This window comes from Mangrovibacterium lignilyticum, from assembly GCF_010882175.1.
Classification (GTDB): domain Bacteria; phylum Bacteroidota; class Bacteroidia; order Bacteroidales; family Prolixibacteraceae; genus Mangrovibacterium; species Mangrovibacterium lignilyticum.
In genome coordinates this window covers 230686-288356 of the sequence record NZ_WKLH01000005.1, presented here as the reverse complement: position 1 = coordinate 288356, position 57671 = coordinate 230686, and the positions used below count along the sequence as shown (strand labels likewise).

Genomic DNA, 57671 nt, shown 5'->3' with positions numbered 1-57671 from the left:
TAAAATTGGTATTCTTCCAATAAATTGCCCAGCCACTGTCGGCCACGCATACATAATCGAGAATGCGTTTGCTTAAGTTATAATGAAATTCGGTCGGCATATTGTTTTTCGAATACACCTTCAGATGCGGAATACTCGATAAAGTATGCCACACCGTATCAACATAGTCATCAAATGGCTTCAACATGATAACCGGATTGCCTCCACGAATACGCTGCACCCAATCTTCGTTCAAATAATTCGCCAGAACAATACTTTTTTTTGCAGTAATTTGCCCCATCCCGTGATCACTGGTGATTACCAGATTGATTGAATCGGCAATAGGCAAACTGTTCAATTTTGAGCAGAAAACACCAACCAGACTATCCAGGCTTTCAACAACCTGCTTTGTTTCGTCAGCAAAAGGCCCGTATTGATGTCCGGTGTGATCAGGCTCATCAAAATACCCCATGATTAAGTGCGGACGCGATGCTACCGGCTTGCTAAGCCAACTTACAATCGAATCGATCCGGGCTCCAAATTGCACAGTGTCATCATATTTTTTCCAGATGCCGGGATAAATTCCCTGAATGGGTGCTTCCGATCCCGGCCAGTAAAAGCATGCTGTTCGCAGCTGCTGTTTCTCAGCAGTTACCCAAATCGGTTCACCCAAATAAAACTCCGGATTTTGAACCGCGTTCCGATCGCTTAATTTGTAATCGCCCACTTCCGGATCAGTAAAGGTATTCAAGACAATACCATGATTTTGTGGATACAAACCGGTTGCAATTGTAAAATGATTCGGGAATGTCTTGCTTGGGAAACTTGGGATTAAAGATCCGGCCTTAACTCCAGTCACTGCCAGAGAATCTAAATTGGGTGTGTGATACATCTCGGGATAATCCCAACGAAAGCCGTCCAGCGACAGAACCACCAGGTATGGCGCGTCATTTTTATAGAGCAGTTTTCCATTATCAGCCAGATTGGCCTGGCGTGTTGAACATGATGACACGACAAGCATCGTCAGCAAAAAGAAGGTAATGTTACAGTACTTCACAAAAGGCTAATTTTAATTGATACCCGAATGGAATATTCCATCAAAGTTAGAACTTGTGAAACTACTGAAACATGCGAAAAGTTAGTATAAACAAAGGTTAAATTGATGTTAAACCCGCGGGATGGAGGCTATTTTTAAAAGCTCTTCACGAAAGACGTCGGCGTTGTTTATAAAACTGACATTTGACGGTAATTGGGGCTCGTGCAATCGAATTTGCAAACCGCTTACGAAAATCGGTTGCGACTTAAACAATGCACTCAAATCTTTCAGGTACTTTTCAAGTTGCTCTCTTTTCATCGCGTTTACAAAAACGGTTACAACTAGCTCGATCAACTTTTGGTCGGCCAAGCCCGTCAAATCAGAAAAAGGAACATTCTGCCCCAGGTAAATTGCCCTGTAGTTATATTTCAATACCAAATACTGGCTAAACAAAAGGCTTAATTCGTGCATTTCATTCTCCGGAAGAAAGAGCAATACTGTTTTGGCATTCATAGCTGGCTTAAACCGCGTGGTTTCAAGTATTATTCGTTGACGGACTAAATTCGAAACCATGTGTTCCTGCGCCGGAAACAAACTGCCAATTTGCCAATATATTCCAACTTTACTAAACAGGGGAAAAATCAACTCTGTAACCATTTTTTCAAAACCTAAACGCTCCTGCAAACGGTCTAACAAAGCTTCAAACTTCTCAGTGTCGAAATTAATAATGTGTATGATCAATTGGTCTATAAAATCATCCAACGAACTTGTTTGCTGATTGAGTTTGAGCACCTCCTCCTGAATTCGTTGTTGACTGTATAATGCAACTTTCGAAATTTTATGACCGCGTTTCACTAAAGCAGCAACATTTAATAAATGCTTCAATTCCTCGTCAGTATAAAATCGGATATTCGTATCGGTACGTTCCGGTACCAACAATCCATAGCGTTTCTCCCATATTCTGATTGTGTGAGCTTTAATTCCCGAAAGAGCCTCCAAATCTTTAATGGTATAATAATTCATGAACATCCCTCCTGTTTATACTGATTATTAACGTATTGTATAAATTAAACAAATCGCGTAGACTGTTTAGTCAATTAAACTAAAACATTAAACACCACTAGTCAGCATTTTGTTTTACTTTTCAAATTCAATAATAAACAAAATAAATTGACCGACATGCACTAAATAAGTTTTGCTGTTTCGTTCGACAATGCACGCTTTTATTTTGCTTAACCTACTTTTATCTTATTTTTGGATATAATTCTACTTTCAAAATTGAAAAACCAGTTCAAATCCCGTTACGATAAGGGCTTGCTAATCATTCAATTTCTGAAAGTCGTTTAAAGAACCTGTCATTCACGATTAGAATTTCAATACTAAACAAATGAGATTTGCCGACCCTAATTTTTTATTTGCCTTGGTTTTGGTACTCATCCCAATTTTAATTCATTGGCTACAGTTCAAACGCTACAAAACGATTTATTTCAGTCAGGTAGGCTTTCTGAAAACCTTATTGAATGAATCAAAAAAGAAGAATAATATAAAGCAGTTAGTCATCCTGTTATGCCGAATCGGCCTCGTAACATTTGTTGTACTCGCATTTGCCCGCCCGTACATTCCTCTAAACCCATCGGCAGTATTAACAACACAGAACATTACCGGAATATATCTCGACAATTCATTCTCGATGAATGGCTTGTCTGACAAAGGAACACTTTTGGATAAAGCGAAATTGAAAGCGATTGACCTGGCTAATTCGTTTGCGCCGGGAACAAAATACTACTTACTGACCAATGATGCGAATGCGAACCATCGCCTGAGTCTGAACAAAGAGCAACTAGTCAACGAAATAAGTCAAATCAACAGTTCGGCTGCCAACATGAAGCTAAGCCAAGCTGTCGCCATTTTGACAAAACAAGTAGAAAGCGATAACCACAAATCGGCTCATAACATCTACCTGCTATCCGATTTCCAAAAACAGTTCTCTGATTTCGATGCAATAAAAACCGACAGCACAACCCAAATTCACCTGCTCCCTTTCGAACAACAAACGACCAATAATTTACTCATTGATTCATGCTGGCAGGAATCACCCGGACGTTTGCAAGGGCAAAATGAAACCTTAAAAATCAGGATCACAAACCAATCGAGTGAAGCGTATAACAACATCCCCTTGCGGTTTTACCTGAATGATTCGCTAAAAGCTCTGCAGAGAATCAGCTTAAAAGCCCGGGAAACAGTTGAGACGGAACTTAATTACAAGAATCTTAAGGAAGGAATCCATTACTGTCAATTGGTGCTCGACGACTACCCCATCACTTACGATAATGCATGCTATTTTAGTTATAAAGTTGAAAATGCCATTCAGACCCTCGCTATTTCAGAAGAAGGTTCAGAGGCCGTTCATTGGCTCGAAAAGCTATTTCACGGCGATGATCAAGTGAAATTTCAGACCATGTCTGCCAATCGCCTTCAGCTCAGTGCCCTTTCCAAATACCAATGTATTTTTCTGCTCAACCTAAATTCAATATCCGAAGGATTGCAAGCGGCTTTAGTCAAATTTGTTAAAGCCGGAGGAAGCCTGGTCGTGTTCCCCGGAGAATCAGCCGATCAGTTCAACTACAACCAGTTCTTCAGCCATTTAAATAGCAGTACTTTAAAAGATATTGATGACACCAAACTAAAAATCGACAAACTCAATCTTGACCACCACCTTTTCAAAGATGTTTTTACGAGAGATTACGATCGCGTCAATCTTCCGTCAATTTACCAATCATACCGGTTGAAGCTTCCCCTGCAAAGCATGGGAACAACGATCATGACCAACAACGATGGCAGTGTTTCCTTGGCGGAATTTCCTTCCGGAAAAGGCAGATTGTACCAATTTTCGTTTCCGCTTGAAACCGAAACAACCGATTTTTTCAGACATGCACTGTTTGTTCCGGTTTTGTATAATATGGCTCTTCACAGTTATTTCCCACAAACTATTCAATACGAAGTTCAACCCAACGAAATCATTAATCTTAAACTGGATGGTTCGTTTCCGGCAGCAGAGCATATCAGTTTGAAAAAGCACGATGGTGATCAGCAAATGCAACTCCCCAAACTATCGGGATCAGCTGATAATATGCGATTTTCAACAGCCAATTTCGTTCAGGAAGCCGGTTTCTACGATTTGATGGCAAACAACAAAATTTATCATGCGTTGGCTTTCAACTACAACCGGGCAGAATCTGACATGAACTTTTATTCGGCGGAAGAACTTTCATCAATCGCAGCAAATCCAAATCTTAATTGTCAGGTTTATCAAAGTAGCTCGGAAAATTTCTTCGGTCCAGGCAATTCAGCTTTAAACCTGATTGAGCTGTGGAAGTACTTCATTTTGATGGCCATTGCCTGTGCAATTTCAGAATTACTGGTTATCCGTTTTTGGAAATAAGTGCTCCATCAACACTTACTATAGTATAACAATTTTACGTACCTGAACAATAACATTATTCAGCATCTAAATATACTCTGGAACAGTTCCTTCTATTTTGAAGAGTTGCAGATATTCACTAAATCTGTACTGGAAATCATTTAAAATATTTTTATGGACACAAAGAGTGCAAAATATTATATGGACCGCGAGGACCAGTTTGGTGCGCACAATTACCATCCGCTTCCCGTTGTTCTGGAGCGTGGTGAAGGTGTTTACGTCTGGGATGTGGAAGGAAATAAATACTTCGACTTTCTGGCAGCATATTCCGCCGTTAATCAGGGGCATTGTCACCCTAAAATTGTTGAAGCTCTGGTTCAGCAATCGCAAAAGCTCGCATTGACTTCGCGCGCCTATTATAACAATGTTTTAGGTGAATGGGAAGAATACGCAACCAAACTGTTTGGATACGACAAAATGCTCCCGATGAACTCAGGCGCCGAAGCTGACGAAACAGCCTTGAAGCTTACACGAAAATGGGCTTACAAAGTAAAAGGAATTGCGAAGAACAAAGCCAAGATTGTGGTTTGCAACGGGAACTTCCACGGGCGCACAATCACCATCGTTTCCATGTCGTCCGACCCGGATGCTTACAGCGATTATGGCCCGTTTACACCCGGGTTCATCAATATACCCTATAACGACATTGAAGCGCTCGAAACGGCGCTAAAAGAGCCGGATGTAGCCGGATTTCTGGTTGAGCCAATCCAGGCCGAAGCCGGGGTTTACCTGCCGGAAGATGGTTACCTGAAAAAAGCAGCCGATCTGTGCAAAAAACACAACGTGCTATTTATCGCCGACGAAGTGCAAACCGGGCTTGGACGCACCGGTAAAATGCTCGCCTGTGATCATGAAAATGTGCGACCTGACATTTTAGTTCTGGGGAAAGCCCTTTCGGGCGGAATGTACCCGGTATCCTGCGTGCTGGCTGATGATGAGATCATGCTAACCATCAAGCCCGGCGAACACGGCTCCACTTTTGGCGGCAACCCCATAGCAGCTAAAGTCGCCGTTACTGCGCTGGAAGTACTGCAAGAAGAAAAACTAGCTGAAAACGCCACTGTCATGGGCGAGCTGTTCCGCTCCGAAATGAAAGCCGTAAAATCTGATTTCATAGCGCTTGTGAGAGGAAAAGGCTTGCTAAACGCCATTGTCATTAAACCAACAAACGGCAAAACAGCCTGGGACGTTTGTTTAGCAATGAAAGCAAACGGAATTTTAGCGAAACCCACACACGAACATATCATTCGATTTACACCTCCTTTGACAATAAACGAAGCACAAATGCGGGAAGCAATCGATCGAATTAAGAAAACATTCGCGGAGTTGTAAAGCCCGCTAAATACGGAAGAAAACGAAGGGGAAAATGCTTGAAGCACTTTCCCCTTCGTTTGTTATCTATTTGTTTTCGCTAATCTGGTAAAGCGATTTTCCGGTTGTACCTTTCAGTCGAATGGTGTAGTCCGGCTCATACTTCAAAATAAATAGTCCCTGGTTCATATAACCTCCACTTCGGTTCACTTTCTCAAAATAGAACTCACCTTGAGTTAAATTCACATGATGGTAAGGCAGGCATCCAACAAAATCCTTTCCGTAGTTGAATAACGCGGACATAAAATAATAAGCGATGTCGTAACCCTGGAAGCTAAACTGACTCGGTTCGTCAGCGAAATTCCGTCTGAATTTCCGGATAAACTCATTGACAACCGGCGATTTGTAATCCACATAGTAGGGACTCAACACATTCATTTTAACATGATGGAAATATTCTGTTTGAATACTCTTGTAGCGCTGGAAGTTAGACGAGCCGATCAATGTGATCGGGTAATTTTCAGCTGCGGCATTCAGATTGGTTATCGCCACGCTGACCTGAGCTTCCGTTTCAGAAGGAATAATAACCACATTCTCCTGGTCTTCAGTCAAAATTCTGGACAAGCCCAAGGCTCCCTCCCGTTGTAAGTTATAATCATGAAAAAGCACCCGCTGACCTTCATTGCGATAGGGTGACAAGAAGAATTTTTCCCGGGTTAAATCGACCAACTTCGCCTCGGGCAGGTTTTGGTAATTCCCCGTCGACAACACCACCAGATTTTTGTCAAAGTACTCATCCGCGATATAATCAGCGGTCTTTTGAATCAAGTATTCTTTCGTTGGATTTATCTTGAAATAATAAGGATTCGTTTGCTCCAAATTACCTGATGAGGAGAGCGGCGAAATCATTGGAATGCCTTTCATTTTAGCATAATCCGCAACAGGGCCTTGTAATTCGGGGAACACCGGCCCAATAATCAAATCGACACTTGCAAATGCTGCACTGTAGAGAACAGACTGTACTTTTGCGGCACTTTGATCGGTGTCGAACACATGCAACTTAATATTCATTCCCGATTTCTTCAAACTATCGACAGCCAGCAAAACGCCTTCGTAAAACTGTAAAAAGCTTTCCGATCTCGGATAAACAATGCGATCAGGGCGTACCGTAAATGAATCGGCCATCAATACAAGTTCCGACTCATAATCGGGACTGTCCGGATCCGGCAAAACCTTCACCCGATTAATGGTATCGTTTGCCGGAAGATACAAAGGCAACAGCAGCGCCACATTGTATTGCTCGAAACGAGCGGCCGGGTTCGGCTGACAAACAGCCGGCATATCCTCGGAACTAAACTCAAGCGAGTAACGGTATTTCTCCTCGTCTACGTTGTCGTCATACACATCCTGACTTGGACTTTCCGGAGTACTCACAACAAATTGCTTTTCCGCTTTAGGTATCAGGATTGTTTCGCCTTCGACCAACCCACGAAATTCCAAAACCGGATTTACTTGCTTCAGTTCAGCGATACTTACGTTAAACTGTCGGGCAATTCCGTAGACGGTTTCACCGTGTTGAACCGTGTGTTTATCGAAAGCACTGTCATTCTTCGGTACAACCTGAAATTCAGGAACACTTTTATATGGAATCCGAATTCTCAGTCCTGATTTCAAACCTTCCTTTAAAACCGGATTATAGGCTTCCAGCTCATTTCTCGACGTGTGATATTTGCGCTCTAAGCTCCAAAAGGTCTCGCCGCTTTCCACTAAATGCACAAAAAACGAATCCGGACTTACGCCCTGACTGAGATCGGCGGGTTGCTGCGTTCCTGCTTCTGCTGATGCATGCGAAGCGGGTATTTTCAGTTCCATGCCGACGCCCAACCCACGCCCGGCATCCGGATTAAGGCGCAATACATCAGCTATGGGCACCTGGTATTTTCGGGAAATGCCGTACAAGGTTTCACCCGGCTGAACCGTATGCGTGATTGTTGTTACAACAACTTTTTCTTCTTTTTGGGGAGCGGCCTGCTCTGCCTGTTTTTTAATCCGGACTAAATCATTTTTATCCGGAATACGAAGTTTGTCACCTTTCTGAATGCCACGTTCAGCCTCCGGATTGTATTTTAGAATGTCTTCGACTGTCACACCAAATCGCTTGGCAATATAATGCAGCGTATTTCCCCGTTTTACTTTGTAAGTATAAAAGGAAGGAAGTTCTTCCTGAACCTGTGCTTTTGGGTTGGACGGAATTTGCAATTGCTGACCTGTTCGCAAGCCAGCTTTCAGCGACGGATTTGCCGCAATTAAATCCTCCTGACTAAGGTTGAAAGCTCTGCTGATCGAGAAAATAGTTTCGCCCTGGTTTACCGTATAGCTTACGTAATGGTCGTTGGCGGGCAAAGGTTGTGCAACCACAATACGGCATGTCAGCAACAAAGCCAGCACAAATACGGGATATTTCATTCTGTAATGTTTCAAATTCGTGTTCTCCTGTGTGAACGTCGAATCCGGTGATCATTCCGGATTTGAGTTATAAGGGTGTTAAATTAAAATTTAATAACTAAAACCACCAAAATAGTTCATGAACTGAGATCGCTCCCAGGCATCAATTCTGTGAGTTTTCAGGCAAAGTTTGCCTTTAAATTCATCAATCGTTTGATACCCTTTCGCGTCCATCCACCGGGCAATTTCAGTGTTGAACTTTTCAATGATCTCCGGTCCTTCCAAATAGATGGCCGATGCAATCTGAACGGCATTTGCTCCGGCCAACAGAAATTTAATAGCCGTTTCCGCATCCATAATGCCGCTGGTTCCGGCCAGCGGACAAGCGGCTTTCGAGCTCAAAATACCGGTCCACCGCAGCGGTAACTGGTATTCGAAACCGTTACTTAAAACGTCTGCGTTGATCACCTCTTCCAGATTAATATCAATATCGGGCGTATAAAACCGATTGAATAAGGTGATACCGGCAATTCCGGTTTGCGACAGTTCGCTCACCACTTTGGCCAGGTTTGAAAAGTAATGGCTGATTTTAACCGATACCGGAATACGAACCACCTCCAATACTTTTTTAACGGTATCGAAATAAAACTGCTCGTTAACCGCATGGCTCCGGCTTTCGTTTGAAGGGATGATAAACAAATTGAGTTCCAAAGCGTCTGCCCCGGCCTCTTCAATTTTACGGGCGAACTGGGTCCACTCGCTCGAACTGGTGCAACTGATGCTGGCCACAACCGGAATATCAACCGCTCGTTTGGCATCGGCAACCAACTGGATGTAACGGCCCAGGCTTTCATCCTTGATGACATAGTCGAAATAATCGAGGTATTCCGGATCAGGAGCCAACTCTCTCCGGGCCCCCAATTCGGCTTCAAACTGCAAATGAATTTCTTCTTCGAACAGCGATTTTAACACCACAGCACCGGCACCGGCGCGGGATATTTTCTCAATTTGATCAATCTTGGCAGTTAAACTGCTACTCCCCGCAATGATGGGGCTTTTTAAATCCAAGCCGAAAAACCGGGTTGATAAGTTCGCCATAAGATTCTTATTTGTTGTTTTAATCAGTTTTCAATTTGAATACAAACCCACAGAACAAATTTCCTGCCGCAGGTTATTTTCCTTGCAAATAATTGTGCATTCCCGCTGCGGCACGACGTCCGTCGCCCATGGCCAGAATTACTGTAGCACCACCGCGAACAATGTCGCCACCGGCAAACAGTTCGGGCATGGAGCTTTGCATGCTTTCCGCGTCAACCTCGATGGTTCCCCAGCGACTCACCTTTAACTCGGGCAATTCGGAAGGCACCAGGGGATTCGGCGACACGCCAATAGCGACAATCACCACATCAACCGGGATTTCGTATTCGGAGCCTTCAATAACCACCGGCCGACGACGGCCCGAGGCATCGGGTGCTCCGAGCTCCATGCGTTGAAGCGTCATGCTCTTCACCCGGCCTTTATCATCGGCATCATAAGCAATTGGGTTGGCCAGGTTGATGAACTCGATCCCTTCTTCCTCCGCGTGGTGAACTTCCTCCACACGGGCAGGCATCTCTTCGCGCGACCGACGGTAAACAATCATCGCCCGCTCGGCGCCCAACCGTTTGGCCGTTCGCACCGAGTCCATGGCCGTGTTGCCACCACCAATAACGGCTACATTCTTTCCTCTCAGCACAGGCGTATCGAAACGATCGTCCGACGCGTTCATCAGGTTCACCCGGGTGAGGTATTCGTTGGACGACAGGATGCCATTGTAGTTCTCGCCCGGAATATTCATAAACCGGGGCAAACCGGCACCACTGGCCACAAAGAAAGCCTGGTAACCTTCGTCCTTCAAATCGTCGAACGAGGCGGTGCGGCCAACAATGAAGTTGCGCTCGAAACGCACACCCATTTGTTCGAGGTTCTGTAATTCCACATCGACCACTTTGTTGGGCAGGCGGAATTCGGGGATACCATATTTCAATACGCCGCCAATTTCGTGCAGCGCCTCGAACACGGTTACCTCGTAGCCCAGCTTGATCATATCGCCGGCAAAAGACAGCGATGCCGGCCCTGAGCCGATGGCAGCCACTTTAATGCCGTTTTTCGGCGCGACCTCCGGAACGGCTATTTGTCCGCTTTCGCGCTCATAATCGGCCGCAAAGCGTTCGAGGTAGCCGATCGCAACCGGATCCTTCTTCAACTTCAGGGTGTAGAAACAATTGGCCTCGCACTGTTTTTCCTGCGGACAAACACGCCCGCAAACAGCTGGCAGCGCCGAGGTTTCCTTCAGGGTTTTGGCAGCATCGGCAAACTCGCCCCGCTCAATATTTTTAATAAACTTCGGAATATTAATACTTACCGGACAGCCTTCGATACAAGTCGGATTGACACAATCCATGCACCGTTGCGACTCGCGAACGGCACTTTTCGCATCCAGCCCCAGGTTCACTTCCTTGTTTTGGAAACAAACCCGTTTCATGGCCTTCATCTCAGGCATCTTTACCCGTTCGATCAGACCACGATCTTTATTTTTGATTTTACCACGCAGCTCGACCCGCCACGCTTGCTCACGTTCTTGTTTCAGGTATTCCTGCATGATTAAACGGTTACAGTTTGCATAAAACGTTCAAAAGCTTCTTTTTCCTCGGCTTTGTATCCACCCAGGCGAAGCATCAACTCATCGAAATCAATTTTGGAGGCATCAAATTCAGGCCCGTCCACGCAGGTAAACATGGTTTGCCCGCCAACGCTTACCCGGCAAGCACCGCACATACCGGTTCCGTCGACCATGATGGCGTTTAAGCTGGCTTGTGTCGGGATACCGTATTTCAGCGTTAACAACGAGGTGAATTTCATCATGATTGCCGGCCCGATAGCCACACACTCATCCACCTTTTCACGTTTAATGATTTCTTCAGCCCCGGCGGTCACCAGCCCTTTTCGTCCGTGCGATCCGTCATCGGTCATCACAATCACTTCGTCGGACCATTTGCGAATTTCATCTTCCAAAATAATGAGGTCTTTACTACGGGCAGCCAGGATCGTGATTACGCGGTTACCGGCTTTCTTGAAACCTTCGACAATGGGCAGCAAGGGAGCGACACCAACCCCGCCTCCGCAGGCCAAAACAGTACCAACTTTGTGAATGTGGGTTGCTTTCCCGAGCGGTCCGACCAAATCAAGGATCTGGTCGCCGGCTTTCATTTCGCAAAGGCGCTTCGAAGTCACACCAACTTTTTGTGCAACCAAGGTAATAGTTCCCGCTTTTTCGTCGGCTGCAGCAATGGTTAAAGGAATGCGTTCGCCTTTCTCGTCGATACGCAGTATGATAAAATGACCAGGTTTGCGGGAACGGGCAATTCGCGGTGCATGTACCACCAATTGGACTACGTTTTCCGAAAACGATTCAACTTTAATAATTTGGTTCATTCAATAATGTCTGTTAGCGATCTTTGTTTGAGCTGCAAAAATAACATAGTACCGCCAAGAAACCTTATCAAAAAACTATTTTTCAGCAGAATTTAAAATTGAACGGGAGAACCAGTGCAGCTCTCCGGTTCGGAAACCTCCACCCAAGGAACTCCAATGCGGTTCTCCCATCCGGAGACCTTCACCCAAGGAGGTCCGGTGCACTTCTCCCATCCGGAGACCTTCACCCATAGAACTCCGGTGCACTCCTCCCGTTCGGAGACCTTCAACCAAGGAGGTCCGATGCACTCCTCCCGACCGGGGACCTTCAACCATAGAACTCCGGTGCACTCCTCCCGACCGGAGACCTTCACCCAAGGAACTCCGGTGCACTCCTCCCGTTCGGAGACCTTCAACCAAGGAAGTCCGGTGCACTCCTCCCATCCGGAGACCTTCACCCAAGGAACTCCGGTGCACTCCTCCCATCCGGAGACCTTCAACCAAGGAAGTCCGGTGCACTCCTCCCATCCGGAGACCTTCAACCAAGGAAGTCCGGTGCACTCCTCCCATCCGGAGACCTTCACCCCGGCGAGGCGAACCACGAACGACGCTTTCGGCGGGGTGAAGCCCGGGATGCCTGCTGCAGCCGATTATCTGAATTTATCCTTAATTCTCCCGATCAACAGCACCATCGCCCCCGTTTTGCTTATATTTGAAGTTTTGTTCGCCGGAAACACGATCCGGCGAGGGCAAAAATAGTTTGATTGAGTTTTAACATTTGTGCAGCTATGTCTCAGGAATTGATCATCGGGTTAACCGAACATCGTACGTTTGGCCATCTGTTTCAGGCTTTTTTAATCGAGAAGCGGGTTTCCTTCTACACCATCGTCAAGTTGGTGAAGCAACGGGACATTGCCAGCCTGCAACTGAATGAAGAACAGGCGCAACTGGTGAAGCTGGTGGAGCAATACAGCGATGAAAAGCTGGTTCAGAAGTTTTCGAAGCAAAAAGAATCGGGCAAGTTTTTCAATCAGATGGACCCCGACCTCTTTGAAAACCACATCAGCCCATACATCGACAAGCACCTGGCCCGGATCATCCCGATACTGATGCGCGGCAACACCCGCCTGTTCTACAAGCAGGCCAAATATTCCAATTTGTATGATGAAGATTGGATTGAGGTTCCCCGGGTTTATACGGCATGTTGTTTTTGTTTTGACCGAACGCCTGAAGGTACCCGCTACCGGCTCGAGATTTCGCACCAAGAGCAAGTGCTGAGCCTGCTTCACAAGCAGGTTATGGTTGTCGCGAACGAACCGGGAGCATTTCTTCACCAGGGACGCTTGTACGTTTTCGAGAAACTAAGTGCCAAAAAGGTACTCCCCTTTGTCGAGAAAGAGTCAATTTTTATTCCGTCGCAGGTGGAAGAAAAATACTACAAAAGCTTTGTTTTAAATGCGCTGAAGGAGTTTCCGGTTAAAGCCAGTGGTTTTACCATCAGCGAGGGAGAGTCGAGCAAAAAGGTGTTGCTGTCGCTCGAGCCCAATTTGCGCATGGAAGCGGTTTTGCTCACCAGCTTTCAATATGGCGAAAGCGAATATTTGCCCAACAGCAGACAGGAAGTGCTGGTCGACTTCACGATTAAAAACAACCAATACCATTTTCAGAAAATCAGGCGTAACCGCGATTGGGAGCAATCGAAACTGCAGTTCCTGAAACAGTTGAACCTACAGGAAGAAAACGGCGGCTTTTATCCCAAGGGAATGGAGTTGCTTAGCGATAAGGACCGGCTGTACGAAATGATTAACTGGCTAAACCGCCATAAGCAAAAGCTGGAAGAAGCCGGCTTTGCATTCTCGCAAAACCGCCTGGACAAGGTTTACTCGACCGACACACAGAATCTGGAAATCCAAATCAAAGAGGGTGAAGACTGGTTCGATATTTATGGCAACGTGCAGTTCGGCGAATTTCAGATACCTTTCATTAAGCTGAAACGGCATATTTTAAGTGGCATCCGCGAGTTCGAACTGCCCAACGGCGAAGTGGCTATTCTCCCCAAAGAATGGTTCACCGAGTACGGCGACATCATTCCCTTTGCCAAGGCCGACGGGCACAACATGCGCCTGAAGAAGTACCACTACCTGCTGATTCAGCAAAAGCTGAAAGGCATCGACAAGAGCTTTTTTAACCGGTTGCAGGAGATTGGAGCCAAGGCCGACCGACAAATTGTGGTCCCCGTCAACTTACAGGCAAAGCTCCGCTCCTACCAGCACGAGGGCTTTTCGTGGATGTTCAATTTGTACGAAAACCAGTTTGGCGGCTGCCTGGCCGACGATATGGGACTGGGGAAAACCTTGCAGACCCTCACCCTGCTGCTGAAACTAAAGCGCCTGAAGAGCACGATGAGCATTCCGGACTTTGACAGCCCAAAAGGGCAAGGCAACTTGTTTGAAACAACGAAGACTGAAAATAATCCGGTCGACGAAAAAGCGGAGCCGCAACAGACGGCCAGCCTCATTGTGATGCCCACTTCGCTGCTGCACAACTGGGACGCCGAGATCCGGAAGTTCACGCCGTCGCTGAAGGTGTACAAACACTTTGGACTGTCGCGTAAAAAGAAGGGGAACTTTAAAAGTTTAGCCAATTACTACGATATTATTCTGACCAGTTACGGTACCGTCCGGAATGATTTTGACCTGCTGAAGGATATTGAATTCTTCTACGTTATATTGGATGAAAGCCAGTACATCAAGAATCCCGGGTCGAAAACCTACCAGACAATTACGCAGCTCAAAGCCAAAAACCGGCTGGTGTTGACTGGTACGCCCATTGAAAATTCGCTGTCGGACTTATGGGCACAGATCAACTTTGTCAATAAAGGACTGCTGGGCAACCTGGCTTACTTTAAGCGGGAATTTATTACGCCGATTGAAAAGAAAAACGACCCGGATCAACAGCAAAAGCTGCAGACCCTGATTCGTCCGTTTGTACTTCGGCGAACCAAAGAGCAAGTTGCGAGCGACCTGCCACCGGTCACCGAGCAAATTCGCTATTGCGGCATGGCCCGCGATCAGAAACGCATTTACGAGGAGGAGAAATCGGCCATTCGGAACAGCATCCTCGAAAACATTGAGAAGGAAGGCGTCGAGAAATCAGCCTTTGTTGTTCTGCAGGGACTGACGAAATTGCGGCAACTGGCGAACCACCCGTCGATGCTGCATGGCACCGATGAAAGCGAATCCGGCAAGTTCGAAGAGATTATGCAGACCCTTGAAAGCCTGATTGCTGAAAAGCACAAAGTCTTGATCTTTTCGTCCTTTGTGAAACACCTGGAGCTGGTGAGAGAGCAACTGGAAGAACGGAAATGGAAATATTCCCTGTTGACCGGGCAAACATCGAACCGCGAAGAAGTGATCAAGAGCTTCCAAAACGATGAGGAGAACCGGGTGTTCCTCATTTCGCTGAAAGCGGGCGGCGTTGGGCTCAACCTCACTTCGGCCGACTATGTGTTCATCATCGACCCGTGGTGGAATCCGGCTGCCGAGATGCAGGCCATCGCCCGGGCACACCGTATCGGCCAAAACAAAAAAGTGATGGTCTACCGGTTCATCACCGAAGGCAGCATCGAGGAGAAAATCGTTCAACTGCAGGACCGCAAATCATCGTTGGCCGACAAATTCATCAACTCCAACAATCCGTTTAAGAAGATCAGTAAAGACGAAATCCTGAATCTTTTCAGCTAGTTCAGACCAGCGCATTTCGTTTTAACAAACGGCTGACTGTAACATTTCCGGCCATTCGCTTACTTATAGTCCGGATTGTCATGTGCGTGCCTGTCAAATCTCATTGAATGCGAATGCCAACACGCTAATTTTGTGCGCCCAATCAAAAGGAATTAGAAACAACAAAATAGTCGAAAGTAATTGATCATGAAAAGAGTTTACCTCATATTAGGTGCATTCCTCTTTACGCTAACGCTGTTTGCTCAAAAGCAAATGAGCCTGGAGGATGCTGTTTTAGGCCGGTACTCCTATTTGTACCCGCGTCAACTTCACCAGCTGCAATGGCTCGGCGACGACAAACTGGTTTATCTGGAAAATGACACCATCTGGGAAACCGACGTAAAAAGCGCCGGCAAACAAATGCTGATCAGCGGCTCCGCTTTAAAGCAATCGGCCGCAAAAAGCCAGCTTGAGTTTACCCGAATTCCCGGCTTCACAACCAGCAATGCCAACGAATTAATTTTCAATGCCAACAATACGATTTCGGTGTTCAATTTGAAGAATAAGCAATTTGAATACACGCTTACTGTTCCGGAAGAAGGTGAAGTTCCGGATTTCTGTGCAGCAGGCCGGTCGGTAGCCTATGTCAAAGGCCAAAACCTGTTTATCGTGAAAGACGGCAAAGAAACCCGGGTGACCAACGAAACCAACGAAGGTGTTGTCTGCGGCCGCTACGTTCACCGTCGTGAGTTTGGCATCGAGAAAGGAACCTTTTGGTCTCCCTCGGGCAAATACCTGGCCTTTTACCGCAAGGATGAAAGCATGGTGAAAGATTATCCGTTGGTTGATTTCATGGCCCGGCAAGCGGAAGAAACACCTGTCAGATACCCCATGGCCGGCATGACCAGTCACCAGGTAACGCTGGGGGTTTACAATGTTGAAACAGGAAAAACAACCTACCTGAAATCTGCAGGTCCGGACGATCATTATCTGACCAACATCAGCTGGGGACCGAACGAAGAGTTCATCTACATGGCCGAACTGAACCGGGCACAAAATCACATGCAGCTTAATCAATATCGCGTGGCCGATGGTGAAAAAGTGAAAACAATCCTGGAAGAAAGCCGCTCAACCTATGTGGAGCCGCAACACCCGATTCAGTTTTCAAAAACCAATCCGAATGAGTTCTATTACTGGACACGAAACGATGGTTGGTTCCACCTGTATGTATACAATACCGACGGTGAGTTGATCAAACAACTGACTAAAGGAAATTGGGAAGTCACTGAATTTTACGGTACCGATTCCAAAGAGAACTATGCTTACATTCAGGCGACAAAAGAAAGTCCCATTGACCGTCACATTTACCGCGTGAACATCAAGAGTGGCGCGATCCAAAAGCTGGATAATAATGCCGGTACGCATAAAGCCGACTTCTCGCCATCATTCGCCCATTTTACCGATAAATGGTCGGCCAATAAAAATCCCGGCCAGACTGACCTAATCGCCACCAGCGGCAAAGTTGTCCGAAACATCTCAAAAGCTGAAGATACCCTAAAAGATTACCAACTGGGCGAAAACAAAATCATTACGCTAAAGGCCGCTGATGACTCTACCGACCTGTACGCCCGCATGATTTTACCAACCAATTTCAACCCGAATAAGCAATACCCGGCTATCGTTTATGTCTATGGTGGTCCTCATGCACAGCTGGTCAACAACACCTGGCACAACGATGCCAACTGGTGGTTCTATTATATGGCTTCTCAGGGGTATATCATGTTCACCGTCGACAATCGCGGCTCGGCCAATCGAGGCCAGGCGTTCGAGGAGGTTGTCCATCGGCAGCTGGGTGTTGAAGAAACCAAAGACCAAATGAAGGGAATTGACTACCTGAAGAGTCTTCCTTATGTCGATCAGAATCGAATTGGCGTTCATGGCTGGAGTTTTGGTGGTTTCATGACGCTGAACCTGATGTTGCGGCAACCTGAAACCTTCAAAGTCGGTGTGGCCGGCGGACCAGTAGTCGACTGGAGCATGTACGAAGTGATGTATGGTGAACGCTACATGGATACACCCGAGGAAAACCCAGACGGCTACAAGGAATCCAATATGCTGAATCATGCCGGCAACTTACAGGGGAAACTCTTGATGATTCACGGCGCTCAGGACGAAACAGTCGTTATGCAACACAGCATGAAGTTTCTGCGCGAATGTATTGAGCAAAATAAACAAGTTGACTTTTTTGCATACCCAACTCACGAACACAACGTTCGCGGCAAAGACCGGTTACACTTAATGCAGAAGATCAGTCAATATTATTTCGATTATTTGAAGGAGGATCCATCCGGACAAAATATTAGTCAGGCACATTAGCATGCCTTTAACACGCAAAAAAAATCTACCATTCACCTGAGATTTCGGGTAATGGTAGATTTTTTTTTGCGCAGTTGACTGGTCCCGTGCCAAAATCGAAACTCAACCGACTACTCCAAGGTCAACCGTTACTTAAATTGAAGCGGTTCCGGCTTCCGGGGTTGAAAACTATAAAACCGGCTTCCGCTCAATTCCCGTAAGCTGAATCCGAAAGCACTTGCATCAGCCGGATGTCCCGGATAAAATGCCAATCGCAACTGAATGGTTCTGAAAATGAGGTTTTCATTCCGTATTCTAACCCCTCCTCCGATTCCGGCATAATAATCCTGCGTGAAAATAACCTTCTTGGACGATCCGATAATCCCCAGATCAGCGAACCCGAAAAAGGCGAAGTTAAAATTCAGGAGACTTTTCCGAAGAAAAACAACCGTCTCAGAGCTGAGCACCAAGCGTTGCGTTCCTTGCGGAATATCGGTGTAGAAGCCGCGAATTCCATATCGATTCTTCAGCAGCAAGCTTTCCTGTTCAAAGCGTTTGAAACCGTACAAATACTTCAATTTTAAAAACTGCCTTCCACTTTTCACCCCTAATCTGAATTGACGGCTAATGTATTCCCAATTCAACTCAACCAAGCCCTGCTCCATCCTTCGGGCGTTGAAAAAACTCCCGATTCCAGCCGACAAAAACATATATGACGGCTTATAGTTGATCAGGTTTCCGGATGAAAAATAGAGATGAGAATACCACCGATCATCACTTTCGTTATCGTCAAAACCAATCACCCACTCATGCAGAAATCCTTTCGGAATATCTTCAGTAATTCCATAGCCTAAAATGTGGTGATCTCGAATATAGTAGCGTCTGGACAAGCTTAAGCTTGCCATGTACATATTAGAGTGCGAAAACAACTGTTTATTATCTTCGCCCGGGGGTGGTCGATCATAAAAATACAAGTTCCGGTATCTCCCCGACACCACAAATTGTAAATTATTTCGCTCCGTATTATCACCGATCTGAAAGGAATATCCAGTCCAAAGGTCAAACGACCGATAATTTAAAGAGGTATCTATTGGAAGTGTTTCATTTTCGTAAAACCGATCACTTCTAAAAAGGCGGTAGAAATCTAACCCACCACCCCATTTCGTGCTCGTTCTTAAAAATTGTTTTTCCGACTCGAACACAATACCCTCACGCCTGTAAGTATTGGCATACCCCAAAGCGACATTCACAAATTGCCCGTTAATATTATTGATCGAGTAAAACCCTTCAAATCCAACATAAGGCTTCTCATCTACATTCGACACTACCGCAGCCGATATTTGGTGTCCCGCCCCCCAAACATTCTGGTTATACAGCTCCAACGTCCCCGCATCAATGGAACTAAAACGAGCGCGGACTCCAAAGGCAAACACATCCTTGGTAACAACAGTCAGGTCCACATACGTGCTGTCCATCTCATTCACTTGCGCTATTATTCTAACATCCTTAATAAACGGCAACAAACGAATAATCCGCTCGTTTTCAAGTAAGCGTTCAGGATCAAGTTCATCGCCCACGTGAAATAGGATATTCTTTTGAATAATTCGATCATTGGTTCGCGTATGAACTTTATTGGCAAATTTTTCAATTCCAACATCAGTTACTTTCGATGTATCCTGAAATGTCGGCCCGAAAATATCCAACTGCTTAAAGGTTATTGTTGCGATTCGTTTTCCCTGAAGTGCATTCAACTTCTCATATTGATTAAAAAGCTCTTTCGAATCGTTCTTTTCGCTGACAAGACGTTCATAAACAAACCGAGTAAATCCGTTTTGCTTAATTTCATCTGAGACACTATCCGGCAAAACCTCCGTCTGCTGATTCGCATCGCCAACAGAATCGACCTGAAAATCAACAGCAAAACCATTAACTACTAACGAAAAGAAAGCAATGGTTAATATTTGAGAGGTTATATTCATTTCCCTAATCCTAATAGCTAAAAATAAAAAGCCCTTCTTAATTATTATAATTTATGATCTGAAATAATAATCAAAGTATGTAAAATTCATACACAGACTGACATATTTTGATAATAAAATTGATTCGCATTATTATAACTTTGCACTCCATGCAACGAATTAAGAAACTATATCACGACAATATATACGGTATAATCGGCACCCTGGCCTTTCATGTCTTACTATTTGTAGCGATCCTACTGGCAAATGTGAAGATTGAAGGCGAAGTCAAAGAGGAAGAAATTATCATTGATTTCAGCTCGATTGAAGAATTACCGGAAATTGAAAAGGTTGAAAAACCCATGCAGGAAGATGAAAACACCCCATCTGCCAGTTTGGATAATCCTTCAGCGTCGATGAGTAACCGTGCGGTTAACGACGCTGCTCAGAAAGATCCGTTTTTTGATGAAGACTACCAACGCGAGATTGCCGAAGCACAAAAATTAGTTACTAACGTCAATAAACAATTATCCAAAGAAATTCCGGAAATGAAGAAGTTTGAAATGCCGGAACAAACCACAGAAGGCATGGATCCTGAAAAAATTTCCAATACAGTCTATTCCGGCGAGAGTAACATTCATTACAACCTGGAGAATCGTTATCACGTTCGCTTGCCAATCCCGGTCTACCTGGCAAAAGGAGGTGGCAAAATTACAGTTGACATTTGGGTATCACCTTCCGGTAAAGTCATTAAAGCGCAGCTCCAACCTCATGCGCAAATATCGGATCCCATGCTACCTGAGTATGCACTTCAAGCAGCACTGCGCACCGTGTTTGATGCAAAAGCAGATTCCCCCTCGCCTCAAAAAGGAACAATCTCGTACACATTTGTGGCACAATAAGCCCCTTATTGTAGAAAAAACACTGTTTTAACATCAATTAACAAATTTTCAAACTAATTTGCTGTTTTTGAGCATATCTTTGTGATACGTTTTTTTTCATAAGTTTAGGTTTAGTTAGGTTAGTTAGTTTAGTGAGAAAAGGTAGGCCAGAGGGTCTACCTTTTATTTTTTACCCCTCGGATCCATTCTCCCTCATTTCAATCCGAACTCAGATTAGCTCCAATTATTTAATTGAACTTCTTCAATCTTGATCTATTCATCCATCGCGCTCAGAGCACAAGTCAAACATTAACAAAATTTAAATGGGTTAAACTAAACGAATAAACCTTATAGCTATCAATAGTTTAACCGGATTCAATTTGTTAACGGATTCTAAATAAATTAATCCTCCTCTTAAAAAAATTGATTATATCTTCTTGTTTTTTAAACATTTTATAGACATATTTATCCTGGTATTTCAAAAGAATTTTGAACGCTCGTTTTCCTCTACGCTATTAGTTGAAACAGGTACATGATTTTTTTATTTCAGAAAGAGAGAATGATATGGTAAACTATACGAATGAAGAACTCCTGCACGGGATTCTTAGAAATGATAATCTGGTCCTCCAGTATATTTATAAAAATTTCTTTTATAAAATTAATTTCTTCATCAAGAAGAATAGTGGGGACGATGATGATTCGAACGATATCTTTCAGGAGGCGATCATTATTATTTACCGCAAACTAAAAGCAAATGATTTGGTTTTAGACTGCTCATTTGAAACTTACCTCTATTCTGTTTGTCGTTTTCTTTGGCTGAAACAACTGGAAAAACGCAAAACTGAACGCGAAAAAATTCAGGACAATCATGATTTCAACACTGAAATCTACGATAATGCGTTTGAGACTACTGCTGAGATGAATGAGAAATACCGCCTTTATCAAAAGCACTTTAAAAATTTAGGAACCGACTGCCAACGAGTTTTGCAGATGTTTTTTGATAAAGTTCCGTTAAAGCAAATCGCTAAAGTCATGGGGTTTCAGAGCGAGAAATATGCCAAGAAGCGAAAATACAAATGCAAAGAGTACTTGGTTAAAAGTATCAAACAAGATATTGAATATAAGAAGATTTTGGAAAACAACCTGTAGTATTCAATATCTGCTATTCCGAACTTGACACACTAATTCTTGCGGAGTCAATCTTATATCTGAAATATTGGTAACGGATCAATTTATGCCTTGCTTCTCTTGGTATGCTTTTTTCTGCGCCTAAACTGATCGACCAAAATCCCAATTATAATCAAAAGCACTATTCCGATAAAATACAAATCCTTTCCTGCATATAGTGGAGAAGTATTTCCAACAGCGACATACGCGAGCCAAAAATGAGGATGAGCTTTTAACGGATCCGCGTTTTCGATGTGCGCAAGTTTAGCAAGTCGCAATGCGTCAGCTTTATTTTTCCCACTGGAAAGGAAGCGGTAAAAATCGCGCATGATATTAGCCCCCGACTCGTCTTCAACTTCCCAAAGCGTCATTATTATAGAAGGACATCCGGCATATAAAAATCCTCGTGCCAAACTCATCACTCCTTCCCCTTTTTGCATCTTTCCGCTTCCGGTATTACAAGCGCTCAAAACTGCCATACGAGCGTTCAACTGCATATTGTATATCTCGCTGGTATTTAGCCAGCCATCATCAGTTCCATCACTCAAAGGCTTTGCAAACGCCAATTTTGAATACATTGGCAAGGTATCATTCATTATCGTGTGCATGGCCAGGTGGAGTACATCATAATCTTTTGCCAACGCTTTGAAGCGACTTTCCTGAGCCAAGGAATCCTTAAAGATATCACCAGCCATAAACTGGTTAATATACTCCACTTCTTTGTCTACAGCTTGTAGAGGCAGCAGTCCTGCCCTGAATTCAGCTACTTCGTTATAATCACGGTCGTCATTATCATAGCTCGGAGCAAAAGCCAACAATCTTTTATCCGCCTTTTTCTCTTTCTCAAAATAGTCAAAGAGCAAGGTGGTTGAATAGGTGTAACTAATCGAGTGTTTCCGAATCAGGTAGGGTAAATTTCTAAAATTCATCGCCGCAGTATCCGGCATTTCATACAATAAGGCATCAAAGGGAATATAAGCAAGTTTATCATCCGGTATCACCACCAAATTCTTCCCCTCCAGGTCCTGCTCCATTTTACCAAATAAATCATCATACAATTGATAGGACGACAACACGTAATTCTGATAGTCTGTCTTATCCGTGTATTGATAGTCGGAGCTCGTTAAAAATTGATAGACATCTTCGATTCTTTTCGTGAATGTAGTATCTATTGAAATCTTCGAAAAACTGAATTGATCGTTAGTGATCACAAACCGGAATAAATTCCCGGAATATTTGTGTCCATCAGGTTCATCAATTAAATATTCAACAATCGCATCACGATTCCGGATTCGCTCCCGAATCTGATCCAAACTAACAACTTCATCAGCATATTTAAAGGAATAGTACTTGGGGAAAGAGTCTTCAAGCAATTGAACCAATTGTGTATATTTTTCTGTATAATTAAAAATCTTACTATTATATAAGGCAACCTTTACAGAGTCCGGCTCTTCCTGTTGACTCTCTTCGTACAACATTTGCTTATAATTAGAGATATTAATTTTCAACACATCTTCTTTGTTCTGCAAACTATCAGGAATGCCACCAAACTGTTTTGCCCGGGAATCTTTAACCGCAGCCAGGAAACTGGCAGATTTGCTTTTCTCTGTTAATTCAAAGCCCTTACTCACATACTGGTCTTCATTTGTTTGATTATATAGTTTGTAGCAAAGGTTGACTGCTTCGACAAAAGTTGATTGCTGATTTTCGGAAAGGAAAAGACGGCTATCTTCCGACACAAAACCAGTGCGAATTTGATGAACTAATTCAATCGCCATTTGGATGGCTTCCAAACCAGATTTATAATAAGCAATCGCCTCTGGCTTTTTATTTATGTTGAGTTTTAAATCCCCAATTGCAGAGAAGCATAGCGATTTCTTTTTCAGAATCTCCAGTAATTGCAGTTCCGAAACTGCTTCTTCAATTCCGGGATTTGTATTTGGATCCGTATTATTAAAAGTACTTGTTGCTGCAATTATAGCTTTCTGATAATAATTCAGCGCCTTCATCAAGTCCTCTTGCTTCTTCATATTAAAGTCTGACAGATAGCTTGCTTCAGAAAATCGCAAAGAATAATAATCAGCATAATTGATCATGACCGATGCATACTGAGTACTTCGTTGAGAAAAGTATTTCGAAATAATCTCTTCTGAGATGTCATTATAATGAGGTATTTCCTCATAACTTTTAGTAGATAGTAATAATTTAACGTAATCATTGTATTCTAACCCTAAATCGTAGCTACTAACTCCAACTGTTTTTTTCAAAATACTAAAAGTCTCCTGATAATATTGCTTTGCCAATTTATCATCTGCAAGCTCTACATAAATTCGAGCTAACAAACCTGTGTAATACGATTTTATATCTGCTTGGACGGTATTGATATTTTCATTACAAACACGGATGGCCTCTGAATACCTTTTTAATAAGTATAAAGCTTCTGCAATGTTATATTGAGTAGTTGTGATCGCATCTTTATAATTTTGCCAGTCTTCATTGAAAACTCTTAACGCACTTTGTTGATATTCATAATTCTTTAAGTAGTCCCCCTTTAATTTATAGATAGTCCCCAGGTTTACATATACAAAACCTAATCTAGGATAACCGACTGAGTACTCACCAATGTATAATCGCTCAGCCTGTAAATAATTATCTATCGCCCCTTCATAATTCCCTAAATTTTTATTCTGAATTCCTATATTAATTAAAGTACCCGCCAATCGGTGCGAATAACGACCAAATTGCTTTTCTCTTATTGTCTTTAATCTGTAAAAGTAATTTCTGGCTAGCTCAAAATCACCAAGGCGCGCCGCATTGATCCCCTTCTTATTATACTGGATTGCTTTGATACTATCAGGTATACCATCTAATGATTTTAGATCTTGTGAGCTAGATTGAAATGAAAAAATGAAAAAATGAAAAAAAAATACCATCTTCAAGTATCTGTATATATTGCACTTACATGTTAGTCGAATTATTTTATTCATTTTTCTCTCTTTTGCTGGGGTTACCTTTTTCCTTATTCTCGGATAAACCATCGAACAAGGATAATTAAGGATTTCTAAGTAGTAACCATTAAAATTTAAAAGTAATGAAAACTTTATTTGCTAACAACGAAAAAAACATTTTTGATTCATTCGAAGTATTAACTAAAGAAGAATTAAACTCAGTAAAAGGTGGAATAAGTAGAGACTTGGATCTTTACGTTGAAGACCTTGACTAGTAAAAAACCGCTATTATCGTAGGCTAAAGTTCGAAAAGAACATTCACTAAAAATCTGTCAGACAATCAATTATTCTAAAAGCAAAGCAATTGATTATTTCAGCTAAGTGAAAAAAAAATTCTTCAGATAACAACAGCCTAAACTTATTACGATAATTTTATCACTGTCTCACATCTCTTAAGATTTACTGAATTTTGCTGGAATTTATTGTCAAAATTTATTCGACATTTGAATCATAATTATTCATACTGATAGTTTGACAAAGCAATAATTAATTCCACGAATCTATTTAAGATTGTTCTTTGTGTGCTTAAAAAAGAAAAATTAAAGAAAGATGATACGCAAATCAAATATAACCGAATACATTGACAAGTACCTTAGCCAGGAGTTGACCGGCGACGAGTTAAGGGAATTCAATGCTGAAATGGCGATCAACCCAGAGGTTGAAGAAGAACTGGAACTTCACCAGGCAATAGAAGCAGCCATTCAGGAAACAGACATAACTGAATTACGAAGCAACTTGCAAGCCATTATGGATCAAGAGTCTGAAGAAGAATTCGACGAATTGATAGTTGCTGAAAGTGAAAGTTACAGTTTCGAGTTATCAGAAGATTTGTCGTCTTTCAAAGAATTCAAGTCACCGGTCAATATCAACGATATTATCAACTTTGGTCAGAGCTTACCCAAATTACATCTGGCACAGCATAAAATCGCTGAAAAAGAAAACATTCATCAGTTTTACAAAGAACAACTTGAAGAAAGCAATTCCACTGACGAAGAATTTGAACTTACTCCTTTCGATGAAGCTATCTTTGCTGAAGTACAAGTAGCAATGGCAGAGAAAGATGTGGCTGATTTGCGAGCTAATCTGCAACAAATCGCAACTAATTTACCAGCACACGAGTTCAGTTCAGACAAAATTGACCAGTACATTAATCAAGAATTAGATGCTGACTTATTGAAAGATTTCGAAAATGAACTAGCTGTCAATGAAGGTTTAATGCACGACATTGGATTATACCGCGAAGTTGATCAGGCCATTGGAGAAACTGACATTATGGATCTACGAGCTAACCTGGCTTCTATCCAACAGACCGAAGCGTCCACATCACGAAAAGTTGAGGAAATTGATCAGTTCCTGAACATGGAGCTTTCTGAAGACGAATTGGCCTCATTCGAGTCAGAACTTTCAAACAATCCGGATTTAGTTGCAGAACTTGAACTCTTTAAGGAGATTGATTCTGCCCTGGAAGAAAAAGATGTGATGGGTCTGCGAGACAAACTTGACCGAATCAGCAAAGATATCATCAAGGAAAAACGCAAAGAAAGATCTTTCATCGCACGAATCCCGAATTCACGGATTGCTGTTGCAACGATTGCTGCCTCACTGATACTGTTGATAAGTATTACAAGTCTTTTGAGCAGGCATCAAGTAGCTAATGAACGAGAACTTTATAGTGAATTCTTCAGGCCTTACGAAGCAACAGGTATCTTCCGGTCGAATAACAGTAATCTGGATAGCAAAATAAGTATTGCACTACACAAGTATAACGAAGCAAATTACGCTGAAGCGGTACAACTATTCAATGAAGTATTGCAGTCAGATTCAAGCAACCCGGTTGGTAATTTCTACCAAGGTATGTCTTACCAGGGACTAGGCGAATTCAACCAAGCAATATCATCTTATAATGAAGTAATTAAAGCAAAGAATAACCTCTTCATGGAACAAGCTGAATGGTACACCGCCTTATGCTACCTTCAGAATGATAACAGAAGAAAAGCATTTAAACAACTACAAAGGATTGCTGAAAACAATGGTTACTACAGTGAAAAAGCATCAGCAGTACTTCGCAAAATAACAGATATAGAATAAAAGAAATTTCAAGATACATTAGCAAATAAAGATTTAAGCGTTAATACTGACAAATCCTTAGTTCCTTAGTTCAAATTATCCAACGTTAGTTACGCAAAAAATCACCCGGTATTCAAAATTAGATTCCTAATTATCCGTTCTGTTCAAACAAAATAATTTCGAATACCCTTCCTTTTGCAAATAAAAGTTTTCAAAATAATGGCTATAAGCAAGCTCGGTTTCCGGGCTTGCTTTGTTTATGACATTCCGAAACCGAAACGAACGAATCCCATAATCGACCAGGTAGTATAGCAGGATACATCAACGGAACATCAGCTGCTTACAAACGAATCTGGGGAATTGGTTCTCTCTGCTCTTTGGCCATAAATAATATACAGATGCTTAACTGAAATCAATCGCTTTAAGAAGATTGAGTACACCATCTAAAACCAGGCAACCAATAAGTCTGCTATCACAATCCAACGACAGAAAATTCGACGAAACTGATCATCCTTAAGCTGATATCTGACAATGAAAAAGCCGCTCAGGCATTCCTGAACGGCTTCATTTAATATGATTCAATGTTGTCCTCCTGCTTTGGGGACAACTCAATAAAGCAATCCTAATTTTTCTTTGAACCGCGATACAATTCGTATTTCCTGAAACTGCAAGACAAAGAACCATTATACAATGGAATCTTTTTAGCTGGCTTCAATCCCAAGGATTTTAAACATTCGTTTGTCGATATAATCCAGGCAATAGAATTTTGAAAACCATGTTTCAATTTCTCACCGATCATATTGTACAAAGCTTCATCACCGGATTGGAGCCTTTCCCCATAGGGAGGATTAAAGATCAGAAAATCAGAATCTGCCTTTTTATCCAAGGCTTTAAAGTCGATAACCTTAAGACTAATAATATCATCGACATCTGCCTTCTCTGCATGCTTGGCTGCAACATCTACATTTCGCCGGTCAATATCAGATCCGTAAATTTTGAAGTCGACTTCCTTATGGTCTTTCAAGTCCGTAACTTGTTCATATAGCTTTGTCGAAAAATTCTTCCAATGTTGAAATGAATAAGCTCGTCCGACTTCTCCGGGAAGGATATTTTTAGCCAACATAGCAGCTTCAATCACAATTGTACCGGAACCACACATCGGATCGGTCAGGGACTCAGAGCCATCCCAACCGGCCAATTTTAGCATTCCTGCAGCCAGCACTTCACTGATTGGTGCTTCATGACGGCCGGTTCGGTAGCCACGCTTGTGAAGTGATTCACCACTGCTGTCCAACGAAATCGTACAGGCATTATTCGCAATATGCAAATTCACGACAACCTGTGGATTACGGGTGTCAACTGATGGGCGATTTTGTCCCGCCTTGCGAAAACGATCAACAATCGCATCCTTCAATTTCAATGATGCAAACATCGAATTCTGAAACAGATCGCTAAAAACAACGCTTTGAACCGCAAAGGTTTTATCGGAATCAAAATACTCTTCCCATTTAATTTTCAGGGCCTGGTGATACAAATCGTCAACCTTCAATATTTTAAAGTCGCGAATATTCACCAACACCTTCAATGCTGTTCGCAACGAATAATTAGCCCGGTAAATCATTCCCAGATCTCCGGTAAAATAAACAGCCCGGCGAGCGGGCTGAACATCATCTGCCTGCAGGTTGAACAACTCTTGAGCCAATACTTCTTCAAGCCCAGCGTAAGTTGTAGCAACCAACTGATAAGTTTCAATCATTATTTTGTTATAAGTTATATTCCCGCACCGTCTCTAAATGATGATTCGCGAGCTTTAAATTGAAGAACTTTTGAATTTGGTGCGACATTATTGGTTACCCAAACGTTACCACCAATCACCGAATCGCGCCCAATGCGAATACGTCCGAGGATGGTTGCCTGGGCATAAATAATCACATTATCTTCCACTATTGGATGACGCGGCACGCCTTTAATCGGATTGCCATGTTCGTCTAACGGGAAGCTCTTGGCCCCGAGCGTTACCCCTTGATAAAGCTTAACATTTTTACCAATAATACAAGTCGAACCAATTACAACCCCCGTTCCATGGTCAATCGTAAACGATTCACCAATTTCGGCTTTGGGGTGAATGTCAATACCTGTTTCAGAATGCGCCATCTCAGCTATGATCCGCGGAATGAGCGGAACACCCAGTTGCATCAGCCGGTGTGCAATCCGGTAGTTCGAAATAGCCCGAACAGCCGGATAACAATAAATAACCTCACCGCGGCTTTTTGCTGCCGGGTCACCTACAAATGCGGCTTCAACGTCGGTTACTAAAATGCGACGAATTTCAGGTAAAAAGGCGATAAAATCAGCCGCCAAACTACGGGCATGATGTTCCTGTTCTTTAAAATCTACCTTTTCGCGATTCTCGCATTCGAAGCACAAACCAGCCATAATTTGCTCGCATAACAAGGTGAAAAGTTCGTCCAGATACACGCCCATATAGTGACGCACAGTATTGGGTCGAAGACTTGTATTTCCGAAGAATCCGGGGAACAGAATTTCCCGAACCATGTTGACGATGTTTCCCAGCTTCTCTGAAGATGGAACCGGTTCTCCCAAACGATGTTCGCGGCAAACTGAGTTGTATGAATTAGCGTCGGCCAACAACTCCACTGTTTGGTTTATTTTAGCTAAAATAGAATTATCAGATTGCATTTGTTTCGTCGTTAAATAAGGTTGTACTTAAATATCTTTCTCCTGTGTCGCAAATAATAACAACCAGATGCTTATCCCGGTTTTCCTCTCGCTTAGCTATTTGAAGCGCAGCGTACACATTTGCTCCTGAAGATATTCCACATAACACACCTTCCTGCTTTGCCAGTTGGCGTGCCGTCTCAAAAGCGACCTGGTCTTCGACCGGAAAGACTTCATCATATGATTGTGTGTTAAGCACTCCTGGAATAAATCCGGGGCCAATTCCCTGTATCTTATGAGGTCCCGGTGGATTGCCGGAAAGAATTGCTGAAAAAGCCGGTTCCACAACGATCGTGTAAACCGATGGCTTCAATTCTTTCAAAGCTTCAGACACACCTGTAATTGTACCACCTGTTCCGGCTCCGGCCACAAACAAATCAACTTTTCCGTCTGTATCATTCCAAATTTCCTGAGCCGTTGTTCTGCGGTGCATTTCAACATTAGCCGGATTTTCAAACTGCATAGGGATAAACGAATTCTCGTTCTCAGCTGCCAGCTCATTTGCTTTGCCTATAGCCTCCTTCATGCCGCCTTTTGCGGTTGTCAAAACAAGCTCGGCTCCATATGCATTCAACAACATCCGTCTTTCAACTGATACGCTTTCAGGCATTACAATTTTAAGCTTATAACCCCGAACAGCACAGACCACCGCCAACCCAATTCCGGTATTTCCACTTGTCGGCTCAATGATTACCGTATCCTGATTAATCAACTTTTGCTCTTCGGCGGCAGTGATCATCGCAATCGAAAGGCGATCCTTAACCGATCCTCCTGGATTTTGTGATTCCAACTTGAGATACACGTGAGCACAACAACCTTCTGCCATCTTGTTCAATTTGACCAATGGTGTATTCCCAATAAGCTGTAATACGTCAGATGCAATTTTCATAATAATAAAATTGAAATGATTTTAGATTCAATTGTCCGGAGTTTAGCTGAACTAAAAAACTCCGGCACTCCTAACAAAAGTCATCTTTTTCCCCTTGATAAGCAAATATTCGATCGTGCAAAAAGCTAAAAACGGAAGTTATTTATCGCATCAATCGCATTTTTTAAGCGATCATCACCCTCACCTCCTATTTCGAGAAAAGACAGATTTCGCTTTTGAAATTCCTGTTTATAAATGTCGTAAAGCTTACTGCGCACTTCTCCCCCGTTTTCTCGAAGCGGATCCGGTTCCCAGGGAATATCGGGTTTACACAACAAATACAAATTGACGGGATGGTCCGTAATAGCGGGTTCGAGCCATAGCGGTTGTCGCTTATACACCCAGTCGAACCAAACCTTTGTGACAATCAGCCAGGTATCAAAAAACTGGTATTCGGCCTTATCAGCCATTGCTTCATCGTATTGGGCCAGTTGCCCCCGTGTAATAGCTTCGACATCTTCATAACCGTATTCACCGGTTTTTCCGGACAGGTAATTTCGCGCGAATTCCGGGAAATCTCTTCCTCCAAAATGATTCGCCAACTGTTTGGAAAGTGTGCTTTTGGCGGTAGACTCCGGCCCTGTTAGAACGATTAGTTTTTTCATCGGTGCTATTTGATCGATTGAATTTGCAGGACCTTCAATTCATTTCGCCATTTCATGTAGCCGACAAGCGCCATGGCTGTATAAACTAAAAATAAAACAACCGTTGGCCATAATCCCTTTATAGCATACAATGCCGCTGAGAAAAAGTCTACAAAAATCCAAATCAACCAATGTTCCAGGTATTTTCGGGCAAGCATCCAGGTAGCGACCAAGCTTAAGGAGGTTGTTAAAGCGTCGCCCACCGGAACCGGTGAATCAGTATAATTTTTGAGTACAAACTCGATCAACATGAAAAATACAACGCTGGCAAAAATCAGCCAAAGCCATATTTTTCGAGGAGTTGAGCTTACGTGTAATTGCGAATCGCTGGCTGCATTCCCTTTCAACCAAAAATACCAGCCATACAAACTAACCAGCACATAATAAACCTGCAAGGCCATATCGGCATAAAACTTGGCAACAAAAAACACATAGACATACAAAGCCGATGCGAGTAATCCCACCGGCCATGTATAAATGTTTTGTTTGATCGAAAGAAAGATATAAATAAGACCTAAAACGGTCCCGGAAACTTCAACCCAATTGGCAATCAGCCAACTTAAAATAGAATCAATCATCGTTTAATTATCTGCCAGAATATCGTCGTATTTAGAAGCATCTTCCAAAACTTCTATTGCTTTTTTTATGATGTCCTCGTCCTTGTTAATCACCTGAAAATAATAATTGGTGCCATAAATATCGCGTGCAATCATAGCTTTTCCAAGTCGTTTAATGAGCGGGCGGGCAAAAGCGATACTCTCTTCATCACCGTCAATTTTTTCCTTGGTTGCCTCAGCAATTACTTGTTCAACAAACTCATCGTTAATTGCGAAATCCTTGCTATAAGCCGAAAACTCAGGATAGTTTTTCTTAATCTCTTCCCGATTGCCATCCAAATAAGTCAGTATGGATGAATTCAGGATATTCCGTCGAACCAATTGGTTATAGAACGAAAAGTTGGAGGTCGTGTCCAAAGGAACGAAGATATCGGGCATGATACCACCGCCGGCATACACTGTTCGTTTGTTGTTGATGGTTGAAAAAACCTGGCTTTTGTCGAAGTGAATACTGTCTTTCGAAAACAGTTCTCCGCTCTCGAAGCGATTCAAATAGTCTTGACGGTATGCAGTCACACCTTCGTCGTATGGTTTTTGAATACACCGGCCGCTGGGCGTATAATAATGGGCCGTGGTTAAGCGAACAACCGATCCATCGGTTAAGGGGAAAGGTTGTTGCACCAGCCCTTTTCCGAACGAGCGACGGCCAATGACCAACCCGCGATCCCAATCCTGAATGGCTCCTGTTACAATTTCGCTGGCCGAAGCAGATCCTTCATCAATCAGGACCACCAAACGGCCTTTTTCGAAATCACCAACGCTGGTCGATTTGTATTCTTTGCGCCGGTCGTGCGTTCCTTCAGTGTATACGATTAACTCGTCCGATTCCAAAAACTGGTCGGCCAGCCGAATGGCTTCTTTCAGGTAGCCACCACCGTTACCGCGCAAGTCGAGCACCAGGTTTTGGAGCTTATTCGATTCTTTTAATTCAGCAAAAGCTTTATCAAACTCGTCGCCGGTTGTCGCTGCAAAACGGTTTATTTTGATGTACCCGGTATTGTCGTTCAACATATATGAAGCATCTAAACTATACAGCGGAATTTTATCGCGAACAATGGTAAAATCCAACAGCTCGGGTCCACGGTTACGCTGAATCTGCAACTTAACTTTGGTACCTTTGTCGCCTCGCAGCATGTCCATCACATCGCTGTTTTGTAGTCCGATTCCGCCAATCGGTTTACCGTCAACAAACAGGATCCGGTCGCCGGGCATGAGACCAACTTTCTCCGACGGCCCGCCGGGAATGGTCGTGACCACCATGAGCGTATCGCGCAAAATATTGAATGAAATACCGATGCCTTCAAAACTTCCGACAAGTGGTTCATTCATCTTTTCAACTTCTTCTTTTGAAATGTATACTGAATGCGGATCCAGCTTCGACAGGATATCCACAATGGCTTCTTCGGTCAGTTTATCAACATTTGTTGAGTCGACATAGTAACTATCGACCAATCGAAGCAACCGCCCGAATTTGATCATATTCGACTGCACATCCTGCGATTGCACTGTTGGGCCGCCCCACAAAATAAGTGCTGCAAACAGCGTGCTTACAATAAATTTAATTCTCCAACTCCTATTCATTTTCATTTCCTCCCAAGAAAATCGGGGCCCCCATAGCCCTATAAATTAATGAAACCATTTTAGTGCTTCCAAAGCGCACTGGAAATGGGTAAACGCTCATTTCCGCATTGAAAGCTAAAGATAGAACAATATCCTTTCTACTCAAAACAACTCAAACCTAAGAAAAGTTAAATGCTCCATGATTTCGGTTTGAATGCATTCAAAGAATGCCGGGATAATTGGGGGAGGCGGATTCCAATTTGCTGTGTTTCGATCCTAAATCTAAGGATCCTATCTTCTGGAAAAAATCAGTTTAAAAAAATCTCCAACTGGTCGAAATCGATTTGGATCTGACCTTTGATCAGGCCATTGGTATCTTTGAGTTTGCTGCCATCGGTTTTGCCTAGGAATTTTAGCGGAACTGCCGGACTCCGTGTTCGGCTTTATTGGTTCAATACACTGGCAAACGAAATTGTTCTCAAGCAAACAAAAAAAGGGAACCAACACGGCTCCCTTTTTGAAATATCTGTTATTCGAGAATTATTCCCATTCGATGGTGGCTGGCGGTTTCGAGCTGATATCGTAAACCACGCGGTTAATACCACGCACTTTGTTGATGATATCGTTGGACACCTTCGCCAGAAACTCGTAAGGTAAGTGCACCCAGTCGGCAGTCATCCCATCGGTAGACATAACTGCACGCAGCGCAACCACGTTTTCGTAAGTCCGCTCATCGCCCATGACACCAACCGACTGTACCGGCAACAACATCACACCGGCTTGCCATACATCGTTGTACAGGCCACTTGTTTTCAATCCGTTGATGAAGATATAATCGGCTTCCTGCAAAATGCGCACCTTCTCCGGAGTCACATCGCTAAGGATACGGATGCCCAATCCCGGTCCCGGGAATGGATGACGGCCCAGCAATTCATCGTTAATTCCTAAGGCTTTTCCTACGCGGCGAACTTCGTCTTTAAACAGCAAGTTCAGCGGTTCAACCACTTTCAGTTTCATTTTCTCGGGCAAACCGCCCACATTGTGGTGCGATTTAATGGTTGCCGATGGTCCGTTTACCGAAACAGATTCAATCACATCGGGATAAATTGTTCCCTGTGCCAACCATTTTACATTTTGCAATTTGTGTGCTTCAACGTCGAACACTTCAATAAAGTCGCGACCAATCACTTTGCGTTTTTGCTCCGGATCAGTAATTCCGGCCAGGTCGTCCCAGAATTTTTGTTTGGCATCAACGCCAATGACATTTAAGCCCATGTGCTTGTACGAATCCAAAACAGCTTCGAATTCATTCTTACGCAACAGCCCATTATCAACAAAAATACAGGTTAGGTTTGCGCCGATTGCTTTGTGCAGCAACACACCGGCAACAGTCGAATCGACACCACCCGAAAGACCTAAAACAACTTTATCGTTGCCTAATTTTTCTTTCAACTGGGCAACCGTTGTTTCGATAAACGAATCCGGTGTCCAGTCTTGCTCGCAACCACAAATATCAACGGCAAAGTTTTTCAGCAACTGCGTTCCTTCGGTTGTGTGGTAAACTTCGGGGTGAAACTGAATCGCGTAAGTCGATTCCCCGTCAATTTTATAAGCGGCGTTTTTCACATCGCCTGTCGATGCGATAATTTTATAGCTTTCAGGAAGGCGCTCAATGGTATCGCCATGAGACATCCAAACCTGGGTATTTAAAGTCAAGTGTTTGAATAATTCATTTTCCTGATCAATGTATCCCAAATTGGCACGACCGTATTCCCGCGAGTTTGAAGGAAGCACTTCGCCTCCGAAATAATGAGCCAGGTACTGTGCACCATAGCAAACACCCAACAACGGCAGTTTTCCCTTAATGGCCGACAAGTCCGGTTTTGGCGCGTTTTCGTCGCGAACGGAAAACGGGCTACCACTTAAAATAACACCTTTTACCGTTTCATCGATCTCGGGGTAATGGTTGTAAGGATGAATTTCACAATAGATATTCAGCTCGCGCACACGTCTACCGATCAATTGCGTGTACTGGGAACCAAAGTCAAGAATAAGAATTTTCTCTTGCATGAATCTGATTTTTATTGAAAGCGCAAAGATAGAAAAATCCGCTAAATCAGACCGGTGATTTAGTAAATTGGCAGAATGGAAATTAACAAACAAAAAATGAATAGCCGAATCCACCTAAAAACAAAAGAGATTGCCCCAACAGACAATCTCTTTGATTAATTATTTGAATACGTTCTTACAAATCCAACTCAGCCATGATGGCGTCGATCTTATCTTCAGCAGCTTTTTCAACCGCGTCATATTCCGCGCGGGAACTTAACTTGGCAGCTACTTCAAAATAGAATTTAATTTTTGGTTCTGTACCTGAAGGACGAACCGAAATCTTCGTTCCATCTTCGGTGAAGAACTGCAATACATTGGCTGTAATTTTCTGATCGATTTTCTTCACATCGCCTGTCAAAACATTCTTTTCTGACAGGTCGGCATAATCTTTCACAATTTTCAACTTGCTTCCACCCAATTCTTTTGGAGGGTTCGCGCGAAAGTTCACCATCATTTGCTTAATCTCGTCAGCGCCTGTTTTACCGGGACGGACGATGTATTTCATTTTTTCTTTCGAATAACCGTATTCCAGGTAAAGATCCTGAATCAGCTCGTACAAGGATTTTCCCTGGTCTTTTGCCCAGGCCGCAATCTCTCCCATCAAGGCACAAGATGAAACGGCATCTTTGTCGCGAACGAAATCGGCTGGCATAAAACCAAAGCTTTCTTCTCCACCACCGATGTATTTCTTTTGACCTTCGAGGTCGCGAATAATTTCGGCGATATATTTAAATCCGGTGAAAACATCGAAATATTCAATTCCGTTAACCCGGGCGATATCTGCTATTTTCTCAGTTGAAACGATTGTCTTTACAATGAACTCATTCCCTTTGAGCGCATTGCTTTCTTTCATTTTGGTAATGATATAGTAAATGAACAGCAACGCAGTTTGGTTACCGTTAATAATGACGAACTCGCCTTTGTCGTTCTTAACAGCCACTCCAAGTCGGTCGGCATCCGGATCTGAAGCCAAAACCACATCGGCGTCAATTTCCGCCCCTTTCTTCATGGCCATTTCCATTGCCGCAGTTTCCTCCGGATTAGGTGAAACCACTGTTGGGAAATCGCCGCTAACCACATCCTGTTCCGGTACGTTGATGATATTTTCGAATCCGAATGCTCTTAATGCAGCCGGTATTAATTTCACCCCTGTTCCGTGGATCGGTGTATAAACAATTTTCAGGTCTTTGTGCTTAGCAACAATTTCCGGAGCGATTGAAACAGTTTTAACTTTCGCCAGGAATTTGTTGTCCATCTCCTCACCCAAAATTTCAATCAAAGCTTCATTTTTATCAAACTGAATGTCTTCAGCTTTTACCTTCTGAACTTCGGTGATGATGTTTTTATCGTGTGGTCCAACAATCTGAGAACCATCTGTCCAGTATGCTTTGTAACCGTTATATTCTTTCGGGTTATGCGAAGCCGTCAGGATAATACCGCTTTGACAACCCAGCTCGCGAATAGCGTATGAAAGCTCAGGTGTAGGACGCAAATCTTCGAACAGGTACACTTTAATACCATTGGCTGAAAAGATATCGGCACTTTTCTCCGCAAACAAACGACTGTTGTTGCGACAATCGTAACCAATAGCCACTTTAATTTCCTTTCCTGCAAATTCTTTTTTCAGGTAGTTGCTCAAGCCCTGAGTGGCTGCCCCAACGGTGTAAATATTCATTCTGTTACAACCTGCGCCCATAATACCGCGCAAACCACCTGTACCAAATTCCAGGTCTCTGTAAAATGAATCGATCAGTTCTGTTTTATCATCCTGATCCATCATGCGTTGAACATCCTTTCTTGTATCAGCATCATAAACATCACTCAACCAGGTCTGAGCTTTACTGATAACCATTTCTAAAACATCGCTGTTAGCTGCCATACGTTATATTATTTGATTATTGATAGTTTTTATACGTGAAAGAGATTCGTTGTCAAAACACGCTCCCTTCTGTCTAATTTATTAAGCTTTAAGTTTACTGATACACAGTTTCAGACTGTCGCGCCAATAAGGGATTTTGACACCAAAATTACGCTTAATCTTCGATTTATTCAGAACACTGTAGGCCGGTCTTTTGGCCGGTGTAGGATACTCTTCAGTGGTAATCGGGTGCACATTGCATTCGATATTGCAGATTTCGTGAATTGCCTTCGCAAAGTCGTACCAGCTGCAAACACCTTCATTCGAGTAATGATAAATTCCTGCTTTCCAAGCCGAAGGATTAGCTTTGGTTTTGGCAATAATGGTCAAAATAGCATCAGCCAGATCGGCTGCATAAGTTGGCGTTCCAACCTGGTCGGCAACAACTTTCAATTCATCCCGCTCCTCACCTAATTTAATCATGGTTTTCAGGAAGTTCTTCCCGTAGGTTGAATACAACCAAGAAGTGCGGATAATCAGCGCTGACGAATCTTCTTTCACCAACGCAATTTCCCCATTCAATTTCGTTTTGCCGTAAACCGAATCCGGATCAACCAGGTCGGTTTCAACATAAGGCAAACAGGACAGCCCATCGAAAACATAGTCGGTTGAAACATGAATAACCCGACAACCCAGAGATTTTGAGATTTTCCCAAGAAATGCCGGCACCTTGGTATTAATTAAAGTAGCCAACTCGCCGTCCGTTTCAGCCACATCGACTGCCGTATAAGCAGCACAATTAATTATAAAGGATGGTTTTTCCTTTTCGCAATACAATTTAACAGCATTAAAATCTGTCAAATCAAGTTCATTTACATCAGTAAATAAAAACTCCAAACCGGAAAACTCGGATGCTCTGGATTGAATTTCTGATCCTAACTGTCCATTTGCTCCGGTAACTAATACTTTCATGTACGAATTTTTAATAGAATGAATGGGATTATCGTTCGTCCCCGAGTTCAAAAATATGGCTTAAATAAAATCAATCAATAAAATCCGGAAAAAACATGTGCTTTTTTAACAATGAACTATAAATTGACTTTCGCGCCACCTGATTTGAATCATTAGTTAAAAATAGCTTAATGAATGTTTTCAATCCAAACTTACAACAAATAATTCTCCGGCAACTTAAAAAACGGTTTGAAATCCATCCTTGATAAATTTTCCAAAACATGGGCCCAGCAGGCTTTTCAGATGATCAGGATCATACGATCTCTCAATAAATTCGCTTCAAACTAAAACATTCTGCGACAATTGCGTAAAATGCCTTAAAAAAGCCCCCAAAATCTTTGTAATCAGACAGAATAATTCTACTTTTGCGGCGCATTAGAAAAAATATAATGTCTAACTTATTAATTAATTAGAATTTTAAAGATGGTAGAAAACACAGAGAACCTTGAGCCCAAGGAAGAACTTGCTCCGGTAGCCGAAGTTGCTACAGCTACAGCAAGCACTGACGACTTTGACTGGGATGCCCTGGAATCGGAAGATACAGGTTTTGCCGGTAAGCGTCAAAACGATTTAGAAAAATTTTATGACAGCACACTGAACACTGTTCAGGAAAAAGAAGTGTTGGAAGGAACTGTAATCTCGATGAACAAACGCGAAGTTGTTGTTGACATCGGTTACAAATCAGACGGTATCGTTTCTTTGAACGAATTCCGTTACAACCCGGACCTTAAAGTAGGTGATTCAGTAGAAGTTTATATTGAAAGCCTGGAAGACAAAAAAGGTCAAATGATTTTGTCGCACAAAAAAGCCCGTGCAATGCGTTCTTGGGATCGTGTTAATGCAGCTTTGGATAACGATGAAATTATCAAAGGTTATATCAAATGCCGCACTAAAGGTGGTATGATTGTAGATGTATTCGGTATTGAAGCATTCTTACCTGGTTCTCAAATCGACGTAAAACCAATTCGCGACTACGATATTTACGTTGGAAAAACGATGGAATTCAAAGTGGTTAAAATCAACCAGGAATTCCGTAACGTAGTTGTATCTCATAAAGCACTGATCGAAGCAGAACTTGAACAACAGAAAAAAGAGATTATCTCTAAACTGGAAAAAGGTCAAGTACTGGAAGGTACAGTTAAAAATATCACTTCTTACGGTGTGTTCATCGACTTGGGTGGCGTTGACGGCTTGATCCACATTACTGACTTAAGCTGGGGACGTATTTCTCATCCGAATGAGATCGTTGAATTGGATCAAAAACTGAACGTTGTTATCCTTGACTTTGATGATGACAAAAAACGTATCGCTCTTGGTCTGAAACAATTGACTCCTCACCCATGGGACAACCTGGATGCTGAACTGAAAGTTGGTGACAGCGTGAAAGGTAAAGTAGTTGTTATGGCTGACTACGGTGCATTTGTTGAAATCGCTCCTGGCGTAGAAGGTTTGATCCACGTTTCAGAAATGAGCTGGTCACAACACTTACGTTCAGCTCAGGACTTCTTGAAAGTAGGCGACGAAATCGAAGCTCAAATCCTGACTTTGGACCGCGAAGAACGCAAAATGTCTCTTGGTATCAAGCAACTGCGTCAAGACCCATGGCAAGATATCGACACTCGTTTCGGTGTTGGTTCAAAACATGCTGCAACAGTTCGCAACTTCACTAACTTCGGTGTATTTGTTGAAATCGAAGAAGGTGTTGACGGTTTGATCCACATTTCAGACTTGAGCTGGACTAAGAAAATTAAACACCCATCAGAATTCACATCAATCGGTGCTGAAATCGAAGTGGTTGTATTGGATATCGACAAAGAAAACCGTCGTTTAAGCTTAGGCCACAAACAACTGGAAGAAAATCCATGGGATGTATTCGAAACAATCTTCTCTGTTGATTCAATCCACGAAGGTACTTTAGTTGAATTATTCGACAAAGGTGCTACTGTCGCTCTTCCTTACGGTGTTGAAGGATTCGCAACTCCTCGTCACTTAGTAAAAGAAGACGGTTCACAAGCTGCCTTGGACGAAAAATTAGACTTCAAAGTAATTGAGTTCTCTAAATCTGCAAAACGCATCATTCTTTCTCACTCTCGTGTATTCGAAGATGAGAAAAGATCTGAAGTAACTGCAGAGAAAAAAGCTCAGGCTAAGCAAACTAAAAAAGCAGTGAAAACTGTAAAAGATAACCTGGAGAAAACAACTTTAGGTGACATTAGTGAATTGGCTGCTTTGAAATCTCAGATGGAAGCTGAAGAAAACAAAGAAAAGTAGGAATTACTGACTATTTGTTCAACAGAATTTCGTAATTTTCCATCCATGGAATTTCAAGTAACAAAAAAGGCAGACCATTCAGTTATTAAAGTACTGAGTTCGAAACTGGATACGAATAATGCACCTGATCTGAAATCAGAACTGGTTGTATTAGGTAACGAAAATGTGAAAAACATCATTTTAGATGTTAGTGAGTGTCAATACATCGATTCGTCGGGTTTAAGCTCCATTTTAGTTGCCAATCGTTTATGTGAAGATGCTATTGGAACTTTTATCCTGTGTGGTTTACAGCCCGATGTGGAACATCTAATCCGACTGTCCATGCTTCATACGGTCTTACTGATTACCAAATCAGTAGACGAAGCGGAAGCGTTGCTGGTCAAAAAAGGAGAGTTATAATTTCCTTTGAGGATGCAGATGCCATTTCAATTAACAATTCTGGGAAGTAGTTCAGCAATGCCTACTTCTGAAAGATACCCAACCGCTCAAGTGCTCAATGTACTTGGGCGGTTTTTTTTGATCGATTGCGGCGAAGGTACCCAACACCAGCTGCGCAAAAACAAGATCAACTACAGCAAAATCAATCACATCTTTATTTCGCACCTTCACGGCGATCATTTCTTTGGGCTGATTGGATTGATTTCGACGCTCGTTTTACAGGGCCGAAAAACGGAATTGCATATTTTTGCCCATTCCGAACTGCAACGATACACCAAGTTTCAGCTGGAATTTCTGGAAATGAACGATCCGGGCTTTCCGATCATTTTTCATCCCCTGAACTTTAAAAAGCCCCAGGTTATTCTCGAAGACAAAAAACTGCGGGTTACATCCTTTCCGTTAAAACACCGGATTTCTTGCTGTGGCTTCCGTTTCGACGAACAGCCGCGGGAAGACAACATCATTAAAGAGCAGATCAAAGCGTACAACATCCCGCTTCGGGAAATCAAATCCATTAAAGCCGGTGGTGATTTCACAACGGAATATGGGAAAACTATTTCACATGCCGAATTGGTGATTCCCGCGCCAGCTCCCCGCTCCTACGCGTTTTGTTCAGACACGGCCTACAACGAAGCCATGATTCCGACAATTGCCGGGGTTGATTTGCTCTACCACGAAGCGACATTTGCCGAAGAAGATGCCAAGCTCGCAAAAGACACCAATCACTCAACAGGCATTCAGGCTGCTCGTATCGCCAAGGCGGCGAATGCTAAAAAACTACTGATCGGACACTTTTCGGCACGCTACAAAAACTCGACGATCATTTTGGAACAAGCACAAACCGTTTTCCCCGAAACACAAGCTGCAGAAGACAGCTCAACGTACGAAATTCAGTAATTGGCAATCCGGAATGTTGAAAAGTCATAATTTGACGTCCTCAATTTGTCTACTTTTATGACCTTCCAACGAAAACCGTTGACCACTAAGTCAAACCTCGTCAATACAAACAACTAAATAATTCGATTTATGAGACAATCACTGGCATTTATTGTCGCACTGATGCTTTCGCTCAATTTGTCGGCCCAAAACAAAGATGCCGCGAAAATTGAGACTTACCCGCATGGCAAGGGTTTCTATTACGAAACCATCCTGAAAGATATTAGTCATGTAAAAGATTCAATCGAAGCCGAGCCGGCTGCGACACGTTTAACCATGGATCAGTCGGGTTACGACCTTCCGAACAACGTGAGCTTATACGAGCGGCAATGGGCTAACCCGGTGATCTCGCAGGGAAATACCGGAACCTGCTGGGACTACTCAACCTTGTCGTTTTACGAGTCTGAAATTTTCAGAACAACCGGTAAGAAAGTGAAACTTTCGGAAATGTATGTGGCCTATCATGAATACCTGGCCAAAGCGCAGCGTTTTATTGAACAGCGCGGCAACTCCCTGTTCGACGAAGGTTCGGAAGGAAATGCGGTTGCACGCATTGCCCTGGCTTACGGACTGATGCCTGAAAGTGAATACACCGGCCTGATAAACGGGCACAAATACCACGATCACAGCAAAATGATGGAAGAAATGTCGGGCTACCTGAATGCCTTGAAAACATCGAACGGCTGGAACGAAAAAGCCGCACTGGAAACCATTGCTTCGATTATGAACCACTATATGGGGGTTCCGCCGACCAGTTTCAAGGTTGATGGCAAGGCATACACGCCCATGACTTACATGACCGACTACCTGAAACTGGATCCGAACGATTTTGTTGAAATCCTTTCGTACAAACAAAAGCCTTACTGGCAGCAGGTCGAATACACTGTTCCGGACAACTGGTGGCACAATGCCGATTATTACAACGTTCCGTTGGACGTTTATATGGCTATTGTGAAAAAAGCCATCCGCGAAGGCTATACCATGAGTATTGGCGGCGATGTTTCGGAAGCCGGATTCTTACGCGATACCCAATGTGCTATGATTCCTGATTTCGACATTCCTTCAGCATACATTAATGAAGATGCCCGTGCTTTCCGTTTCGACAACGAAACCACAACCGACGATCACGGAATGCATTTGGTTGGCTTCGTCGAGAATTACAACAAGGACGGCAAAGACTGGTACCTGATTAAGGACTCGAGTTCGGGCTCGCGCAATAACGCCCCCAATGCGCCGGAGTTTGGTTACTATTTCTTTAGCCAGGACTATATGAAACTAAAAATGATGGGCTTCACCATTCATAAAGATGCGGTGAAAGACATTCTGAAGAAATTCAACTAGGCTGATAAAGCCTTCGACACCTTCATCCCGACCATTGTTTCGGCATCTTCCTCCACGTGAGTCAAGATCCGTGGCGATGTTCGGGATGACTTGTTTTTGCCCCCCCGGAGATCCGGATCAGCCGGGAACGGAAATCCCCAGCCCGGCTACATCGCCGGCTTAGCCCTGCAGATCGAAGGACGATCCGTGGACATCGAAGGATCGTCCGGGCTCTTCGAAGAATCACCCCGGCTCTTCGAAGGATCCCCCGACCACTTCGACAGTTTACCCGGGCAAATCGAAGGACTATCCGGAGACATCGACGGTTTACCCGAGGACATCGAAGGATTACCCCGGCACTTCGACGGGCCATCGGGGTACATCGAAGGATTACCCCGGTACATCGACGGCTTATCCCCGGTGTTCGCAAAACCGCTTCAACCCGAATCACACGGGCTTCTACTCGCCGAAAAACTCTTTGTTGAAATTAACCAGGTAAAGTTCTTTCACCGGACGGGTAAATGCGGTGTACAACCAACGCAAAAACTCCTTGTTCAGCATGTCTTCAACCAGGTAGCCCTGATCGATAAAAACGGCATCCCACTGGCCACCCTGCGCTTTATGACAGGTTACGGCATACGCGAATTTCACCTGCAGGGCGTTAAAGTGCGGATTCGCTTTAATCTTCTCCCACCTTTTTTTCTTACTGCGAATATCCGTGTAATCTTCGGCAACCGCATGAAACAGTTTCTGATTATCTTCCGAACCAAAACTGGCCGTTTCAATGGCTAAGGTATCCAGAAAGATTTTGCAATCGATCTCCAAATCGTCGTAGTCGATAAAATTCAAACTAACATCAGCGAACCGGTATCCATACAGTTCTTCATACCCCCGGATTGCCATCACTTCCACAATATCACCATTGGCGATGAAATCCAGCCGTTCATCATCCGACAACCAGAAATAGTTATTCTTGACAACCATCAGTAAATCGCCAACCGTAATTTCAGTTTCCTTGTATAATATCGAAGACCGAATGCCCTGGTTAAATTTATTGGCGCGTTTATTCGATCGCGTAATCACCATGGTTTGCTGTTCTCCGTAACGATCGTAACACTCCGATATTTTCTCGATCAAATCGCCGCCTCCAATCCGGTGCACATCACCAAACCCGTCCAGTTCGATCGGGAAATAGTCCTGGAAATAATCGTCTTCCGCAATCAACTCACGCAAAGCCGTCGCATTGTAGAGAATACCTGAGTTCATTTCCTGGCGGACAACATCTCTCAGCTCCACTTCTTCTACATCGACGCCATACATTTGCAGTTCCGAAGCATCCAATGCCGGACTGATTTCCATCCCTACTGGTGGAAGCTGAGCGGTATCGCCAACGAGCATGAGCTTGCAATTGTGCCCCGAATAAACAAACTCGTACAAATCGTCGAGCAAGCGTCCGGTTCCGAAAACCGAGCCATCCAGCGAGCTATTCGAGATCATAGAGGCCTCGTCGACCAGGAAAAAACAGTTTTTTAACAAATTCTTATCAAGCGCAAAACTACCCATTCCATCCGACGATGACTTTTGCCTGTAAATTCGTTTATGGATCGTATAGGCGCTTTTGCCGGTATAGGTTGAAAGGACTTTCGCTGCCCGACCGGTCGGAGCCAGTAAAACCGTCGGTATTTTATAGGCGTCCAATGTTTTGACTAACGCACTGACCATACTTGTTTTACCGGTTCCGGCATAGCCCTTTAACAGAAATATTAATTCATGCGATTCAGTCGTCATAAAATCGGCTAACTTCTCAGCCAGGTATTTTTGTCCTTCTGTTGGTTCAAAGCCCAAATTCCGGACTAATTGATTCTCTATGTGTTTTTTTAACATCACGGCTAAATTAAAAGTAATGGTCGGATTGTAATTTAATTTTTTTTATAAATTTGCATGCAAACAAAAACTAATCTTAAATACTCAAAGATGAAGACAGCAATTCAGATTGTACTTATAGCTATAGCCATCCTTCTTGGTTACTTGATTTACAACAGCGTTCAAAGACCAATCGATTTTGAGCAAGCAAAAAAAGAGAGATATGACAAGGTTGTTGAGCGTTTAAAAGAAATCCGGAAAGCTGAGTTGGCATACAAAGATGTTAACGGTCAATTCACCGGTAGCTGGGATACACTGATTAATTTTGTGAAAACAGGAGAGCTTCCTTTAGTTCGGAAAATTGGTATGCTTACTGATAGTATGATCGAAGCTGGATGGACTGAAGAAACGGCCATCAAAAAAGGAAAAATTATTCGTGATACAGTTCGTATTAGTGTTATCGACACCTTGTTTGGCGCTGATTACGATGCAGAACAATTAAAATATGTTCCTGTTCCCGACACCGTTGCTCAATTCTTTTTAGGTGCAACAATCCTGACAACAGGATCTGGTATCCGCGTCCCGCTTTTCGAAGCAAAAGTTCACAACAACACTGTATTGAGAAAACTTGATCGTCAATTGGTTATCAACCTGAACGATAAGGCTCGTACAAACGATAAATATCCCGGATTGAAAGTTGGTTCATTAACTGAAGCTAACAACAACGCGGGTAACTGGGAATAATCATGCACTATGCAAAGAATATCGCTGGTTGACGAAACTTTCGATTTTAATTTTACCCTAGAATATAAGCTATCCATCCAGCTCAGTCTGGATGGATTTTCTTTTTCAATACTCGACACCATTCAGAACAAGGTGATCTACCTTTATCATCAGGAACTGTTTGAAGCCGAACCCGAGTTTCTGTTGAAGCGAATAAAAGCGATTTACGAAGAATCGGATTTGCTGCAACTACCGTTCAAGAAGACCCGCATCATTATTGTTGCCCCGAACCGTACAACATTGGTTCCCGATGAAATTTACCAGGCTGAGGACTGTGTCACCTATCACCAGGTTGCCTTCCAAGCGCTGGAGAAACGCCAAATAAAAAGCTCATACATTCCTTCAGCCAAATATTGGTCGGTATATGAAATTCCACAGGTAATCTCTAATTTCCTGGAGGAAAAGCATCCGGGAGCAGAATTCATAAATGACCTGAATCTGTCATTTCCCGAGCATTTAGACGCGAAAAAAGTTTTAAAGATTACCGTATTTAAGAAACACCTGGTGCTAATCGGTTTTGATGAAATGGGACTAAACTTCCATAACAGTTTCTTTTACGATGGTGAAAACGACATGCTTTTCTATATCCTGGGAAGTGTCAAAAATATGGCTTCGGAACCAGATTTGATTTTATTGGACGGCATGGTCAATAAACATGCGACCATCTATCACCGGCTGCGGCAATATTTCGCACAGGTTGAGATCCTTTCAAATCCGAAGAAAATACACTACAGCTACCTGTTCGACAAGCTACCCGATGCCCGTTTTGTAAACCTTTTTAATAGTTTTGAATGAGAATAGTTGGTGGAGAACACAGAGGAAGGTTATTTAACCCCGGAAAAAGTTTCAAGGCCCGTCCCACGACCGATATGGCTAAAGAGAGCTTGTTTAATATCCTTCTAAATCAAATTGACTTTGAAGCGATAAAAGTGCTCGACTTATTCTCGGGAACAGGAAGTATCTCGTTCGAATTTGCTTCGCGCGGCTGTCCTGATATTACCTCGATTGAATTAAACTTTCAACATCATCGGTTCATCACTGAGGTTATTCAAAAACTGGGCGTAACAAGTATCAAAGCAGTTAAAGCCAATGCTTTTCAATACTGCAGCAAAACAGATCAGAGTTTCGACTTAATTTTTGCTGATCCGCCCTACGACCACAAACAATTTGCCGAAGTTCCTGATTTGGTTCTTTCGGGAGATTTACTGAAACCCGATGGATTGTTCATTCTCGAACACCCCAAAAATCACAATTTTTCCTCTCGTCCCGAGTTTGTAGAAGTTCGAAACTACGGCAGCGTCCATTTTTCGTTCTTCAGAAAATAGTTCCGGCCATCGTTTTCTGCAATTCAGAACAGGATAAACGACATGTCCGGAACAAGAAAATCGTGGGTAGTCACCCCGTTTTCTGAATTTTAGCCTAATTTTAGAAATTAACTTTTGGAACCGAAACCAAATTAACAGCACTATTATGCGACGATTTATTTTCCTTTTCATGCTTCTGCTGATCATCAGTATTTCCACAGCACAAACGGTTTATCAACCAACTTCTCAAAATCTGGAAAACCGCGAGTGGTTTCAGGACGCCAAGTTTGGACTGTTTATTCACTGGGGCGTTTATTCCGTTATGGCGGGTGGCGGAGATTATGGCGTCGCCGAATGGATCATGAATCAAAAGCAAATTCCCATTAACCACTACGAAAGACTTGCCAGCTTTTTTAATCCTGTTGAATTTGATCCAGCCGAATGGGTTTTGATGGCTAAAAAGGCAGGCATCAAGTATATCACAATCACAAGCAAACATCACGATGGCTTTGCCATGTTCGACTCTAAAATCAGCGATTATGATATTGTGGAGCGTTCACCCTATGGAAAAGATATTCTGAAAATGCTGAAGGATGAATGTGACAAACAGGGAATAAAACTATTCTTCTACTATTCGCAGCTTGACTGGCACCACCCCGATTATTACCCCCGAGGTAATACCGGTAAGGGATTCACCGGCCGACCGGAAAGTGGCGAATGGAACAAATACATCGATTACATGAATGCCCAGCTAACTGAGTTGCTGACGAATTACGGAGAAGTTGGCGGTATCTGGTTTGACGGTATGTGGGACAAAAAAAATGCTGACTGGCGCTTAGACGAGACCTACTCGCTAATTCATAAACTTCAGCCCGGTGCGATGATTGGGAGCAACCACCACATGTCTCCCATACCCGGTGAGGATTTTCAAATGTTTGAACGCGATTTGCCCGGTGAGAACACCATGGGATTCAACCAAACCGGAACAATATCGGAACTTCCAATTGAGATGTGTGAGACGATGAATGGAAGCTGGGGATTTAATTTGAAAGACCAGAATTACAAATCGTCCAAACAACTCATTCAAACCATGATCAAAGCATCAGGCTACGGGGCAAACTTTTTGCTCAACACGGGACCAATGCCAAATGGAAAAATTCAACCCGAAAACATCGACACATTGATGGTTATGGGAAAGTGGCTCGACAAATATGGAGAGACAATTTACGGAACGCGGAAAGGGCCTATAAAACCAACCAACTGGGGAGCGACAACTCGAAAAGGGAACACCATCTACCTTCATGTGCTGAATTTGGATGAAGAAAATTTGTTGATTCCAAATCTTGATACCAAAATAAAATCTGTCGTTTTTTTCGACGACAATTCCAAGGTAAAATTTGAAACGACTGAATTTGGCACCTTGCTCAAGGTTCCATTTACTAAGCGCCAAAAGATCGATACGATTTTGGAAATAACAATCTAGCCAATTTGCGCAAAGAAATACTTACCAGTGGCTGCCTAAACGGTAGCCACTTTTTTTTATCTTTATAAAAAGTAGCTGTCAACTTTATCCGGAAAACTGAACCCGGATGAAGCAAGTTACAAAAATTCAAAATCAATAATCATGTCAGAATTTATTCGCTGGGGAGTGCTAAGTACGGCCAAGATTGGCGTCCAAAAAGTAATTCCCGCCATGCAAAAAAGTCAATTTGGGAAGGTAACTGCCATTTGTTCCCGCAATGCTGATCAGGCCCGAACTATTGCGAACCAATTGGGAATTGAAAAGGCCTATGCCACTTACGACGAACTGTTGGCCGATCCGGAAATTGATGCCATCTATAATCCGCTCCCAAACCACATGCATGTCGAATGGACGTTGAAAGCGCTGCAAGCGGGTAAACATGTTCTGTGCGAAAAACCAATCGGACTTGATGAAGCTGAAGCAAAAAAACTGACAGACAAAGCAGCCAGCTTCCCGAAGCTGAAAGTTATGGAAGCGTTCATGTATCGCTTTCACCCGCAGTGGAAAAAAACCGCAGAACTGATTTCGACAGGAGCAATCGGCAAAGTTAAAACCATGCAAGCTTTCTTCTCCTATTACAACGTCGATCCCGGGAATATTCGCAACAAACCGGAAGTTGGCGGCGGTGCTTTAATGGATATTGGCTGTTATTGTATTTCATTCCCTCGCTTTATTTTTGCCGAAGAACCTCACACTGTGATCGGAATGATGGACAAAGACCCCCAAATGGGAACCGACCGAATGAGCTCCGGAATATTACTATTTCCGGAGGGAAAGACAGCCACTTTTACCTGTTCAACTCAACTGACTTCTTTTCAAAGGGTACACATTTTGGGCGATGAAGGACAGATCGTAGTTGAAATTCCGGTCAATGCACCACCAACAGAGCAAAGCAAAATAACCCTGATCACCAAATCAAAAACTGAAGACATTCTCTTTGACGCCGTTGATCAATACACACTGCAAGCCGACGCTTTTGCCAGTGCTATCTTGACGAATAAAGATGTTCCCACTCCCCTTTCCGACGCCATTAAAAACATGGCAGTGATTGACGCAATCCGAAAAAGTACGGACGAACAATGCTGGATTAAACTGGGGTAAATATTAAGGTAAATAGTCAAAGAATCATCTATTCATTTGAATTATAAACTTTTGACCATATTAAAAATTGCACTGCATTTCTCTTCATCCTTTCATCTTTGGACAAGTAGCGAAAAAATAAACTGTGTTCAAGAAGATAAAGGTGAAAAAAATCATCTTTTTTTTAATATATTAATGCCTTCGGAAGCAACCTTTAACGCCCGATTTTGTTTAGAAGGGTGATTTCGATCACCACAATTAATAGATTTTAAAACCATTCATATGTTTGATCTTGATTTAATCAAAAAAACCTACGGGAACTTTGGCCCCCGTATAGAAATGGCCAGAGAAGTATTGAAAAAGCCGCTCACTTTAGCCGAGAAAATTTTGTATGCTCACCTATATGAGCCGGAAAAAGTAGAAAACTTCAAACGCGGTGCTGACTATGTGGACTTTGCACCAGACCGCGTTGCCATGCAGGACGCAACAGCACAAATGGCTTTGTTACAATTCATGAACGCAGGAAAAGCTCAAACCGCAGTTCCGTCTACTGTTCATTGTGACCACTTGATTCAAGCCAGCGTTGGCGGAAGAACGGACTTGAAATTTGCATTGGAGAACAACAAAGAAGTCTTCGACTTTTTGGAATCTGTATCAAATAAATATGGAATTGGTTTTTGGAAACCAGGTGCCGGGATCATCCACCAGGTGGTTCTTGAAAATTATGCGTTCCCCGGAGGAATGATGATTGGTACTGACTCGCACACGGTGAATGCCGGTGGATTGGGGATGATTGCCATTGGTGTTGGTGGTGCCGACGCTGTTGATGTGATGGCCGGGATGGCTTGGGAATTGAAATTCCCAAAACTGATCGGAGTTAAACTGACCGGAAAACTCAGCGGTTGGACTTCAGCGAAAGATATTATATTAAAAGTAGCCGGCCTCCTTACCGTAAAAGGTGGAACCGGATGTATTGTTGAATATTTCGGCGAAGGTGCCATATCATTATCAGCAACTGGTAAAGGTACCATTTGTAATATGGGTGCTGAAATTGGCGCTACAACTTCAACTTTCGGTTACGACGAATCAATGGAGCGCTACTTACGTGCTACTGAACGTGGTGATGTTGCTGATTTGGCAAACGGAATCAAAGAACACTTAACTGCAGATGCGGAAGTTTATGCTTCTCCTGAGAAATATTTCGATCAATTAATTGAAATCAATCTGGATGAGTTGGAACCACACCTAAATGGACCATTCACCCCCGACCGCGCTACCCCTATTTCTAAAATGGCTGAAGAAGCCAAAGCAAACGGTTGGCCAACAAAAATTGAGGTTGGCTTGATTGGTTCATGTACCAACTCTTCGTACGAAGATATTTCACGCGCTGCCTCACTGGCACAACAAGCTGTAGATAAAAGCCTAAAAACAAAATCAAAATTCACCATCACTCCTGGATCAGAACAAGTTCGTTACACGATCGAACGCGATGGATTCATTTCAATTTTTGACAAAATTGGAGCGAGTGTATTTGCCAATGCTTGCGGACCTTGTATTGGTCAATGGAACCGTGATGGAGCAGACAAAGGTGAAAAAAATACGATCGTCCACTCCTTCAACCGGAACTTTTCAAAACGTGCCGATGGTAACCCAAACACCTACGCGTTTGTTGGATCACCTGAGTTGGTTACTGCGCTGGCAATTGCCGGCGATTTGACTTTCAATCCACTGACGGACACATTGAAAAATGAAAACGGCGAGCAAGTGAAATTAGCTCCACCTACCGGAGAGGAATTACCTGCCAACGGTTTTGCCGTTGAAGATGCCGGATATCAAGCTCCTGCAGCTGATGGTTCATCGGTTACAATTGCTGTTGCCGACGACTCAAAACGTTTGCAGTTGCTATATGCATTCCCAGCATGGGATCGTAAAAACATTACCGGAGCAAAACTATTGATCAAGGCTGAAGGTAAATGTACAACCGACCATATTTCAATGGCCGGACCGTGGCTGCGTTTCCGTGGTCACCTCGACAATATTTCCAATAACATGTTAATTGGTGCAGTCAATGCCTTTGGAGGCGCTACCAACAAGGTGAAAAATCAACTGAGCGGAGAATTCGACGAAGTACCAAAAGTTGCGCGGGCATATAAAGCTGCCGGAGTTCCTGCGGTCGTTGTTGGTGACCACAACTATGGAGAGGGATCATCCCGTGAGCACGCTGCCATGGAACCACGCCACTTAGGCGTAAGAGCGGTAATCGTAAAATCGTTCGCCCGTATTCACGAAACCAACCTGAAAAAACAAGGAATGTTGGCATTGACTTTTGCCAATGAAGCAGACTATGATACGATTCAGGAAGATGACGTGTTCAATTTCGTTGATCTGATTGATTTTGCACCTGGCAAACCGTTGACGATTGAAATCGTTCATGGCGATGGTTCAAAAGACAGCATCATCGTGAATCACACTTACAATGCTCAACAAATTGAGTGGTTCAAAGCCGGATCTGCTTTAAACCTTATTGCTCAAGAAAATAAAACCAATTAACTAACGAATAAACGCACCCGAAAAATGAACAAAATTAAAGTTACCAATCCAGTTGTTGAACTGGACGGAGATGAAATGACCCGGGTTATTTGGTCATTCATTAAAGAAAAACTGATCTTCCCTTATCTTGATATTGACATTAAATATTATGATTTAGGGATGGAAAAACGCGATGAAACTGACGATCAGATAACTGTCGACGCGGCCAATGCCATCAAAAAATATGGTGTTGGTGTAAAATGCGCAACAATTACACCTGACGAAGCTCGCGTTGACGAATTTGGATTGAAAAAAATGTGGAAATCGCCAAACGGTACGATTCGTAATATTCTGGATGGTACTGTTTTTCGCGAACCCATCATTATAAGTAATATACCAAGGCTGGTTCCCGGATGGAAAAAACCGATCTGTATCGGTCGTCATGCTTTTGGGGACCAATACCGTGCAACCGATTTTACAACAAAAGGAAAAGGTAAACTGACTATCACCTTTACACCGGAAGATGGTAGCGAAGCTCAATCATTTGATGTCTATGATTTTGAAGGTGACGGTGTAGCCATGGCCATGTACAACACCGACAAATCAATTAAAGGGTTTGCCCGGGCATGTATGAACCAAGCCCTCGACAAAGGGTGGCCGCTTTACATGTCAACAAAGAACACTATCCTGAAAAAATATGATGGCCGCTTTAAAGACTTATTTCAGGAAGTCTTCGATGCAGAATTCAAAGAGAAATTTAAAGCTGCCGGAATCACTTACGAACACCGTTTGATTGATGATATGGTAGCTGCTGCCATGAAATGGGAAGGTGGATTCGTTTGGGCATGTAAAAACTATGATGGCGACGTTCAATCTGATACAGTCGCTCAGGGTTTCGGATCATTGGGGTTGATGACTTCAACATTGATAACACCAGACGGAAAAACGATGGAAGCTGAAGCCGCTCACGGAACGGTTACCCGTCACTACCGCCAGCATCAGCAGGGAAATCCAACTTCGACAAACCCCATTGCTTCTATTTTTGCATGGACCAGAGGTTTAGCTTTCCGTGGAAAATTAGACAACAACGAGGAGCTGATCAAATTTGCAAAAACACTTGAACAAGTTTGTATCGAAACCGTTGAAAGTGGCAAAATGACCAAAGATTTAGCGCTGATCATTCATGAAAAAGATCTCAAAACAGAGCATTATCTGACTACTGAGGATTTCCTGGGCGCTATTGATATGAATTTACAATCCAAACTCTCGGCTAATTAATATGGAAGGAATTATTACCCGATTGAACGGAAAGCTCATTGTACCTGATTGTCCGATTATCCCTTTTATTGAGGGCGATGGCATTGGAAAAGATATCAGTGTACCTTGTCAAAAGGTAATTGATGCTGCCGTTGAAAAAGCGTACGGTGGTAAACGAAAGATAATCTGGAAAGAAGTCTTAGCCGGTAAAAAAGCGTTTGAACAAACCGGATCTTATTTACCCGATGAGTCCATGGAGGCCTTCAAGAAATACCTGGTAGGTATTAAAGGACCATTGGAAACGCCGGTTGGTGGTGGTATTCGGTCACTAAACGTAGCCTTGCGGCAAACACTTGACTTGTATGTTTGCCTGCGACCTGTACGTTGGTTTAAAGGGGTTCCATCCCCTATCCGCTACCCTTCGATGGTGGATATGCATATCTTCCGCGAAAATACGGAAGATATTTACGCCGGAATTGAATTCATGGCAGGAGAAGAAAAAACAAATAAATTTCTGGCTTTCCTGCAAAATGAAATGGGTATTAAAACCCAAATCCGCTTTCCGGAAAGCTCTTCATTCGGTGTAAAGCCGGTCTCCAAAGATGGTTCTGAACGTTTAATTCGTGCAGCTATTGAATATGCCATCGAACGGAAGCTTCCCTCTGTAACCTTGGTTCATAAAGGAAACATTATGAAGTTCACAGAAGGGGCTTTTAAAAATTACGGATACGATTTAGCAGAAAATGAATTTGCCGACCAGGTATTTACCTGGCGACAATATCAACAAATAGAGAAGGAAAAAGGACAGCTTGACGCTAAAAAAGCATTGGAACAGGCTCAGAATGCCGGAAAGGTGATTGTGAAAGATGTGATTACCGATGCCTTTTTACAGGAAAGTCTGCTGCATCCTTTTGATCATTCAGTGATTGCAACACTGAATTTGAACGGGGATTATGTTTCAGATCAACTAGCAGCCATGGTTGGCGGAATCGGCATTTCGCCGGGAGCCAACATCAACTACAATAGTGGTTTTGCCATCTTCGAAGCAACGCATGGAACGGCTCCCAATATTGCGGGAAGCGGAAAAGCAAATCCAAGCTCATTGATTCTTTCCGGCGTAATGATGCTGGAATACCTGGGCTGGGATGAAGCCGCCGAACATGTATTTGATGCCATGGAGCACGCCTTTGCCAAACGTCGTGTCACTTCAGACCTGCACGCGATGATGGAAGGTGCGACGCTACTTTCAACAACAGAGTTTAGCGAAGAAGTTATCCGAAACATACATTAAAAAACTATCTAATCAATTAAATTAATTAAGTTATGGAATACATCAAGAATAGGTTTTACGAAAAATCCAGCAAATGCATAACAGAATACCAAAAGCTTAAGAAAGAACATGGCGACAAAGTATTGGCAAATGTCACCGTTGGTCAGGTTTTAACCGGCATGAAAGGTATTCCTGCTTTAGTAACTGATACTTCGAAATTAGATGCCAACGAAGGTATTCGTTTCCGTGGGTTTTCCCTGCCAGAACTGCGGAAGAAGTTACCTCGTTTAAGTCCGGAAGGTGAACCACTCCCAGAGGGGCTTTTCTACCTGATGCTTCTAGGAGAGATACCTGAAGACGAAGATGTTGTCAATATCTCGAAAGACTGGGCTACACGTTCGCACGTTCCTCAGCATGTTTTCGACGTCATTGATGCATTTCCGAAAAACGCGCGGCCGATGACCTTGTTCAGCTCAGCTATTATTGCAATGGCAACTGAGTCGGTTTTTCAAAAAGCCTATCGCTCAGGTATTCACAAGAAATACTATTGGGATTTCATGTATGATGATGTTATGAACCTGATAGCCCGGTTACCGCGCATTGCAGCTTATATATATCGCAAAACCTATTTCAAGGATAAACATATTGATCCGGACCCGAGATTAGACTGGGCTGGCAACCTCGCTCATATGATGGGGCACGATACAGAGGAAGTTAAACGCTTGATGCGCCTCTATATGGTGATTCATGCTGATCATGAAGGAGGAAACGTATCTGCTCACACAACACATCTTGTGGGATCAGCATTAAGCAACCCTTACTACGCATTGGGAGCTGGTATGTTAGGTCTGGCTGGTCCATTACATGGTTACGCCAATCAAGATGTTATCAACTGGATCTTTGAGATGATTGAAGAACTAGATACTGACGAACCGACGAAAGAACAATTGGAAGCATATGTGCAAAGAACCCTTCAGTCCGGCCGGGTTGTTCCTGGCTACGGTCATGCTGTGCTTCGGGTTACCGACCCTCGCTTTACGGCGCAGAAGGAATTTGCTGACAAATACATTAAAGATGACAAATTGATCAATCTGGTCAATAACCTTTATGAAGTTGTTCCTCCAATTTTAGGATCAGTCGGTAAAATCAGTAATCCATGGCCGAATGTGGATGCCTATTCCGGCGCATTACTTTACCACTATGGTATTAAGGAATATTCTTTCTATACGGTATTGTTCGGAGTTTCGAGAGCGATGGGTGTATTGGCCTCTTTGATTATGGATCGTTTATACGGCCTGCCGATCGAAAGACCTTCCTCCTACCCGTTAGAATGGTTTAAAGAACAGGCAGAAAAAGCTTAACAAGCAAATTTTTTAAATCTCATATCAAGGTCAACTATTCTGATAGTTGGCCTTTTTTCGTTACTGTTTGTTTTTTTCAAAAAAAAGTCAGCAATAAAACATGTTAATAAAGTGATTTCAAAGAAGGGAAAAAAGCAATTAATCATCTAATAATAAGACAATACGAAGGTTATCAACATTTGTTAAATTTTGTTGTGAATAACGTGTTCGTTTTTATCTATGGGAAAACAACATCTTTTTCTGAAAGCTCTACGTAAAAGAACGCATCAGGTAAGCGATAAAAGGCCGCTTTGACAGATGAGGATGCGGGAAAAGCTTTTAGTTAAGCCGGAACCAAATTAATCAAGTCATTGAACTTGCCGTCTGAAAGAGCCGAAGTTTAATTAAAACCGAAGAAATTCGGGAAGTAATTAATCGGAACTATGATCGCACAGCGTTCAATTAAGTTTTGACCAAAATCGGGGATTTCAGGGAAGCTAAGCTTCCGTTGAAGTTTGCAGAAGAAAGAGATTTCGTAGACTGCCACTGAGAAATGCATGGTATCGTAAGACACCACACTCAATTAGCTGTGAGGACTTCGTTTGGGAAGGCACTGAAAAGTAGCCGAACAAACATCCGGACGATTTTACGGTAACAGGTAAAATAAGATGGACAAGGGCAAAAGAGCAAAAACTCCGGTTTAGCTTGATGCCAGCCGTAATAACAGTAGCCTGGCGCGGAAGCAGCTCTTAGCTGCGGATGTGAATGGGAGCTATTCGTAAAGAGTAACTCCCATTTTGTTTTTATGCCTGTTGGTTTTTCTCAATCACACTTATACCCTCGATCCTTTTGGGCACATACACTCAAGTTTTGACTTAATAAATTTTGAGCTTCTGCATTTTCGACTTCTTTAATACCGATCAAGGCATCCAATTTCGTTGGATCGAAGCCAACGAACCGTTCATCACCTACTATCATCAGAGGACGTTTAATCAAAATCGGATTAGCTAACAACGCTTCTAAAGCACTTTCCTTATTGAAACTCTCAGGGTCCAACTCGCCTGATGCCACTGCTGGTGCATTTTGATTAAACCAATCTTTAATCTCTAAGAGTCCGAAAAAAGACAACAATTCCGTCTCAGTCCATGGATGGTGAAGCAAGTTTATCGCCTCGACTTCATGACCTGCTAATGTCAAAATCTTCTTTTGCTTGGTGTTATTAATACATCCTGTTTTCTCAAAAAACATAATCTTTGCCATATAATTTCATTTTTATTGGTGTAAACAAAAGCCCATCCACAATTCGCTTACAACTAATTATCAGCAACATAAAAAACAGCATTACCATAAACCCTACATTTTTGTAGGAAGCTATGACTCAACTAGCCGTTCACCCGATAGTCCTCAACCAGCAATCAAATAAAAA

At 43.0% G+C, this 57671-nt stretch carries 41 protein-coding genes (1 of these 41 running past the window's edge); 21 read left to right on the top strand and 20 right to left on the bottom strand.

All coding sequences use genetic code 11. From position 1 onward, the window contains the following. Positions 1-1036: the 5' portion of an alkaline phosphatase family protein gene (locus tag GJV22_RS20025; protein WP_163717974.1), read on the bottom strand. Its footprint begins 209 nt before the window's first position; the window shows 1036 of its 1245 coding nt (coding positions 1-1036); its start codon is at positions 1034-1036; its stop codon lies beyond the left edge, outside the window. A 108-nt stretch (positions 1037-1144) separates the two neighbouring features. Next, entirely contained in the window at positions 1145-2038 is an 894-nt protein-coding gene (locus tag GJV22_RS20020) for a MerR family transcriptional regulator (RefSeq protein ID WP_163717972.1), read from the bottom strand. A gap of 364 nt (positions 2039-2402) precedes the next feature. On the opposite strand from GJV22_RS20020, the gene GJV22_RS20015 reads away from it, so the two are divergent. Beyond that, positions 2403-4457 (top strand): vWA domain-containing protein, encoded by a 2055-nt coding sequence (locus GJV22_RS20015; RefSeq protein WP_163717970.1) that lies wholly within the window; start codon positions 2403-2405, stop codon positions 4455-4457. Positions 4458-4610: 153 nt separating this feature from the next. Then, positions 4611-5828, top strand: a complete 1218-nt coding sequence (gene rocD / locus GJV22_RS20010) for an ornithine--oxo-acid transaminase (RefSeq protein WP_163717968.1) — start codon at positions 4611-4613, stop codon at positions 5826-5828. Between the two features lie 66 nt (positions 5829-5894). Here rocD and GJV22_RS20005 read toward each other — a convergent pair whose 3' ends face one another. From GJV22_RS20005 to GJV22_RS19985, 5 genes are all read right to left on the bottom strand, one after another. Next, entirely contained in the window at positions 5895-8273 is a 2379-nt protein-coding gene (locus GJV22_RS20005; protein ID WP_163717966.1) for a LysM peptidoglycan-binding domain-containing protein, read from the bottom strand. Between the two features lie 90 nt (positions 8274-8363). Further along, positions 8364-9350, bottom strand: a complete 987-nt coding sequence (locus tag GJV22_RS20000; RefSeq protein WP_163717964.1) for a dihydroorotate dehydrogenase-like protein — start codon at positions 9348-9350, stop codon at positions 8364-8366. Positions 9351-9423: 73 nt separating this feature from the next. Continuing rightward, the gene (gene gltA, locus GJV22_RS19995; RefSeq protein ID WP_163717962.1) at positions 9424-10893 is read right to left on the bottom strand and encodes an NADPH-dependent glutamate synthase; all 1470 of its coding nucleotides are present in this window, start codon (positions 10891-10893) and stop codon (positions 9424-9426) included. 2 nt (positions 10894-10895) lie between these two features. Continuing rightward, positions 10896-11726 (bottom strand): sulfide/dihydroorotate dehydrogenase-like FAD/NAD-binding protein, encoded by an 831-nt coding sequence (locus GJV22_RS19990; RefSeq protein WP_163717960.1) that lies wholly within the window; start codon positions 11724-11726, stop codon positions 10896-10898. Between the two features lie 75 nt (positions 11727-11801). Then, positions 11802-12275 (bottom strand): hypothetical protein, encoded by a 474-nt coding sequence (locus GJV22_RS19985; RefSeq protein ID WP_163717958.1) that lies wholly within the window; start codon positions 12273-12275, stop codon positions 11802-11804. Between the two features lie 194 nt (positions 12276-12469). On the opposite strand from GJV22_RS19985, the gene GJV22_RS19980 reads away from it, so the two are divergent. Together GJV22_RS19980 and GJV22_RS19975 are read left to right on the top strand one after the other, a co-directional pair. Next, the gene (locus GJV22_RS19980) at positions 12470-15448 is read left to right on the top strand and encodes a DEAD/DEAH box helicase (protein WP_205461975.1); all 2979 of its coding nucleotides are present in this window, start codon (positions 12470-12472) and stop codon (positions 15446-15448) included. Positions 15449-15634: 186 nt separating this feature from the next. After that, entirely contained in the window at positions 15635-17803 is a 2169-nt protein-coding gene (locus tag GJV22_RS19975; RefSeq protein ID WP_163717954.1) for a S9 family peptidase, read from the top strand. A 128-nt stretch (positions 17804-17931) separates the two neighbouring features. Here GJV22_RS19975 and GJV22_RS19970 read toward each other — a convergent pair whose 3' ends face one another. Beyond that, the gene (locus tag GJV22_RS19970; protein WP_163717952.1) at positions 17932-19761 is read right to left on the bottom strand and encodes a BamA/TamA family outer membrane protein; all 1830 of its coding nucleotides are present in this window, start codon (positions 19759-19761) and stop codon (positions 17932-17934) included. 149 nt (positions 19762-19910) lie between these two features. Here GJV22_RS19970 and GJV22_RS19965 point away from each other — a divergent pair, with 149 nt between their 5' ends. After that, positions 19911-20642, top strand: a complete 732-nt coding sequence (locus GJV22_RS19965; RefSeq protein WP_163717950.1) for an energy transducer TonB family protein — start codon at positions 19911-19913, stop codon at positions 20640-20642. A gap of 543 nt (positions 20643-21185) precedes the next feature. Then, positions 21186-21770 carry an RNA polymerase sigma factor gene (locus GJV22_RS19960; RefSeq protein ID WP_163717948.1) on the top strand — a complete coding sequence of 195 codons (585 nt, stop codon included), beginning with the start codon at positions 21186-21188 and terminating at the stop codon, positions 21768-21770. A gap of 83 nt (positions 21771-21853) precedes the next feature. Here the strand turns inward: GJV22_RS19960 and GJV22_RS19955 are convergent, their stop codons facing one another. Continuing rightward, positions 21854-24775: a CHAT domain-containing protein gene (locus tag GJV22_RS19955; protein WP_163717946.1), complete on the bottom strand. Its 2922-nt coding sequence runs from the start codon at positions 24773-24775 to the stop codon at positions 21854-21856. Between the two features lie 104 nt (positions 24776-24879). Between GJV22_RS19955 and GJV22_RS19950 the strand changes: the two genes are divergently transcribed. Together GJV22_RS19950 and GJV22_RS19945 are read left to right on the top strand one after the other, a co-directional pair. After that, entirely contained in the window at positions 24880-25011 is a 132-nt protein-coding gene (locus GJV22_RS19950; protein WP_163717944.1) for a bacteriocin, read from the top strand. Between the two features lie 334 nt (positions 25012-25345). After that, entirely contained in the window at positions 25346-26884 is a 1539-nt protein-coding gene (locus GJV22_RS19945) for a tetratricopeptide repeat protein (RefSeq protein WP_163717942.1), read from the top strand. 601 nt (positions 26885-27485) lie between these two features. Here GJV22_RS19945 and GJV22_RS19940 read toward each other — a convergent pair. The 9 genes from GJV22_RS19940 to rfbD all read right to left on the bottom strand — a co-directional run bounded on the left by GJV22_RS19940 (position 27486) and on the right by rfbD (position 38293). Continuing rightward, a complete protein-coding gene (locus GJV22_RS19940) occupies positions 27486-28619 on the bottom strand; it encodes a THUMP domain-containing class I SAM-dependent RNA methyltransferase (RefSeq protein WP_163717940.1) in 1134 nt (377 codons plus the stop codon). Positions 28620-28633: 14 nt separating this feature from the next. Beyond that, complete coding sequence (locus GJV22_RS19935) at positions 28634-29563, bottom strand: serine O-acetyltransferase (protein WP_163717938.1); 930 nt, start codon at positions 29561-29563, stop codon at positions 28634-28636. Further along, positions 29553-30491: a cysteine synthase A gene (cysK, locus tag GJV22_RS19930; protein WP_163717936.1), complete on the bottom strand. Its 939-nt coding sequence runs from the start codon at positions 30489-30491 to the stop codon at positions 29553-29555. Before cysK ends, GJV22_RS19935 begins: the two co-directional genes overlap by 11 nt. 125 nt (positions 30492-30616) lie before the next feature. Continuing rightward, the gene (locus tag GJV22_RS19925; protein WP_163717935.1) at positions 30617-31135 is read right to left on the bottom strand and encodes an AAA family ATPase; all 519 of its coding nucleotides are present in this window, start codon (positions 31133-31135) and stop codon (positions 30617-30619) included. A 5-nt stretch (positions 31136-31140) separates the two neighbouring features. Next, positions 31141-31752 (bottom strand): nicotinamide riboside transporter PnuC, encoded by a 612-nt coding sequence (gene pnuC / locus GJV22_RS19920; RefSeq protein WP_163717933.1) that lies wholly within the window; start codon positions 31750-31752, stop codon positions 31141-31143. Between the two features lie 3 nt (positions 31753-31755). Next, positions 31756-33372, bottom strand: coding sequence for a S41 family peptidase (locus GJV22_RS19915; RefSeq protein WP_163717931.1), 1617 nt, complete (start codon positions 33370-33372; stop codon positions 31756-31758). 519 nt (positions 33373-33891) lie between these two features. Beyond that, the gene (gene guaA / locus GJV22_RS19910) at positions 33892-35421 is read right to left on the bottom strand and encodes a glutamine-hydrolyzing GMP synthase (RefSeq protein WP_163717929.1); all 1530 of its coding nucleotides are present in this window, start codon (positions 35419-35421) and stop codon (positions 33892-33894) included. 175 nt (positions 35422-35596) lie between these two features. Beyond that, positions 35597-37342: a phospho-sugar mutase gene (locus tag GJV22_RS19905; protein WP_205461974.1), complete on the bottom strand. Its 1746-nt coding sequence runs from the start codon at positions 37340-37342 to the stop codon at positions 35597-35599. 81 nt (positions 37343-37423) lie between these two features. Next, positions 37424-38293, bottom strand: coding sequence for a dTDP-4-dehydrorhamnose reductase (gene rfbD / locus GJV22_RS19900; RefSeq protein WP_163717926.1), 870 nt, complete (start codon positions 38291-38293; stop codon positions 37424-37426). A 462-nt stretch (positions 38294-38755) separates the two neighbouring features. Between rfbD and rpsA the strand changes: the two genes are divergently transcribed. The 4 genes from rpsA (at position 38756) to GJV22_RS19880 (ending at position 43318) form a co-directional block, all read left to right on the top strand. After that, positions 38756-40603 (top strand): 30S ribosomal protein S1, encoded by a 1848-nt coding sequence (rpsA, locus tag GJV22_RS19895; protein ID WP_163717924.1) that lies wholly within the window; start codon positions 38756-38758, stop codon positions 40601-40603. A 45-nt stretch (positions 40604-40648) separates the two neighbouring features. Further along, positions 40649-41002: an STAS domain-containing protein gene (locus GJV22_RS19890; RefSeq protein WP_163717922.1), complete on the top strand. Its 354-nt coding sequence runs from the start codon at positions 40649-40651 to the stop codon at positions 41000-41002. Positions 41003-41014: 12 nt separating this feature from the next. Further along, positions 41015-41938 carry a ribonuclease Z gene (locus GJV22_RS19885; protein ID WP_238480365.1) on the top strand — a complete coding sequence of 308 codons (924 nt, stop codon included), beginning with the start codon at positions 41015-41017 and terminating at the stop codon, positions 41936-41938. Positions 41939-42067: 129 nt separating this feature from the next. Further along, the gene (locus GJV22_RS19880; protein ID WP_205461973.1) at positions 42068-43318 is read left to right on the top strand and encodes a C1 family peptidase; all 1251 of its coding nucleotides are present in this window, start codon (positions 42068-42070) and stop codon (positions 43316-43318) included. A 438-nt stretch (positions 43319-43756) separates the two neighbouring features. Here the strand turns inward: GJV22_RS19880 and GJV22_RS19875 are convergent, their stop codons facing one another. Further along, complete coding sequence (locus GJV22_RS19875; RefSeq protein ID WP_163717920.1) at positions 43757-45181, bottom strand: ATP-dependent DNA helicase; 1425 nt, start codon at positions 45179-45181, stop codon at positions 43757-43759. 90 nt (positions 45182-45271) lie between these two features. On the opposite strand from GJV22_RS19875, the gene GJV22_RS19870 reads away from it, so the two are divergent. From GJV22_RS19870 to GJV22_RS19830, 9 genes are all read left to right on the top strand, one after another. Then, positions 45272-45904 (top strand): hypothetical protein, encoded by a 633-nt coding sequence (locus tag GJV22_RS19870; protein WP_163717918.1) that lies wholly within the window; start codon positions 45272-45274, stop codon positions 45902-45904. A gap of 9 nt (positions 45905-45913) precedes the next feature. Beyond that, entirely contained in the window at positions 45914-46738 is an 825-nt protein-coding gene (locus GJV22_RS19865) for a DUF3822 family protein (protein WP_163717917.1), read from the top strand. Continuing rightward, complete coding sequence (locus GJV22_RS19860; RefSeq protein ID WP_163717915.1) at positions 46735-47268, top strand: RsmD family RNA methyltransferase; 534 nt, start codon at positions 46735-46737, stop codon at positions 47266-47268. Before GJV22_RS19865 ends, GJV22_RS19860 begins: the two co-directional genes overlap by 4 nt. Positions 47269-47413: 145 nt before the next feature. Then, entirely contained in the window at positions 47414-48730 is a 1317-nt protein-coding gene (locus tag GJV22_RS19855; RefSeq protein ID WP_163717913.1) for an alpha-L-fucosidase, read from the top strand. Positions 48731-48871: 141 nt separating this feature from the next. Continuing rightward, complete coding sequence (locus GJV22_RS19850) at positions 48872-49870, top strand: Gfo/Idh/MocA family protein (protein WP_163717911.1); 999 nt, start codon at positions 48872-48874, stop codon at positions 49868-49870. A gap of 261 nt (positions 49871-50131) precedes the next feature. Then, positions 50132-52399, top strand: coding sequence for an aconitate hydratase (locus GJV22_RS19845; RefSeq protein ID WP_163717909.1), 2268 nt, complete (start codon positions 50132-50134; stop codon positions 52397-52399). Between the two features lie 24 nt (positions 52400-52423). Continuing rightward, positions 52424-53656, top strand: coding sequence for an NADP-dependent isocitrate dehydrogenase (locus tag GJV22_RS19840; protein ID WP_163717907.1), 1233 nt, complete (start codon positions 52424-52426; stop codon positions 53654-53656). Position 53657: 1 nt separating this feature from the next. Further along, positions 53658-54926 carry an NADP-dependent isocitrate dehydrogenase gene (gene icd / locus GJV22_RS19835; protein ID WP_163717905.1) on the top strand — a complete coding sequence of 423 codons (1269 nt, stop codon included), beginning with the start codon at positions 53658-53660 and terminating at the stop codon, positions 54924-54926. 32 nt (positions 54927-54958) lie between these two features. After that, the gene (locus GJV22_RS19830) at positions 54959-56266 is read left to right on the top strand and encodes a citrate (Si)-synthase (protein WP_163717903.1); all 1308 of its coding nucleotides are present in this window, start codon (positions 54959-54961) and stop codon (positions 56264-56266) included. A gap of 801 nt (positions 56267-57067) precedes the next feature. Here GJV22_RS19830 and GJV22_RS19825 read toward each other — a convergent pair. Then, positions 57068-57505: an ArsC/Spx/MgsR family protein gene (locus GJV22_RS19825; protein ID WP_163717901.1), complete on the bottom strand. Its 438-nt coding sequence runs from the start codon at positions 57503-57505 to the stop codon at positions 57068-57070. Positions 57506-57671: the final 166 nt, after the last annotated feature.

Coding starts and splice junctions, on each gene's coding strand:
- GJV22_RS20020 (WP_163717972.1), bottom strand. CDS start 2,038: ATGAATTATTATACCATTAAAGATTTGGAGGCTCTTTCGGGAATTAAA.
- GJV22_RS20015 (WP_163717970.1), top strand. CDS start 2,403: ATGAGATTTGCCGACCCTAATTTTTTATTTGCCTTGGTTTTGGTACTC.
- rocD (WP_163717968.1), top strand. CDS start 4,611: ATGGACACAAAGAGTGCAAAATATTATATGGACCGCGAGGACCAGTTT.
- GJV22_RS20005 (WP_163717966.1), bottom strand. CDS start 8,273: ATGAAATATCCCGTATTTGTGCTGGCTTTGTTGCTGACATGCCGTATT.
- GJV22_RS20000 (WP_163717964.1), bottom strand. CDS start 9,350: ATGGCGAACTTATCAACCCGGTTTTTCGGCTTGGATTTAAAAAGCCCC.
- gltA (WP_163717962.1), bottom strand. CDS start 10,893: ATGCAGGAATACCTGAAACAAGAACGTGAGCAAGCGTGGCGGGTCGAG.
- GJV22_RS19990 (WP_163717960.1), bottom strand. CDS start 11,726: ATGAACCAAATTATTAAAGTTGAATCGTTTTCGGAAAACGTAGTCCAA.
- GJV22_RS19985 (WP_163717958.1), bottom strand. CDS start 12,275: ATGGGAGGAGTGCACCGGACTTCCTTGGTTGAAGGTCTCCGGATGGGA.
- GJV22_RS19975 (WP_163717954.1), top strand. CDS start 15,635: ATGAAAAGAGTTTACCTCATATTAGGTGCATTCCTCTTTACGCTAACG.
- GJV22_RS19970 (WP_163717952.1), bottom strand. CDS start 19,761: ATGAATATAACCTCTCAAATATTAACCATTGCTTTCTTTTCGTTAGTA.
- GJV22_RS19965 (WP_163717950.1), top strand. CDS start 19,911: ATGCAACGAATTAAGAAACTATATCACGACAATATATACGGTATAATC.
- GJV22_RS19960 (WP_163717948.1), top strand. CDS start 21,186: ATGGTAAACTATACGAATGAAGAACTCCTGCACGGGATTCTTAGAAAT.
- GJV22_RS19955 (WP_163717946.1), bottom strand. CDS start 24,775: ATGAATAAAATAATTCGACTAACATGTAAGTGCAATATATACAGATAC.
- GJV22_RS19950 (WP_163717944.1), top strand. CDS start 24,880: ATGAAAACTTTATTTGCTAACAACGAAAAAAACATTTTTGATTCATTC.
- GJV22_RS19945 (WP_163717942.1), top strand. CDS start 25,346: ATGATACGCAAATCAAATATAACCGAATACATTGACAAGTACCTTAGC.
- GJV22_RS19940 (WP_163717940.1), bottom strand. CDS start 28,619: ATGATTGAAACTTATCAGTTGGTTGCTACAACTTACGCTGGGCTTGAA.
- GJV22_RS19935 (WP_163717938.1), bottom strand. CDS start 29,563: ATGCAATCTGATAATTCTATTTTAGCTAAAATAAACCAAACAGTGGAG.
- cysK (WP_163717936.1), bottom strand. CDS start 30,491: ATGAAAATTGCATCTGACGTATTACAGCTTATTGGGAATACACCATTG.
- GJV22_RS19925 (WP_163717935.1), bottom strand. CDS start 31,135: ATGAAAAAACTAATCGTTCTAACAGGGCCGGAGTCTACCGCCAAAAGC.
- pnuC (WP_163717933.1), bottom strand. CDS start 31,752: ATGATTGATTCTATTTTAAGTTGGCTGATTGCCAATTGGGTTGAAGTT.
- GJV22_RS19915 (WP_163717931.1), bottom strand. CDS start 33,372: ATGAATAGGAGTTGGAGAATTAAATTTATTGTAAGCACGCTGTTTGCA.
- guaA (WP_163717929.1), bottom strand. CDS start 35,421: ATGCAAGAGAAAATTCTTATTCTTGACTTTGGTTCCCAGTACACGCAA.
- GJV22_RS19905 (WP_205461974.1), bottom strand. CDS start 37,342: ATGGCAGCTAACAGCGATGTTTTAGAAATGGTTATCAGTAAAGCTCAG.
- rfbD (WP_163717926.1), bottom strand. CDS start 38,293: ATGAAAGTATTAGTTACCGGAGCAAATGGACAGTTAGGATCAGAAATT.
- rpsA (WP_163717924.1), top strand. CDS start 38,756: ATGGTAGAAAACACAGAGAACCTTGAGCCCAAGGAAGAACTTGCTCCG.
- GJV22_RS19890 (WP_163717922.1), top strand. CDS start 40,649: ATGGAATTTCAAGTAACAAAAAAGGCAGACCATTCAGTTATTAAAGTA.
- GJV22_RS19885 (WP_238480365.1), top strand. CDS start 41,015: ATGCAGATGCCATTTCAATTAACAATTCTGGGAAGTAGTTCAGCAATG.
- GJV22_RS19880 (WP_205461973.1), top strand. CDS start 42,068: ATGAGACAATCACTGGCATTTATTGTCGCACTGATGCTTTCGCTCAAT.
- GJV22_RS19875 (WP_163717920.1), bottom strand. CDS start 45,181: ATGTTAAAAAAACACATAGAGAATCAATTAGTCCGGAATTTGGGCTTT.
- GJV22_RS19870 (WP_163717918.1), top strand. CDS start 45,272: ATGAAGACAGCAATTCAGATTGTACTTATAGCTATAGCCATCCTTCTT.
- GJV22_RS19865 (WP_163717917.1), top strand. CDS start 45,914: ATGCAAAGAATATCGCTGGTTGACGAAACTTTCGATTTTAATTTTACC.
- GJV22_RS19860 (WP_163717915.1), top strand. CDS start 46,735: ATGAGAATAGTTGGTGGAGAACACAGAGGAAGGTTATTTAACCCCGGA.
- GJV22_RS19855 (WP_163717913.1), top strand. CDS start 47,414: ATGCGACGATTTATTTTCCTTTTCATGCTTCTGCTGATCATCAGTATT.
- GJV22_RS19850 (WP_163717911.1), top strand. CDS start 48,872: ATGTCAGAATTTATTCGCTGGGGAGTGCTAAGTACGGCCAAGATTGGC.
- GJV22_RS19845 (WP_163717909.1), top strand. CDS start 50,132: ATGTTTGATCTTGATTTAATCAAAAAAACCTACGGGAACTTTGGCCCC.
- GJV22_RS19840 (WP_163717907.1), top strand. CDS start 52,424: ATGAACAAAATTAAAGTTACCAATCCAGTTGTTGAACTGGACGGAGAT.
- icd (WP_163717905.1), top strand. CDS start 53,658: ATGGAAGGAATTATTACCCGATTGAACGGAAAGCTCATTGTACCTGAT.
- GJV22_RS19830 (WP_163717903.1), top strand. CDS start 54,959: ATGGAATACATCAAGAATAGGTTTTACGAAAAATCCAGCAAATGCATA.
- GJV22_RS19825 (WP_163717901.1), bottom strand. CDS start 57,505: ATGGCAAAGATTATGTTTTTTGAGAAAACAGGATGTATTAATAACACC.